Here is a 57,671-nt window from a genome sequence, read left to right on the forward strand (position 1 = left end):
GCGCATCGCATTCCGCGCCCAACCGCAATCTATCTTATTGCGATACAATACGCTAATCGGTCTGCTCTCTGTTGCCGACTTTCGTGGACTATTGTGGCTGTGTGAACGACTCTCGAATGCTCGGCCAAAAGTTAGTTTGCGTGGGGGAATATGAGTCGCCGATTCTGTTGGACAGAAGCGCCCGGGCGTTCGTCAGATATGGGCGAGGGAGCCACATTTCGCTTGTGCCGCACTCCGCCCAGGCGTATATTGGCCGCCTAGAAATTCTGACTACATAAGGTTGGGAGATAGAGATATGCGAATTCTTACCGGGTTTATGGCGCTGATGTTGGTAGCTGCCATTTACGTTGGTTGCCGCGATGATGTTATTGTCGAACCGCCGCCACCTCTTGAGGGTACCTACGAGGGTGTCTACAGGTACGAGAAGACCGGTCAGCCGGTTCAGGAACAGCAGATCAAGTGGATCTTTACCACGACATCGTGCCTCATGGATCTCGACACAACATTACAGGCTGAAACTGATCGTAAGTTCTGTGACATTGAAGGTCGTTACATCATATCGGATGGGATTGATGTCTACGTGCCGATAGTTCCTGGTACGACTGAAGACAATTTCATGAACAGAACCCGCAAGGCCTGCAACAAGGACCTTGGCCCGTTCGGCAAATTCCAGTTGGATCAGTCGGTAGTGAATAAGGTTACGATGATTCGCAATAACGTTGCGGACACCGCATTCCAGCGAATTCTCCTGACCAAGATCTCCGACGAATTCTAGCGTAGAGATCGCGGGTGCGTTCCCGGGAGGGACGAGAGTTGCGAAAGACGTTAATGACTATGGCGGCAGTAATTACTGCCGCCCTTTTTATTGGTTGCCCACCTACACCACCTGATGAGCCGCCACCAGTCGAAGGAAGATACTCAGGTATCTATCTGCTCAAAAATTCAAGCCACCAGACTATTGAGCAACATATCACTTGGGTGTTTACACCCGTGGCGGTATTCATGGACCTGGACACAACCATACAACCTGAAAGCTCAAGGCAGTTCTGTGATATCGAAGGTCGCTATTTGGTCGGCGATGGCATCGATATTTACATTCCGATCGTTGCCGGTAGAGACTCGTTATCGTTCAAGAACCGTACCCAGAAGGCTTGCAACGAGACCTTAGGGCCGTTCGGCCGGTTCCAGTTGGATCAATCCGCTTTCAACAAAGTTGTCCTTTCAAGAGTCAATATAAGCGATACGTCATTTCAGAGGATCATGCTGACCAGAGTCTCAGATGAATACTAACTGAACCAATGTCAATTGGTATGGGAGGATTCTCAAATGCGTCACCTCTGCCTGATCCTGTTTGCACTTGCTGGTATGGCTATCCTGTCAGCCTGCCGTGACAGTGTTATTGTCGAACCGCCACCACCTTTGGAAGGTACCTACGAGGGAACCTATAGCTACGAGAAGTCCGGTCAACCGGTGGAAGAGCAAGCCATCATCTGGATATTTACTGAGAAGACCTGCCTGATGGACCTCGACACGACCAAACAAACCGAACGTCTTTTCTGTGATATCGAGGGCCACTACATCCTATCTGATGGTGTTGACATTTATGTTCCAATAGTACCGGGTCGGGATACATCATCATTCCGGAATCGCACTAAAAAGTCCTGTAACGAAGACAAGGGTCCATATGGAAAATTCCAGCTTGACCAGTCGGTGCCAAATCGCGTGGTGATGACTCGCAACAACGTTGCAGACACCGTGATCCAGCGGATCATCCTCTTCAAGATATCAGACGAATACTAGACCTGTTCTCTCGACCGCTTTGAGTCCCGGAGCCCCCGGGGCTCTTTTTTTATCACCAAATCACATTTTCACTGACAGCCCCTGTCAGTCCCGCTCCCGACATTACTCACGGGCAGGGGAAGTCCGATGGGGGAAGCGGATCTCCCCTGCCCGATTCCAGCCAGAACCGGAGGAAAATATTATGCTCTCCAAAGTTGTCTCCTCGGCCACTCTCGGAGTCGAGGCGTATCGAGTCGAAGTCGAAGCAGATATTCAGCAACAGGTGCCGCTTTTTATCACGGTCGGCCTACCCGATGGTGCTGTTCGTGAATCCAAAGAACGGGTCACTGCCGCGATCAAAAATTCGGATTTCATCTTCCCCTCGAAGCGTGTGACGATCAATCTCGCCCCGGCAGATGTGAAGAAAGAGGGGTCGGCGTTTGACCTTCCGATAGCGGTGGGAATTCTCGCCGCCACCGGGCAGATCATTCGCGAGCGGGTCGATGAGTTTGTCTTGTTGGGAGAGCTTTCTCTCGATGGCTCGCTCAAGCCGATCCCTGGTGTTCTTCCCATGACCATGAGTTTTGCATCGGGCAACGGCATCAAAGGGATTCTCGTTCCCAAAGAGAATGCCCGCGAAGCGGCTATGGCCGGCACTATCCCGGTCTACCCGATCAAGACGCTCAAAGATGCTGTGCAGTTTCTGGAGGATGAAGCATCGATCCGTCCATTCGAGGTAGATATCGCCACTGTCTTTAATGATGCCCGTCGCTATACCGTAGATTTCGCCGATGTCAAGGGGCAGGAATCGGCGAAACGTGCACTCGAGGTTGCCGCCGCCGGAGGGCACAATATTATCATGATCGGCCCTCCCGGTTCCGGCAAAACGATGCTCGCCCGCCGCATGCCGACTGTTCTCCCCGATATGACGATCGCCGAAGCGCTCGAAACGACCAAAATTCACTCGGTTGCCGGACGGCTCCCGGCGAACGCGGCACTCGTCGCAACGCGCCCGTTTCGCGCGCCGCATCATACCATCTCCTATGCCGGACTGGTCGGGGGAGGGGCGATCCCAAAACCGGGCGAGGTCTCACTGGCGCATCATGGCGTGCTCTTTCTCGATGAAATGCCTGAGTTCAAGAAAGATATCCTGGAAATGCTTCGTCAGCCGATGGAGGACAAGCAGGTCACTATCTCGCGGGCATCCTCGACACTAACCTACCCGGCGGGATTTATGCTGATCTCCGCGATGAATCCCTGTCCCTGCGGATACTTTGGCGACCCATCGCATGAGTGCCATTGTTCGGCGGGGGATATCCAGCGATACATGTCGAAAGTCTCCGGCCCGCTTCTGGATCGGATAGATATTCATATCACGGTACCTTCGGTGAAGTTCAAGGAATTGTCGTCGGAGACGCGAGGGGAACCATCGATTCATATCCGCAAACGGGTGAACGATGCCCGGAAGATGCAGCTCGAACGATTTAAGGACGAAAAGAACATCTACTGCAACGCGCATATGGAATCATGCGATATCCGGAAATACTGCGTGATCGATGAAAAATCACAGTCGCTCTTGGCGTTGGCCATCACCAAGCAGGGGCTTTCCGCCCGTGCGTACGATCGTATTCTGAAGGTCTCGCGGACGATTGCCGATCTGGCGGGTTCGCCGAATATCGAGATGGGGCATATCGCGGAAGCGATCCATTACCGGACGCTGGACAGGAGTCTGTGGTTGTAAAGGCCTGACCAACCGGCCGGATCGTGGCCCAACCGCAAGGTGCGGGTGTCAGGTAAAGTCAGCAACGAGATCTGTGTCGATCGTGCCGGTCGCAGGGGCGGGGGCGGGGAGAGGGCCGGCCCCCTTTGTCCAGGTCAGGTCGAAAATGCGTGTCAATTTCCGAGGATCTCGCGGGTCCTGAGAACGGGGGTAGTTGAATCGCTTGATAAGGCTGGGGGACGTTTTGTTCGAGACATCCACGACGTCGATCCCTTCGCCATAGATCCCCGCTGCATACAGGGTGTCATTTCTGATCGCGATATCGTGGTAATAAAATGGCTGGAACCCGCCGACTTCAACCGGCGCGGCCGGGTTGGAGATATCAAATATCTCAAGTCCGCCGACTCCGTGATTTCCGACGACATACGCATAGTCGCCATCACTGGGGTCATCGTCCCCACTTCGACCGGATTCGAAACATCGGAAATATCGAAAATCTGGAGCTTTCATTCTTTGACATAGCCCGAGCCACCTTTGCATCTTTGGACGGGGTGATCGAGGGCATAAAGCCGACCTCGGTCGGGGGCATCGTATTGATATCGATAATACTGACTCCGTCATTTCGTGCGCAGAGGAGCGCGTACTCATTCCCCAGCGAATCAGTATACCCCCAGATGCCGCCATAGGTGGATCGTTCATTCCAGTGACCCAACAACTGTATGTTCGACGACATATTCTGGACGGAGAAAGACCGTTCTAAGCTCTGGGCCACAAACGTCCCGCCTCCATCGACCGCAACTATACGACAGAAGTAGGTCGAGCCGTTGGTCAGCCCGGGTGGGCCGGCACCCGACAGACGCCGGGGTAGAGCCAAAAAGGGATGCCGGGGGTTTTACATAGGGAGGATCGGGCAGGAGGGTCTGTAACAATGTTTTGCCGGTTTCCAATTGCGGCCACCAGGCGTAAATGATGTCCATTCCCGATGCGCCGGAGAAGATATTGAAGCCGTTGTACGTGGAACCTGTCCCGTCATAGTCACTCGCCATCACGAACAGATACTCGCGCTTCCCAACCGAATTGCTGTTGGGATCCCAGGTGAGATTGGCGGCCCCCTGGCCGGCATCTTCCACAAAACAGAGATTGAGACGGCGCGGATTTAACGGGTCGGTGACATCATATGCCGCTCCGGGGAATGTCCCAACGCCCGCAGAGGCGTAGCCGAGATCGCGCCGAAATGTCCGGCAGACCGAGGTCGTGGTGGTGCTGAATTCTATCTTAACAGGGAAGTAGCCGGCATCGGAGAGATTACTTCCGAAGAAGCTCTTTCCTTTACCGATCGATTGAAAAAAGGCTTCACCGGACCAACTGATACCGCGCATCCATCGATCGGCCCCTTGCCAATTGGCGCCAATATCCGGCTCGCCTTGCGATGCTACAGAAGCTACCTGTGCCGGAAGATCCGGTTCCGGTGAGATGACCTCCATTGTCGAGTACTGATTGGTTGCGGGCGACCAAGCGGCTTCGACTTGAATAGCCAGCAGGAGAACGCAAAGAAATTTCAGCCCGCATGCAATGACTGAACGGTAATTAGCCACGACCACTCCTTCAGACGGATAGAATGTATCTGTGGGGAATATACAATCGTTGACCGATTTAGTCAACGATGAGAGGTGCCGCGGGGGGTAGAAAACCGGGTGGTTAGTTGGCAGTCTCTAATTCGACATTAAACCAGATCATTGTCCAGACGACTGTCAGGATCCCTTTGATATCGATCGCCCAGCCGCCACCAATCAGATAAAGATAGGCAACAAGCGAGAAGCCGAAAAACATTTTGGTCAATCCAAGTTTGACTTGGGTGACGATGAAATTATAGAGACCGATCAGCAGAAAGAGGCCGATCAGAGCAGGGGCGAAGATCAGTGACAACCAACCCCAAACTCGGTCAAGCGAAGCCTGTCCACCCATGGGAGTCGGGTCCGGAAGATTCATCAGATAATAGAAATGGGCGCAGAAGAAAAACGCCCCGAGGACGAGGTAGAGTATCCCTTCCATCGATTCGTCGCGCAACTCGCGGATACCGACCATCACGAAAAAGAGGGCGGCGGCGACTAACCCGGACATCATGATCAGGGATCCGTTGGCGTAAAGTTGGTTCAGGCTGCTTTCCATATTTTTCTCCTGACCCCTACTAACGTAAATGGCGTGCCGGAACCGCCCTGTCCCAAATGGGACAAGTCAACTTATTGTGCAGGAATAGATTTCGATGTTAGGAAAGCTGGAGGATGGGATTGCGGCCACTGCGAACTTCGCAATCGGCCGACATCGGTATGCAGCGGATGGGTATAGTGCGCGGCCAATACCCATCATGGACTGAACTTATGGACAATCCGGCAGCGTCACGCCTCCGGAAACCAGATAGACGATCAAGAGACTGAGGTCGGACAGATCAATCCTCCCCGAGACATTGATATCAGCTTCGTCTGTACAGGTAGGCGCGGCAAAACCGCCGATCAGATAGCCGATCATCAGCGAAAGATCCGACAGATCGACCGGTCCGATACCGTTTACATTTCCGGTGGTCCCTTCACAGCAACTGGGCGGGTCAAGGAGAGTCGACCGAAGGCTGTATGCATCGATCAAAAAGCATCCGCTGTTGACGTTGAACTTCAGCTCCTGCGGACCAGTACCGGTGAAGGCTCCGCAGTCGAATTTGTAAGTTCCGGGAGTGGTCACTGCGATACTCCCCGAAGTATTAGTGCCGCCGGGCAGGCTGATCTCGATACTTCCCGGTGTCGTCACCTGGAAGACCTGGATCCTGACTTCCATTGCCGCATGCCAGGGTGTCAAGGACGGGACAGTAAACAGATTGACCAGTTCGGTCGATCCGCATGTTCCCCAGCGGGAGGGGACATCTTTCAGGTACAGACCGGGCAATTCTGGGCTCACCACTGTGTCAAAAGCGGGCGGGGACTGGTTCATCGCCTCATTCCCCTGGGCCTGGCCACCGACGGAAAATCCGGGGAAATCATATGGATTTGAAGCCGATGCTGTACCGGGCTGATCGGTTCGAAGTCGCGCTGTGTAGGTGAAGGTTGGCTCATCACAACGCATCCGAAAGTCTGCTGGCTTATTTTGGCTATTGAGAACAGTGCGTACTTCATTTCCAGCGCTATATCCTGCCGAACCGGGGATATTCCAACTCCAGACCGCCCGTTTATGGCGGGAGAATCCCGGGAGGAATAGGGTGTCTTCGTACATCGTGACAGTAGCCGAGGTCGAGGTATCTCCTTCGAACGTAAATGTCGCCTGCCCGTTCTCCGGGACGACAAACGAGAACCAATAGCCGTAATACGCCTGTTGACCACGTTCCCACAGCCAGGGGCGAGCATCCGAGGTCGCCAGCAGTAGATTGATCTCGCTGATCCGGAAATTCAGCGACGAGGTATCCGCCACCACTTTCGTGCGAACAGTATCAACAACCGTTCCCGGAGGATTCGCCAGCAGCCAGGCGCGATAGTCGTCACGAAGTTCGGTGAAGGCCGTGCGCAGTGAAATCGTGAATTGCACTGTACTTGTCGCCGCCGCCGTCCAAGCGCCGATATGCGACGTAGTATTTGCGGAATCCATAAATGTCTGCAGGAACGGCGAACTACTTGTACCTGACCATCCATTGGCATTGCCGGCTCCGGACCTGACGGTGATCCGGTACTGGCTGTGATTGTCAAGAGCGAGCAGAGCATCGGCAAAGAGACCGCCATTTGATGCTGTTATCGTCACCTGGATATCGAATACCGAGGAATCCAGTGCGCGCTGTAACCAGCCACGTAAGTCAGTCGGTGTGATGATCGAGCCACCGTAGGTCAGCAGACCTAGCGGGCTGGCCTGGCCAGAGATGTGCAACTCGAGCGATAGCCCCCCATGACCCGACCGGACGGATTGTGCGCTCTCTCGCGCAATTGCCGCAAGAGTGGAGTCGACCGTTGCCTTGGTGTACCATCCCAAGGCGCTTTGTGGAATACTCGACTCACTCGCCGTTTGCCCGCCTTCATACAGCACCGTCACATTCTCCGGGCAATAGTGGAACGGCACCGAGAGTGTGTTGTAGGCCATTACCAATTCTGCCCAGTACCGACGGTGATTGTTAGTTCGGTTCGGTCCACCACCAATGAGCAATGCTCTTTTGTTGGGGCGACAGATATCCGGATCCTCCCAGAAGTACGAGGAGTCCCCGGTGGTGGTGGGATAACCAGGAGCATCGAGGATCTTCTGCCATCGGGTGGCGTAGAGAGAGAGCTCATCCTGATCGAGCGGACTGATCGGCGCAACGTCATCCTTGCTCTGCAAATAGCCGGTCGCCATGACCAGCGATCCAGCAAAGCTGTCATGCGGTTGTGGTCCGACCAGGAACGCTTCGGACCGTGGAGCGAGTGGGCTGTTCGAGAGATAGTCCGGGTAGAACGAGATCAACTTCCCTTCGGCAGAATCGCTCACATATCCGACAACTGATACCCGTCGGCCATCCAGCGAATCAAGTTGTTGGTGTATCCCTTCCAGCGTGCGCACCGTATCCTCATCGGTGGCGCAGAATGCGGAATTGGAGAACCCATCGACCCAGACCATAAAGTTACCAGCGATCGGGCCGGTCCAGAAATCATTCCATTCGAGCCAACTGTCGTCGCGATACCCCCAATTGACACAATTGACAGGGGGGAGGATGGTATCAAACAGCACCGATGGATACGGCTGAGGAGTCGTGCCATCGTATTCTATCGTGACATAAAACGGTCCATTGACACAGACCGGATCATCCAGTCGCAACACGCCGACCTTTGGCGCCATGAACGAGACTGAATCAAGCTGATAATGGCGGCTGTACAACTTCTCCTGCGGACCGGCGCAGGAATCATCCGGCAACGCGCTCCAGATCTGCAACCTAATGCCGAGCGGCCACTGTGCGCCGGTGAAATGGAACATCGGCATCGAGACGAAATAGATCGCGTACGGGTAATCCTCAGTCCCGGTGCAGTTCACCGGGTTCATGTACGAGGCAAAGCGGTATCCGGGCTGAATGCCGGAATAGTAGGCCATTGCGGTCGGGACATGGTTTTTGAGCGAGCAGGACGCCGCTTCAGTGGGGCGGAAATTCTGGCGCAGCAGATTGAACGGTTCGTTGACCAGATCGAATGCTGGTGGGAGATTGTCAACAGTGTCGCTTGCGGTAAGACCAACAGCGGTGATCACCTGAATCAGCAGACAGACCAGAAAGGCCGCCGGCCATCGTCTCTTCCATTCCATCCCAATCTCTCCACGTCGCGAGTTGTGCAATCGAAATCTGCAGTAGAAGGGTGGTGCATCCCGAGCAAAGGAGCACCAACTCCAATATAACAGATAGTGCGCAGTTTGCGACAGGCAAGTTGCTCCCGTCGGGCCCGTGTAGCTAACGTGTCCGTAACGCATTGTAGTATAATTCGTTACAATATTCCGATAAGGGACGCGCTGTTTTAAGCGGCATCCCGAAGAGTCGGAATTTACATTAGGGGCGGAAATTCAGACAGAATCGCGGCCGATAAGTTTTGGGCGCGATTTCGGGGAATATTGCTTGAGTTCGATTCGATTGAATGGAAGAACCTGAAACCGGGATAATTACAGATGCAGTACGTCATCGTCTCACAAGCGCACAAAGCTACCTATCAGCAGGTCATCAACGCGGTGGAAGGGGAGATGATCGAGGTTGGACCGGAAGATGTAGATTTTCCCGGTTGGGTCTGGTGCACCGATCAGCACGGCATCAGTAGTTGGATCCCCAAAGCTTATTTGGCGATTGAGTCCGAGAAGGGGAGACTGCTTCGCGATTACAACGCCATGGAATTGACTGTCGGGCTCGGCGATCGATTGTCAGTTGTAGTGGAGGAATCATCCTGGTATCTCTGCGAAACGGAGAGCGGAGTTCGCGGCTGGGTGCCGATAGAAAATGTCAGACCGCTTTAGATTCGAGGGACTAGTACATGGACCATGGTCACCATTCCCACGGGCACTCTCATCCTCAACCTCCGTCATCACATAACACGCACCATTCTTCACGACAGTCTGATGCCGCATTGGCTTTCAGCGCAACCCTGCATTGTTTGATAGGCTGCGGGGGGGGGAGGGGGGGGGGGGGAAAGGGGGGCCGGGGGGGGCCCCCCCCGGGGGGCCCATGGTGAGGCTCGGGTTTGTTTTCGGCTTTCTCCTCGGGATGATCCCGCTGTTGCGAGCCGGTTTCTCTACTAAGCGTGCGTTCAGGCAGGTACTGATCGCCGAGGGGCTCAGTATCGCGGTGATGGAAGCGTTCGAGGTCGCGACACAACTGGTGATCCCGGGAGTAATGGAAGCTGGCTTGACTGATTCACTCTTCTGGCTCGGGATGCTCGCCGCTTTGGTGGTTGGATTTATCGCGGCTTATCCGGTGAATCTGATCATGATCCGACGCGGCGTTCGCCACCAGCACTAAGATTACTTCAGGAGTCGTCGCGTGATCTCGTCGGCAAGGTAGATTCCTTCTTCAGACAATTTCAACTGGTCCCCCTCCGGGAGAAGGTGTCCTGACCTCACCAACAGTTCGAACTGCTTGGCATCCAGACGCTCCTCGACCGATACTCCAAAGCGGGCCGCATACTGATGACGGTCGATCCCCCGCGAGGTCCGCAGCCCCAGCATGATCGATTCCACCATCCGTTCATCGATCCCCGATTCATCGTAGATCACCGGACGGCTTCCCGACTTGAGCGATTTGATGTACTCCATCACGTTTGAGACATTGGCAAACCGACGTCCCTGCATGAAGGAATGCCCCGATGGTCCCAGTGCGAGATAATCGTTCCCTTCCCAGTAGCCGAGATTATGGCGGCACTCAAATCCCGGTTTGGCAAACGATGAAATCTCGTAGCGGTGGTAGCCGGCCTCGGCGAGCCGTTCACATCCGCCGCGATAGAGCGCGAGGCAGACTTCCTGCGATGGCATCACCAGCGAGCCCGACTCCACCCGCTCCGCCAGTTTTGTCCCCGGTTCGACAGTCAGTTGATAGAACGAAATGTGGGGCGGGTTCAAATCGATGAGCTCATCCAAATCGCGCGAGAGGATCTTGCTGGTCTGTTTGGGTAGGCCAAAGATCAGGTCCAGGCCGAAATTCTCATACCCCAGCGCATTGGTCAGATAGACCGCTTTGTAGCTGTGGTCGGGATTATGCTTTCGATTGAGCAGTTTCAGTAGATGTGGGTCAAATGACTGGATACCGAAGGTCGGGCGGTTGATCCCCAGCTCTCTAAATGCCTGCAGATTTTCCAGATGAACCGAATCCGGGTTATTCTCGATTGAGAACTCGATTCCGTCCGACACATAAAACAGAGAGCGAAGTTGGGCCAGCCAGTCGGAGAACATCTGGAGGTTGGTCAGCGAGGGGGTGCCGCCGCCGATGAAGATGGTCGAGATCTCACGATCCTGCCCGGCGTAGGCTTCGGCGCAGAGTTCGGTCTCAATGCGGAGGGCTTCGTAAAACGAGCGCTCCATCCCGAGATCGAACAGCTCCTTATAAAAGTCGCAGTACGAGCACTTATTGCGGCAAAAGGGGAAATGGACGTAAAGACCGAATGGCATTTAGAGTGGCACGCCGACCCGATCGAACCGGATATGGGTCGGGGCATTCATGATGCCGTGACCGATCCAGCTGAACAGATCTATGACGTACGGGAAGGACCAACCCGGTGGGTCTGTCGCCGGCTCCCACGACCAGTAAATGAATACTGCTTTGCCGTGGATATTGGCGGCAGGGACCGTTCCCCAGAAACGACTATCCCGACTGTCGTCGCGGTTGTCGCCCAGCACAAAGTACTCATTCTGCGGCACCACCAGCGGGCCGAAGTTATCCCGGAAGGAGAGATCCATCGGGATGATCTTTTTGTCGATGTACTTGGCATCATCAGGGACTTTCGCCGCCTGACCATCGACATACAGTACTTTGTCCACGACCTCAACCGTCTGACCCGGCAACGCCACCACCCGCTTGATATAATCCTTGTCCGGATTATTGGGATATTTGAAGACGATGATATCGCCGGCCTCCGGGACTTTCCCGCCGTACTTGTACGCCAGCTTGTTCACAAAGATGTAGTCTCCCTCGTAGAGGGCGTTTTCCATCGATGCTGAGTTGACGCGATAGGCCGAGACCACGAAGAAGCGGAGCAGCAGGGCTGCCACGACTGCGATAATGGTCGTCTCCAGATATTCCCGCCATAGCGGCTTTCGTTCCTTTTGATTGAGGAACGAACGGGCATGTTGCTGCCGTTCAATCTGGGTATGTTCCTTGATGAGGAAATCTTGATCCATACGTACTTGGGTTATCGGTTGTTCCCCATAGTTCTTTAGGCCAGGGGTATGAAATAATCAGGACTAAATATATGGCGGATAAGGGGGGATAGCAACGAGGGAAGGGGGTGCCAGATTGGAATCATCAGGTAGTTGCAGGCGAGTCGGATAGGTTTTGACGGGGGCGTGATGAGTGTGGTGGCGGGGATGTGTGGCATAGTATAGTCTTCCTACTAGAGGGGGAGGAATCGGAAGTACTGAGAAATGTAATACGGGGGGGGTGGATCCTAGCCTGCGCTGGATGAGGTGGGTGGTTGGAACGCGGGTACGGTTGAGGAAGGGAGGGGGATGTTGAATGGATGGAAGCGCGGAGGGTAGGTCATGAATGGCTTGCTGCACGCCATCTAACAAAATGGTGAAAGAGACGTTAGTACAACCCTAACTCAGTCAATGACTGAATATCGGCCGCAATTATAGAGAACCGGTTAGCAACCAAAGTCGCTCGAATATCCGCCTCCGTCGTCATGGCATCACAATAGGGCAATCCAACTTCCTCCAAGGCTGACTTGATAATCGCAAGTCTTTCTGCAGACTCTAGCTCCGGGTCTTCGAAATAGAGTGCTTTCTTAAGCATTGGTGCGACGACCTCCGATACTTGATTTTCCAGTCTCGCGTGAATATTGCATTGGTAGTGTTTGGTAGTAACATCGTCACGGATACTTCGCAGAAGAACTCCGATATTAAGATAGGACTGACCTCCATAGGGTAAACTCTGCAGATTAATAACCTGTACAACCTCTGGAAAGACTCGCCGCCAACTCATTCCTGTTCGTCTGAATCCATGCTTCCTTAACAGGGCTGTGATTTCCTTTGCCAGTGCACTTCTGATTTCCTTGCGTGTCTGAGCCATCGAACACACCATTTTAGCGAGTCTGTTTTCTGGAATTACTCCTGCCTCGAACTTCCATATTGTCACAGAGGGCGGGTCCGCTAATGAACCCGGCCATGCTTCAAAGTTCTACTCTAGTCCAATCTCTTTTCCAAGAATCCTCCCACGTTTCTCTCCGAAGTATTCGCAAAGGGTACCGGGAGCAAACTCACCAGTGACAAAGAACAACTGGTCAGGTGGAACCAATTTAAACTGACGAAGGTGATTCCTCTTAAGGATTTGCTTCAACCGTGGTGAAATGAGATAGTATTTTGGCATTGGCCAAATGATGAACAAGTCACTCTCATCCCATTGCGTTATATCGATCAGTTTTGCAGGGTCTTTGACGCCCGAAAACTTGGTATACCCGCAGCCGCCGCATTTGTGAACCAGTTTCACCCCCGATGCTGGGGAGGCCATGCCTCCCCAGCCGGTAACGATCAACTCATAGAGTGGCGGAACAGTCGAGAGATCTTTGCTCCCCCGTCTTACTCCGGTCGCTACCACTTTTTCGAGTCGATACCCAGTCACATTCTCTCGATCGAACAGCTCTGCGACCTGCTCCGTAATCACGCATTCTGAGGCCCAGGTCCAGAAGATCGGTGGGACCTTGGTAGAAGGAAGAATGAGGTAAATAGTCCCTTCCCTGTAATAGCCAACATTGTGCGCTTTATCAACTGGGCAGTCGGTCACTTTTCCCGACGTTATCCGCTCTTCATCGAAGAGTGGAAAGAACCCGTGACCTGGAGCACCGAAGTATGTGAAGTTCATGAATGGCTCCCAATCGGAGATTGACCAAGGCTATCGCCCCATACCATCTAAAGCACAGGCGAATCAGGGGCGGGTCGCTTGTATGGACCCGCCCACTACTCATTTGACCTTCTTCACTTCAAGAAAAGTCCTGCAGGAAATCCTCTCCTTTGATCAGATTGGCGTTCTTGATGTCGCGCTGCACGCACCACTCTTTGAATCGCTGTGAAGCAATGTGCAGGTGGTAGAACCCTCGCGGAACAAAAAGGTCTTCGCCAGACCACGTGGTCTCCTTAATGTAAATTCCCTTGAGTTTCAAGAGAAGATCGCCACCCATCAGGCATCTGGAGCAGTGCTGTTCTGCTTCGTAGACGACCTCACTCTTCTTGAGGTCAAGTTCAGTTTTTGAGTAATTGATCGCAGCTACATAGTATCGGGGAAGATGCTCTGCAACCCTCTTTGGCTTGACTTTAACGACGTTCGCTTGCCCCCTAAAGGTGAGGCCCGTGAGACCATCCTGCTTAAACAGGTCAACGAACTTCTCTGAAACGAGAAGATCTACGACGCCAAATGCAATGTCTCCCAACTCTCGCCCAAGAAATTCCATTTCGACATTAAATGGTGGCAGCCATTCAAGCATGCTGATGTATCTCTTACACTTTCGGCACAATTGCGCTTCGCCCATGTTTATAGGTTCAGCTTTGAAAAAGTCGGTCACTGCCGGATTTGTCGATCTGCTTATTGGAGACTCGAGAGAATAAAATGCCTTCATTGTATGCCCTTTGGAAACCGTTTGAGCAAGTCTGGTAGCGAGTAACGCTTGGTCAAATATCTGAGGAATTGCGTAAAGGTCATTGTCCTGTTTGCAAGGATAACTTCAGCGATTTCTTTGTCCAGTGCTCTGTGCCAATCCTGATAGCCCCTATGGGATGCCAGGTCCTTGGCAAATGCTATCATCCGAGAATCCCTTAATTTAAACAGGCCCTTAAGTCGCGGATGGTCACTCAAGGCGTTGAATATAGCTTTCGAAATAACATGATGTGCTTGACCCTTTCCGGCCTTTATCAGAGACTTGGTGGCCTGCGAATATCCACCACCAGGCAAGTATAATCCTGCAATGAAGGCGCTGCTGACTGCACCTTTCTCAAAATCACTTGCACACGGATCTGCCAGAGTACTAGCAGTGGTCCATGCATCCCACAGCGACGAGCCAATTTCAACTGCCGCCCACGCTGCAGCGGCAAGAAGCAATGGGCTTTCGCCGCTTGGGTCAACATAGATAAGCGGGTTTCCGTTGGCGTAGCCGTAGAGATTCCCTTCGAACGGACCCAGCGGGTCGGGCTGGAGATAGCGTCCAAGCCTCGGGCTATAGTACCGATTCCAATTATAATATATATCGGCTTCGGTATCCTCATACTGTCCAGGAAAACGAAGAGGATTGGTCGACGAGATAAGTTCATCGTAGACTTCGCCAAACGGGTAATAATCTCCCCGCCAGGTGACGGTCTTCTGGTTGTTGGTGAGGGCGAGCGGGGTTCCGAGATGGTCGGTGATATAGTACTGAATATCCCCTGAAGGCTGCGCCGACAGCTTGGCCAACGGCTTACCGTTCAGGTAGATATAATCGCATCTCCAGTCGGCGCTATCGAACTCTGAAAGAACAAAGCCGGAAGGGAGATTGATGAACTTGGTGGTCACTCCTCCGGATGTCTTGCTGACTCGCTGATGCTGCCCATCATAGGTACAAGCCATCGTGGCGCCATTGTCAACCGAGACCAGCCGCCCCGCATCGGTGTACTGATAGGTGGTGGTATCAGATCCGGCAATCACGCGCGTGACATTGCCAAGCGCATCGTAGCTGTAGCTCGCGGTCGCAGTGTCGACTATCTGAATCAGCTTGTTCGACGAGTACGTGTATGCCGAAGTGTCGGCAGTGCTTCCATACTCCAAGATCGAATCACGGTTACCGTTTCGTGCATAGATCAGGCTGAGCAGGGTATCCGGGTAATCGAGGGATCGAGCCGAAGTGAGTCGACTGATCTGATCATATTCAAAGTAACGACTCTTGGTCGATTCAATTCGATCCTCAATTTCTTCGATGCTTCCCACGTCGTTGTAACTGTATCGCAACTCCAAGAGGGAATCGACTCCGGTGCTGATCGAATCAATCCGGTATAGTTGGTCCAATCGGTTGCTAATCGATATGCCGTTTCCGAGGATCCAAGACTCCGCGTCTCCGAATGGAGCGTACGTGATAGATGAAGCAAGAGTGTCCCATCCAACACCAGTGCTGCAGCAGACCATGTTCACGTTGCCGATCGTGTCGCGTTGATAGGTTACGAGATTGCCGGACGGGTAAATGACCGACGACAACTGGTCGTTTTCATCGTAGCCGTAGCTTGTCGTATAAGTTGTCGAGTCAGATGGGAATCGGCGAATCTCCTGATGGAGTCTCCCAACATTGTCGTATCGATAGGTGGTAGTGCAGGCTGGTGCTGATTCCCGATAGAGCCGCCCCTTGCCGAAACTGAACTGGGTGCCATCGTATTGATATCGCACATTCTGAGAGTCAGGATAGAGTTCCGCCGTCAGCCGGTTGAGCAGATCGTACTTGAAGGCTATTGAGTCGCCGGAAGCGTTCTTTTTCCAGGCGAGATTGTCGGCCGCGTCGTATCCATAGCGAGTAGTACCGGATATCGCACAGCTGTCATAGGTGAGGCGACCCTTATCGTCATACTTGAAGCGGTATTCGTAACCGCCGGGGTCGACCAGCTTTGTCACGTTGTCTCTGGCGTCATACGTGTAGCGGGTCTTGATGCTGTCGCCTGTCCGTGGCTCGATTGTCTCGAGTAATCTTCCCAGGGAATCATGCCGGTTGACTATCCGATTGCCAAGCGCGTCAAGAAGCGTGTCCAAAGTACCTAACGGACCGTAGCCAAGGCGCGTAGTATCGGCGAATGCCGATGCGGTCCAGATCGGCTGATGTCGGTGGTTGTATGCGGAGAATATCTGCTTTCGCAATACGTTGGCTGGGGAGTAGGTACATTGACTGATTTGATTCCCCATCGAATCATATGTGAACGCGACGTAGTTGCCGGATTGATCACTAAGCTGATCGAGATGCCCGCAACTGTCTCGTATATACTGAGTAGCCGATCCATTGGGTGGGGTAAGACTCTTGAGGCTACCGTCAACGTAGTAGGCGTAGGAGAGGGCAGTACTATCCGCGGTGCCGGCTAGAGTAACGAGCCTAGTCAGCCGTCCCCGCGTGTCATGGACATATCTGCTTGTGTCGCCATTGGCTGAGCGAACCCAGGTGCGTTGTCCAAGGGAGTTGCGTTGGCCATACGAGGTAGTGTCACCATTTGCGTCGATCTCGTACTGAAGGTCACCGTTACCATAGTAGACATACTTGACAGTGTCAGCGACGTCGCGGCGCGGGCCGTCCGCTTTGGTCAGCTGGCCAACTGCATTGTAAGTGAACCAGGAGGTGTCATTATACTTAGTGGTGCCGTCTTTCCATCCTGACTCAATCTGTCTGAGCAGGTTTCCCTTCGAATCACGAATTGAGATCAGTTTGCCATAGTCGTTGGCCTTGTTGATGCTGGTCCATTGTTCAAGGGTGGGGCGATTGTACGTGCTGTCGTAGGTCCAGTCAGTTCTTTGCTTGAGCGACGTGTTGGCGGCGATGACTCGGGTGAGAAGATTGCCACGCGAATCGTAATACATTGAATCGAGTCGACCGTTGGCATACCGGGCAGAGCGTTTGTTACCGGCGCCATCATACGTGAATGATGTCGCGCAAGTCGCGCAGTCGGAATCGGTTCGTCGGGCGACCTGTCGCATGGTTCGATCAGCAGACCAGACAGACTGGGTGGTACTGGTGAAGAGACCATTTTGATGGCTGATCTGGCAGACATTTGAATCCGAACTAGTGCCGCATTCCACATTGCTCGGATGACTCCAGGACAGATTGACCTTTTGTGATCCGTCTGCAACCCAGAAGCCTGTCGACAGACCGCTGCTGTCATAGCTGAAGTAGCGCTTGCCACTGTCAGAGTCGACGATTGACGTGATAGACCGTGGGTCATACGAGTTTGATCCGTAGTTGTACTCCTCCCAGCTTCCGTCGCTGTAGGTCACACGATGCAGGAGATCGTCAGTGGGAAGATATTCGTATTTTACCAGCGTATCACCGGCTGAAGACGTGATCGAACCCAGGCGTCCACTCGAAGTGTTCAGGCGGATGCAACGTCCAGAGGCATCCTTGACCGAATCGAGAATGTTGGCGGAGAAAAAATAACGGATACGATTTCCGTTCAGATCTTCGATCGAGTCGACGGGCCCGGCTTGATGAAAGACCAGCCTGGTGTCGTCGGACGCGATGATGGTGTAGATGCTGTTGACAGTGTCGACTTTGACCCGATAAGGAACACCGTAGGGCGGATCGTAGACGAGCCTGGGGTTTGTTCCTCCTAACCAGTGTCTCTCGAATCGCACCTGGCGGCCAGTTGCTTCGGTTAAGGTCAAGTTGCCATTGGACGAATCGATTGCAAGCGTGTTTTCGAAGCCGAGTCTCCATCTTTCACCCAGCAGCGAGCTTGCGAAATTGAACGTGTTGTAGTGTCGAGAGATCTCGAGCGGCAGGCCAAGGTCGGTGCCGAGAGAAACGTCGACCCGTCTCTGATACATGTTGCCGTTGATGGTATTTATTGGATCTGCTACCCTGGCGTCGCAGGCGACTTCACCCAATTCAACCGGCTGGGGAGCGGATAGGGAAGCTACCTGCCCGACCGACCATGGGCCGTACATGCGTACCGTGTCACTTTGACATGCACAGGTACATGGTCCTTGATAAGACTTCTGGCAGGCAATCGCCCAGAACTTCATCTGCTGAATTGAAGCAGTAACTGTGACCGTGGTGCATTTGGTCCTATTAATGGAGTAGCAAACGCCATAGGCATCGTAGGGGAGGTCACTGCTACTCAACCACCCGGCCACATCGGCCGGAACCCAGGCGTCCATTTGCATTCTGGCCAATAGATGAAAGGGTGACTGGCTCGTTGCATGCCAGCCCGTACCAGAATACCTGACATCAAGCTGGAGCCGGAAGGTGGTAGGACTCAGGGTGTCAATGTCAGTGATCGTGATGACAAGGTCCTCTACGCGTGGGTAGCAGCGTTCGTTCGCAGGAGTGGCTGAAGTATTGCTCCCGCAGGAGTACGAATTCAGACTGTAACACGATTGATTGTCGGCTCTCGCGGCTAAAGAGCAAAGCGAAATCGTCAGGAGCAATAGCGTCAAGATTTGGATGTGTGAGTTGCTCCAGAGAGGCAACGTCTGCGTTGTGCCCCGCATCCTGCGTTGAGTGGCCGACGAGACATGGCGTTTGAAGCGACCCCAGTTGGTCAACGAATAAATTGTGGACTGATTGAAAAACCAAGTGAACATGATTCCCTCCTCGAAGATAGATTCGCCGAATGTTCAAAATGGGTGAAGTCTGTATTTGGCAGGATTGCCCTCACCCCATTTCAACTTCAGCAAATTGTTGAATGTTTGTCAAAGAAAAAATGGACCAAGTTAGACATGTGACAAAACCTGTCACTAAGTAGTAAAAAATGCGGAGGCGGCTCTATTGCCAAGTTGTTGCGGGTTATGGGTATCAAGTCCCCCGGCTAGCAGGCCAGGGGGCCGATAAAAAGTTGTCATCATCTTGTGGTCTGCGGAAAAATGGCCTGAATCGGCGGGACTGTTTTTCGTTATGGCGGTAGTGAACTTCAAAATAGGGTCCTCCTACTAGAGGGGGAGGAGTCGGGAGCACTAGCAAGTGTAATACAAGCGATGGATCGTATCCTGCGCTGGATGAGGTGGGTGGTTCGAACGCGGGTGCGGTTCGGGATGGGAGGGGGAGGTTGAATGGATGGAAGCGCGGAGGGTAGACCAAGAATGATAGGCTACCCTCTTTTCCAGGCCAATACAGTTGGCACCTCGAAATCCTCGATTTTACATAGAGGTACCGAGATTACTTGAATTTGAGGAAATACCCCCTGATTTCTTTGCCCGAACCGTGTCGCTGCTCCGTTCGCATTCGTCCAATCGTCGGCACATACTCAATTGTACCGTCGCTCGGCCCCCACTTCATCTCGTCAGCAAAAACCACAGCATCCGCACCTTCCCGGGCGGCACGGGCCACCAACATCTTGCGCATCGACTCCTTACCGGCGAAAGTGTCCCCCTCGGCCGTTGCCTGACCAATCACGTTGAACTTTCTTCCCGAAGCTGTCAATTCTTCGATAGTGGAAAAGACTACCACCGAATCCACTGCGACCGGCGCATATACCTCCGATGTATTGGCGGTGTAGCGTAGCTTGGTACAACCGCCCAAAACAATCCCCAAAATGACCAGACCAAGCAACAGGCCCGGTATGACCGAACTCATCAGCGGCTCTGAAACAAACGCTCTCTTCACAGTACCCTCCTCGTACATCTATGCATGTGACCTATGCCCGGGAAAAAAGCGTAGACCTCACTAAAACCAATTTCTGGAAGGACTGATTCTCACCCCGTATGACAATCACATAATCTTCCCGTGTGCCCCCGTTAATAAAGGGAATGGCGGACTTAAATGTCGAGTGAAAAAATCTGAAAAGTGTTCACCCATTGACTCTGTGAATCCAAAACAAAACCCCGGCTTACGGGCCGGGGTTTGCATATCAGTCAAGCGTGAGCAGGCTCACACGTCATAGTACATCTCAAATTCATGCGGGGTGGGGCGGACGCGGATCTCTGACACCTCTTTCCGCTTGATCTTTACCCAGTTTTCCAGCAGATCCTCAGTAAAGACGCCACCCTGTTGCAGGTAGTCGTTGTCGCGTTCGAGAGCGTCGAGCGCCTTGGTCAGCGAGGTCGGCAGATGAGGTATCCTGGAGAGTTCTTTCTCTGACAACTGCTCCAGATTCTTATCCAGCGGCATGCCAGGGTCGATCTTGTTTTTGATGCCGTCGAGGCCGGCCATCAACATCGCGGCATAGGCCAGATAGGGGTTCATAGTGCCATCGGGGGGACGGAACTCAAAGCGGTAGGTTTTCGCACTTCGCTGATATCCCGGTATGCGGATACAGGCGGTGCGGTTCCCCATCGAATAAGTCCCGGCGACGGGAGCTTCAAATCCCGGCACCAGCCGCTTATATGAATTGGTCGAGGGATTGGTGAACGCCAACAGCGAGTCGGCATGTTTCAGCATGCCACCGATATACCAAAGTCCGAGCTTGGACATCTTGCAAGTGCCCTTCGGATCGTAGAAGAGCGAGCCTTTGTCATCGGCGAGATACTGATGGACATGGAGGCCGGAGCCGGGTTCGTTGAAAAGCGGCTTGGGCATGAAGGTGGCGGATTTCTTATGACGGAAGCATTCATTCTTGATGATGTATTTAATCATCATCGATTGGTCGGCCATCTTCATGATGGGGGCGAAGGCGACCTCGATCTCATGTTGTCCTGCTCCGCCTACCTCGTGGTGGTGATATTTTAGCGCGACGCCAACATCGGCGAGCATCGAGGCCATCTGCGAGCGGAGATTGAAGGTGCGGTCCATCGGCGGCGCGGCATGATACCCTTTCTTGTAGGGGATCTTGTAGCCAAGCGCTTCGGAATCCTCAGTCGGCCGCCAGGCGGCCTCGGCTGAATCGAGATAATAAAACGCGGCTTCGGGGCCCTGGTAGAAGCGGGCCTCGTCGAAAACATAGAATTCAAATTCCGGCCCGATGATCGCTTGCGCGCCTTTGACGATTTTGGCGAGATACGCGGCGGCATCGGCGGTCACTCTTCTCGGATTGCGCGAGTAGGGGGTGATATGTTCGCCATGATCCATGATGTTGCCGATGAAGGAAAGGGTCGGGCGGTCGCAGAACGGATCGATGAACATCGCTTCCGGGTCGGGGAGCATGATCATATCGCCGCGTTCGATGGAGGAGAAGCCGGGGAGGGAGGAGCCATCGATCCCGACACCCTGGCTGAACAGGTCGGGAGTGAGGGACGAGACCGGCAGGGTTATGTGGTGCCAGATGCCGGGCAGGTCCGAGAACTTCAAATCGATATATTCAATCTGTTTCTCTTTTGCGAATTTGAGAATCGAGTCGAGTTTCACGCAATCTCCTTGGGCTTTTTCAACTTTGTGACAAAGTTCACATAAGGTAGTATATGGAACCTATTTTGGCAAGAATAGAGTGGGGGGACGGGCAGACGAGGACGTCTGCCGCGCAAGAGCGGCGGGTGACGGTGGGGCAGGTCAGGCGGGGAGGTTTGCCGCGCAATGGATCTAAGATGGATCCTAGCCTTCGCTGGATGAGGTGGCAGGATCGAACGCGGGTACGGTTGAGGATGCATTGGCGCGGTTGTATGTTCGGGGGGACGGGGAAGGCTGCTGAGCAGTTGATGGCGGGTTCGAAGACGGACCCGCCCTACAATTATGGTGAACCTATTCTGGGATGCATCGCGGGCAAAAGGCTGGACGGGGGAGATTGAAATTGCTTACTTGGGTCGTCACATAACCAGCTAATGGAGTAGCCATGCGGACTTTCATCTGTCTCTCAATTGCCATTCTAACACTAAGCATATCAGCCAGTTCACAGGATCTGCCGCTGGTCGACAGCGCGCTGTCGCAAGTCGGCATGACCAGCGAGGATCTCTGTTTCGATCAGGATGAAATGGCCGGATGGGGAGGAGATAGATGGCGGTTGAGCTACTTCACGGTCCTCCATAAGAATCCGTTCAAGATTCCCAAGTACGGTGAGATCGCGGCGACATCCTGCTCAACCAATGTCACCAATTTGACCGCGCTCGTTGGCGACGCCGGGCGACGGATCGATTGCCCCGTGCGACGCGGTTTGATCGGCGATCAATTGGAGCAGTATCTTCCGCACAAAGATTCACTGCCGAAAACCGCTCTCGCCACCAACAAAGGGATCCTCCTGGGCGACCGGAATAAAAAACTCCGGCAGGGGGTTGATATCCTTTCGGTGATGGCCAACGATGACAACTTCTATCTCAAGCGTGCCCTGAACGGATTTGCCAAAGAGAAAAATCGCAAAGCCGTGTTTGATTATCTCCTGACGGAAAATGATGAACAGGCAGAGCTGATCGAAGAGATGGCCGAGAAGATAGATTTCAATCTGCTGGTGGCGGCGATGGAAGATCTGGCCGAGCTGACGAAACGGATGGCTGACTCGGTTGAATTCGCGGAGTTTCCCAAAGCTCGCCTTGAGATCCCGACTCGGAAGGGGATGGTTGTGATCGGTACATCGCAAGACGACCTCTATGAATATCCGGTTCCTCCGCTTTTGATCGTTGATGGCGGCGGGAATGACACCTATCGCTTCAGTGGGTTCGCTGAAGATTTTCCGGTGAGCATCATTATCGATCCTTCAGGCGATGACCAGTACCTTTCAATCGATACCACGACTGCCGGGATCGGCGGCGCGATTCTTGGTGTCTCGATTCTGATCGACAAGGCGGGGAATGATCGCTATCTCGCGAAGCATCTTGCGCAGGGTTGCGGTGTATTTGGCGGCGGATTACTGCTCGATTATTCCGGCAACGATATCTACTCCGGCAAAAATTACCTTCAAGGGAGTGGCGTGTTTGGCATTGGCATATTGTCCGACAGCGCCGGGATTGACTCGTTTTACTGCGTTGGCAATGCGCAGGGGTATGGCTACTCCAAAGGGTGTGGCGTGCTGATCAATTTCTCCGGCGATGATCGGTATGTCGCCGAGGATAGCATTATTACCAGCCCATCGCCGCAGACCAAAGAGCATAATGCGTCGCTGGCGCAGGGAGTGGCGTTTGGACGGCGCGCGGATTATGTCGATGGTCACTCCTGGGCGGGAGGAGTCGGTATCCTGTGCGATCTGGCTGGAAACGACAGCTACTCCGCCGGGCTTTTTGCGCAGGGATGTGCCTATTGGTTTTCGGTCGGGATGCTCCTTGACCATAGCGGCGATGATATCTATAACGGCGTCTGGTATGTGCAGGGGTCCGGTGCGCACTTTGCCGTTGGGCTGCTCGATGATGCCAATGGCAATGACAGCTATATTGCTACCATGAATATGGCGGTCGGGGCCGGGCATGATTTTACGATCGGATATTTCAACGAACGGGCCGGCAATGATACCTATGTTGTTCCAAATCTCTCTCTGGGTGGAGGAAATGCCAACGGTATCGGGATATTCCACGACTGGGCCGGCGATGATTCCTACACGACTAAAGCGGGCACCACTCTTGGGCGGGCAAACGGCGAGAAGTTGGGCTATCGGAAATCTCTCAATTGTTTCGGGCTGTTTCTTGATGGCGGAGGAAGTGATACCTATGACCAGCCATATGCCGGAAATGGGAAGCGATGGATTGGTCCGGCCTCGGATACATCGTGGGTGAATCCGCATGAGATTGGAGTGGGGGTAGACCGGTAGGGAGTACAACAGGAGTTTACTTCAACAAGCTCCGGATGCGAACCCATTCCGTCTTACCAGTTTTGATCTTCCAGAACCAGACTCCACTTGTCGCATAGCCGGTTATTGCCTTAGCTGCCTGAGTGAGGGAGATCAGCGTTTTTCCTTTGAAGCGAACTTTTCCGCTTTTCTGAAGTCGTGCGCGGTACTTCGTACCTTTGTGCTCCGCTCGAATGCTGACAGAATACTTGCTTCCAAGTAGGTCCTCAAGAGAACGGACCTTCTTAGACGTCACACCACTCTTGACCCGCGATTTGATGCTTTTCACCGAAGTAGCTATACGTGATTTGCCCAAATACTGTCTTCTCTGGATCTCCTGTTCCATTTTTATACGATTTCCCAGATCAGTACGGAGGTCTTCAGCCTGTGAGAGCCTACCTTTTGCTGAATTTCCCTGAGGGTGAGCTGTTCTCAGTATCAGCGTCTCAAGTTCCTTTATGTGGTCAACCTTTCGAACAAGGTAAAGACTGAACTTATCCCATTTGCCGGAGTGCTTGTCTTTAAGTGACTTGATTTATTCCGGTTAGCCACAGTCAGATGATCTCCCTTGAAGAGCATACACCATGCCTATTTCCCAACCCATTCTATCTTGGGAGCTTGAAATACCTTGGACTCTCAAGGTAACCTTCCCCTCTCTTTTCTTGGAGTGGATTTCTTCCCCATTGTTCAAATCCCCATGGTAACAGGAGTTTTTGTATGTCAACAAGTTAAGTGTTTATGGCGAAAAATCAAGCATCCTACTTCTTCACGACCAGCGCGATTCCCGAGAGGATAAGCGCGGCACCGACCAAGACGAGCAGTGAAAGCTGCTCGTCGAACATATACACCCCAATCAGAATCGCCACCAGTGGCGTGACAAATCCGATCAGCGAGACAGTCACGGTTCGCATTTTTGTCAACAACCAGTAGTAGCCGATAAATGCGACTGCGGTTCCAAATATCGCGAGATAGAGAATCGAGCCGATAGAAGTGGCGGAGATTTTCAGCGCAGTGATATCCTCGAATATCAGCGCGCTTACCACCAGCAGAATTCCCCCGAACAACATCTGTACGACTGCCGCAACATAGATATTGGTTTCAGCGCAATGCCGCTTGTGGAACATCAGGCCGACGGCCGACACAAACGAGCCGAGGAGGGTTAACATCGTCCCCAGGAAGAGGTGCGATGATGTTTGCAGTGAGTCATACGATATCAGCACGACACCAATAAATCCGACCAACATTCCGAGCCAGCCGAGCATGGATGTTTTCTTCTCACCGGGGAGTGAGTAGTAAGAGAGCATGGCGACAAAAAACGGAAAAGAGCCAAACAGCACCGAGGCGAGCGCCGAGTTGATATACAGCTCGCCGAAGTAGATAAGGGCGTAACTGGCTCCGTACATGTAAATCCCCGGGTGTCCCATTCGCAGATATTCGCGCCAGGATTTGGGGAGCGGGTAGCGCTTCATCAGGACTATAGTCCCGAGGATTAGAACCGCAATTATGAACCGGATCGAGGCCGCCCAGAGCGGAGGGGCATCGGAAAGGCCCAGCTTGATGGCGATCCAAGTAGAGCCCCAGATAAGGCAGAGTATCAGGTAGACGATCAGGTTCATGACCGGCCAATAACGGCACGGTTCTCCTTCCTGTCAAATCGTAAGCGCTTACCTGTCAAACGGGTCAGGAAATCATTGCAGGAGAGAGATTTGTTAAAACTATTCGTCAAGGGCAATCTGTACGCAATAGTTAAAGAAACTACTCAAAACTGCCGAATACTACTTGACGGGTCCGAATCGCGTACTATATTGTGCGCAATCGACTAAGGAGCAACAACATGTCTGACTTTGTAGACGGCGCCGTTCGCGCCACCGCATTTTTTACTACCGCCGAATTGGCGGAGCGGCTCAAAATGAACGTGCAGGTGATTACCCGCAAGGTTCAGGCCGGAGAGATCAAGGCGTACAAGATAGGCAAGGATTGGCGGATCCCCGAAGAGGCGGTCCATGAGTGGCTGGAACGCCACTCCAACCAACGTCCGCGTGGCGAGAAGCAGAAGGTGATCGAGAATTTCGTCAAGGACGAGAAGATCGACACATTGCCGGTGAAACATTCCCGCCGCAAATTTCTGCTGGAGTATATTCTTGCGGCGTTTGAGCCGAACAAGACCTACTCGGAAGAGGAAGTGAATCGCGTGATCAGCCGCTATCACGATGATTATTGCACGGTCCGCCGGGAGTTCATTATGGAGAAGATGATGGATCGGACCGATGGCAAATACCGTCGTCGGACCGGCTACAAGTTCTCCGATTAGTTCGAGTGCTAACAGATGACATTAAAAAAGCCGCTCGGAGTTCCGGGCGGCTTTTTCTATCTGTCATCCGATCATCACTGACCTTCGACACCCGGCACTGTCGGCGGCGGGGCCATGCCGAGGATCTGCTGCACATACGGATCGGACAGGTTGATCTTATATGAGCTAAACTGCTGAGCGGCGGTGGTCATGTCGGTGAATCTCTTCGCCTGGAACAAGATCGGCACCAGCTTGCGGAAGGCATAGGCATTGTTCATGTTGATCTCGTACCCCTGCTTCATCAGGGCGATACCCTGATCCTGCATAGCCTGGTCATTCTTGCGTTTTCCAATCTCAAAAGTCACCATGCCGAGATCTTGCAGGTAGACCTGGTTCTCCGGGTTGGAACGACTGAACGAGGTCAGCGTGTCGCGCAACTGCTCATACAGAGCGGTAGCTTTGGTGCTGTCACCTTCACGGTCGTATGATTCTGCCAGGACATAGTAGGTCTGGAAATATTCCGGATAGACTTTGATCATATGTTCCATGAGCGCAACCGCGCGAGTTCGGTCGCCGCGCCGGCTCAATTCATCATATAGCCTGACCGCGTTCATCCCGATCCCGATAAAGACGCCGGTGGCGTTTTCATCCCGATAGATCTTGGAATCTTCCAGCCCTTTGAACTTGTAGGTGTTCATGAACAGGTCATAGCTTTTCTCGACGTTGAAACGTCCTTCGATCGGCTCTTTTTCCAGCTCATAAACGATACCGGTAGTGGTGGCGTGATCGCGCAATTTGAGCGGAGACTCGGCATACGGCGGCGAACTGAAGAAGATAGGATCTTTCCAGTTGTTCTCGATGACGATCTCATCAACCATCATATCCTGTACTTTGACCAGACGGCCATCGTACATATTCGGTCCCAACATTGTGAAGCGGTTACGCGGGCGATCCTTGAACTGCTTGCGCGGCTGGTTGTATTCGATCCCTGGTTGGACCTCTGTCGGGTACCAGAGTATCTGTTCGTCCGTCAGCGAGATCGGAATGTCGTACTGGTCCCGCATCTGTTTGACATACCAGTCGGTATTCAACAGTGACAGGTTGACGACCCTGATATCGGTGCGATAGCCGTAGACTTCCTGAAGGCACCAAACGGGGAAGGTATCATTATCGCCCGAGGTGAATAGGATCGAATTCGGTTTGCAGCTATCGAGCAGATTCGCCGCATACGCATATGGCAGGAAACTCCCGCTCCGATCGTTCACATGGTAGTTTGAGCCCAGGGCAAAGCCCGGGAGCAGAACCAGGACGGTCGCCGCGTAGGTCGCCATCTTCCCGGTTTCCAGGCTCTGTTTTTCAAGCTTCTCTCTCAGCCAGACCATCAGTGCGGTGATCCCTATCCCCATCGCGATGCCGAAAAACACGAACATCGGCGTGAAGAAGTAGTCTCGATTACGCACCTCGAGGTAGGCATCGCCGGTCCGGTAGTCGTACTTGGTCCCATCGGCGAAATTCATGTAGAGGATCAGCCCCACAGAGCAGACCAGAAGCAAGGTAAGGAAGGGGAGTCCTACCTCTGCTCGACGCTTGATAACGGCGTATGCGCCGAAGAGCCCAAGCAGGAAGAGCGGTATAAAATTCCAGCCCGGCTTGCTCCACTGTTCTTCAAAATAGGACCAGAAACCCATATTGGGGTGGCGGCCAAACTGATTCTCCCAGGTCCCGCGGCGCAGGAACATCCGCTCAGTCATCGACTCTGAGCCGTACTGTTTGCGATCGAGGAAATTGACAAAGGTGCGGAAATCGCGATCCGGGTTGTTTTCGTCGATACGCGGATTCTCCGCCGAACGGATGGGGAGATAGAGATGCACGGAAAAGCCGATGATCGCGGCGATGAGGATCGCCATCGCGGTTTTCCACTCCACTCGCCAGCCGGTTGACTTGGAAAGGACGCCGATACCGAGAATGCAGAGCAGGGCGATCGGCGCGATATAGAGAAATATCCCAAATGCGATCATCACCGAACTGACCGCTCCGATCGCAATGGTGACCGTCCAGTTGATCTTTTTGTACAGGAGCGCCAGCAGCATTAGAGCGAGGATACCTGAGATCATCAGGAACATCTTGTAACCGCCGGCATCATTTGCCATGATGATGATCATCAGCAGTTCGACAACTATGAAGCTGCAGACTAAGATATAGTCGCGTCGAACGGCCTGATTATTGAGCACAAAGAAGACGGCGCAGATCGGGACCACGAGGAAGGTGGTCATGTGGATTCCGACTCCGGCCATAGCGAGAAAGAAGAAGAGCACCTTGAGTCGGTTGGCCTCGGCGGTCCCTCGAACCTCGTAATATTGCACCGCGAGAAGGACCATCAATACGGACAGTGCCAGCGAGATACCGTACACTTCCGCTTCTACTGAATTGCTCCAATTGGTCTCGCCAAAAGCGACGAAAAAGCCGGCAGCCATGCTGCCGACATAGGTCGCCCAGCGATTCAGCGGATTGGTCCAGTCAGCGATGAACAATTTGGAGAGCTTCACCGCCAAAAGATAGCTCAGCATGGCGGTAAAGGCCGAGGAGATAACGGAGATATAGTTGATCCGGTAAGAGATATCCTCCACAAACGGGATCATGGAAAAGAGCCGGCCGATCAGGACGAAGAGGGGCGTTCCCGGTGGGTGGGGAATACCCAGTCCATACGAACAGGCAATGAACTCGCCGCAGTCCCAGAACGAGAAGGTCCGCTGGACTGTCATGGCGTAGACAATGAAAGAGCCAAAAAAGACCACCAGCGCGAAAATGGCGTTGGTACGGTCGAAATCCTTGTTTTTGAGATTCAGCAAATCGGCCAAAATCTCCTCCTAAAGCAGATATCCGTCTAAACCGATAATATACATGGAAATAACTGCGTTACGCAGAAGGCTGAATATAACCATACCGGGTAAAAGCACAACGATAATTTTACCCGGAAGACCGGTGTGTGGATGGAGGAATTCTCATGTTTATGTGGGTTGGACTGCTTTTTGCGCTAGGAATCCTGGCTTTTGTGGATTCCATCATGAATATGGGGGAGATCTTTAGGACAGTAAATTCTGTCCTGTTTATGCTGCTCTCTCTGGGGCTGTTGGTAAGAACGACTTCCAAGATGAAAGAGAAGCGGATGGAGCACTACGAAAATCGGATATTCAATCTCGAGCAGCAGATCAAGAGGATGGAATCAGAGAATCAGCGGAGTCGAGCTGACTATTAGCCGACCTTGAAATCCGTCTCAATCTGTTTCAACCGTTTCCGGACATCCGAGGCAAACGGATAGTTGGGGAACTGCTCCAGCAGTAGTTTGTAGATCGACCGGGCCGTTTCAACCGTCGCCCGACTACCACTCAGCATATCAGCTTTTACTTTGAGGCCGTACGGTCGGTAGTACGAGTCGGTATAGCCGCTGTCGAGTCTTTCGATGCTCTCCATGGCTGCCGCTGAATCGGCCATCTGCAGATTGACCAGAGTCAGGCGATAGAGGGCAACATCCGCCAGAACATTGTTTTCGGCCCTTGCGATCCGGTCGAGCCAGATCCGCGTTGAGTCGTATGCCCGTCTTTCCTGTGTAAACAGCGCCTGGCCATAGTCTGACAGAAGGTCGGGGGCATCTTTCGCCTGGGTCAACACCATGATCAACTGCAATGCATCGTTGATGTAAAATCCGCTCGGATGGTCGACAAGCAGTTTTCGGAACGAGGTTTCGGCCGAGTCGTAGCGCCCTTCAAAGAGGTGAATCAGGCCAAGGTGAAACGAGCTTTCTTCCTCCAGGTCATCGGTCATCGGGTGTTCTCGCAGAAACGTGAAGGTTCGCCGGGCCGCCTCCAGATCTCCCATCCGAAGATAACAGAATGGACGATTTCGCTGGGCATCAACATACCCCATCCCGACCGGATAGCGCGAGATAACTGAATCAAAACAGGCGAGCGCTTTCGGGTAGTCGTGGAGCAGGCTGAAATAGATATCCCCGGCTTCAAACATCGCTTGTCCGCGGTCGGCATCGCGCGGAGAACGAGCCGCCACCGTGTCGAACTGCGCAAACGCCTGGTCGGTCTTGCCGATTCGCGCCAGCGATCGGGCGTAGTAGAGGCGCGCCTCGATATGTGAGGGAGAACCGCCGTGGCGACTGATGATCCACTCGCCAAATCGAGCCGCCTCGCTGTATAACTTGCGGTCGTAACACTGGCGCATCAGGTAGACGAGGGATTGACCCTGCATCTTCTCGAGTGAATCTCGTTTAGTAGCAAAGGTAAACGCCTGATCGAACCGATTTGTCCGAATGTAGTAATCGGCCAGGAGTCTCACCACTCGGCTATTTTGCGTTGTTTGCGTTTCTGCCACCAGCAGTTTCTCTACTTCCTGCGATGACTCGGGGAAATCCAACAGCAGGATGATCCGCCGTTCGACCTCAACCGCCTCCATCGTCGTGTCAGCGGCCAGGACCGGGAGATACTCGGAAATCGCCGAAGCATATTTCTTGCGACTTTCCATCACCGCACCGCGCTCCAGGGCGAAAAGCGTCGTATCTTTGCTCTGTTTGCGGAGTCGGTCGATCAATTCAAGCGCTTCATCCTCGAGTCCGTGCCGCAATTCACTGCGAACAACCAGCAGGTGGCGAGTTGGATCGGGCGTCGTAATCAATTTCTCGGCGGCCCGATAGGCCTCGATTGCTTTTTCTTCCATACCCTGATCAGCGAGGACTTCGGCGAGTTCCAGCCGCAGGCTGATATTGAGCGGGGAGGACTCAATCTGTCGACTGACCAACGTTTCGATCTTCCCGTACTGCTTAAGCTGCCCATAGCAGTTCTTCAGAAGATTGATGACCGTCTGGTTGGCGGTGTCGGTTTCGTAGACAACCTCCAACATTGCGGCAGCGGCCTCCCAGTTCTGATTCTTCATCAACTGGCGGGCAGTGGTGAGGCGGCTGTCGGTCGCCGCGATTGGCTGTGCTTCAAGCATTCCCTGAGCAATAGCAGGGGAGAGGCCGGAAAGAGCCAGGACGAAGGCAAGAGAGATCGTTCGGAGTATCATCATTGGGGCGGCGCCGTCTCCGATTGCACAGGGGTGTTCTGTTTTTCCACCTGGAGCAAGGCACGGAAATACGCCTTGATCTGCTCTTCATACTGCGGTGGGTATTTATCCCCAAGGAACTGCTTCAGGCGATCCTCGAACGCCGCGCGATCGTTCAGCATATCCGCGGAGAGCGCTTCGGGGAGGAAGACCGGATTATCGGAAGCGGTATTGGCTTTGCGCTGTTCGGTGAAATCTTTGCGCTGAAGCGAGCGAGTCGCTTCGAGCATACGGGAATAAACGCGCAACTGGCGCTCGGTAGTTGCCGGCCCGATCTCGCCATCCTGCATATCTTCTTCGATCTCTTTCATTTCCTTGGCGATATCATCGAGACGACCGAGCACCTGGCGGGAATTGCCGAATTCACGCTCGAGTTGCTCCATCGACTTCCGCAGTGAACCCTGTTCGCCGGCCAGTCGCTCCAGTGTCTGGCGCCCCTCGCCCTGTTTCATCTGGCCGGGGTTGTTGCACTGCTGAGTCTGCTGATTGAGTTCGTTCTGTTTCTGGCTCATTTGCTCGAGTTTGGCCATGTTTTTGTCGCAGTTGCCGCCCTTGTCGCAATTGCTCTGCTGTTCGAGCGATTCCATCATTCGAAGCGCCGCCAAATTGAGATTGATCATCGCGTTGCGCTGTTCATTGACTGCACGCATCCCCTGCTTTTCATCGAATTGCTGGGTGGCCAGTTCCATGTTCTGGGTCGCTTTCTGGATCAGGCCCTGCAGTTCGGACGCGATAAATGGGGACTGTTTGCCGATCTCTTCGATCGAATTCTTCAGGCCGTTGCTGGCGGAAGTCAGGTCCTGCTGTTTCTCCGCCATATCCCGCATGACCATCGATTGGGGACTGATCTCAGCGGCTTCTTTCAAAAGCGACTCCTGATTCGACGACAGGTAGTTGGCGTCATCGATCGCTCGACGCATTGCCCGCTTGACCGCCTCAGAATTCTCGCCTTTCATCGCCATCTGTTGCTGCTGCATCTCGGAGAGCATCTGGTGCAGTTTGCTGGAGGCCTGTTTTCCCTGCTCGGAGGCTTCTGACTTCTGTTGTTGCTGCAGCGACTGGCTCATTTGCTGCATATTCTGCTCGGCATCAGTCTTTTCGACCGCCTCGGCGAATTTCTGCGCTTCGGGAGATTTCTCCATCTGGGCGTCTTTCATCGCCTGGCGCATTTCGGCTACCTCTTTTTTGAGGTCTTCGAGTCCCTGCTTGATCTCTTCTTCGGGCTTGCTCAATTGAGGCAATTGATCGGAGGGAGCCTTTTCAGTCGACTCATTGCTTTGTTCCTGCCGCGCGACCAAGTCCTCGGCTTTACGCACCATCGCTTCCATCTTCTGTTCAAGCTGCATCTTTTTCAGCAAAGCGAGGGTCCGGTCCAGTCGTTCCATCATCTCTTTTTGTGACAGTTCGAACTGTTTCATCGCTTCGAGTAATTTTTGGCGATCCATCTGTTTGAGCGCGTCCATCATCTTTTTCTGCGCATCGCGCATTTCGGGTGTGGCGACTTCTTCAAACAGTTTCTGGATCTGCTCCATTTTTTCCATGATCTCGCGGCTCATCAGCGCATTGTCTTTCATCTTTTCCATCGATGAATCCATATTCTGCGCCAGCTTTTCGATCTCCTGCAGCATATCAGCGTTTTTCTCGGCGATCGCTTCCAGCTCTTTCTGCTGTTGCCAATCCGCGCGCTGGACCTGCTTGGACTGTCCTTCCAGTTTTCGTGCCGCGTTCTTGAGCCGCTGTACGAGGTCCTTACCTGTTTGGATCAGGTTCTGGGTCTGGTTGATGCGCTCTTTGTTTTCGCCTTCGGTCTCAGCGACCACTTCATCGAGTGATGGTATTCGCGCAATAAACTGACGCGACTTGCTGATCTTGGGACCGGTGATCCGGTCGTTGTCCGCCACTTCAAAATGATACTGCACGTAATCGCCGGGGAAGAGGTTGAGCTGATCCAGGTCCCAGTTGAATTCAACTTCGCCCTCGGTTTTGATCCGATCGGAGAAATTGAGTACTGCCACATGTTCCTCGGACCGGCTCCCCTGCGCGGTCACGGTATATTTCATCACCAGGGAGGTGAACCCGTAGTCATCGGAGATCCGAACCTTGAGCGGCAGAAGCATTTCATCAGTGAGGTTGGCATCAAATCCGGGATAGAGTACTTCCACGATTGGATATTCATCCGGAATGGCTGTGATGTAATATTCGATTGGATCAGGGTTGAGCTCGCCCAGATGATCCTGCAGTCTGATATGGTATGATTGTGAGGCCAACACCTGGAGAGTCAATTCGCCGTTTTTTCCCTCGATAGTCAACGACTTCTCGGTTTTGTCATCGAACACCAGATCGGCTTTGGCGACAGGGAGATTGGTCTCGATCTTCATGGTTACCCGGCTTCCGACGACCGCGGAAAATGACCCGTTGTTTTCATTCAGGGTCGTAGGGGCCAGACCAGTATAGTCCGGGTAGAAGACAGCCAGTTGGATATTATTGACTCGCGGACGGTCTACAACGTCGATCTTCTGGACTTCAGTTTTGATGCGACCGGCCTCAACATAGTAGTCAAGCGACTTGGCTACCTGGCGAAGGGTTAGCCCGATTGAAAGAGAGTCGCCATCGTTGCATACGAACTTGGGGAGCGATTTCAGTTGAACTTCAGAGGACTGCCAGCTTCCGTCGGCAAGTCGATAGTGTATGACCGCCTGGTCGGGGATTCGCGCTCCGAGGATAGCGGCGCCGATCGTGATGTCCTGATACTTCACCCATTCGCGACTCGCCGGGTTCGGGAGGACCTTGTACGCCAATGGCGGTGCGATCTCCGTCGTCGGATTGGAATACACTTCATATGAATAACTGAAGAAGCCGGGGAAGAGGAACAGCAGCAGAAGGCCGAGTATTGCCGCTCCCGCGAGATAGCGTCCGGTTCGAACGACCGGATAATAGCTGACCACTTCGTCGAGACGCATCAAACCGGCACGTTCCATCGCCTGCTGTTCGGTCATTTCGATCAGTTCCGAGGAGTATCCCGGATCTTTCTGCATTCGCGCAAACTGGACAGCGGCGATCAGTCGGCCCTGAAGGTCTGGGTGTTTTTGCTCCAATGCTACCGCGACATGGTCGATACTCCCCTCGAACAGTTTGACCAACGCATGGCGGGTGAAAAAGAAGATCGTCACTCCGGCGGAGACTGCCAGCAGTGACAACTTCAGCCAGACCGGAAGGACGGCAAACTGAGCAATGAGGGAGAGGCCGAGCCAAGTCAGCGCCAGCACCGTCCCGGTCACCACCAATCCGGCGATGAACATGATGATCCGCTGTTTCAGGAGGACGGCCCGGAGTTTGTCCAGCAGGTTAGCACGTGATTGAATTTTCGTCACGACGTATCCCTCGTTACTGTGTCAGATCGCGTTGTACAATTCAAGTATCGGCAAGCCCGGGGGCCGAATAGATGCCATAAGTGTGTAAGTACTTAATTCAACAGCGCATAGGTCAAAAGGTTCAGCCCCATGCGGAATGCCTCGGCCCGCTTTTCCGGCGGATCGTTGTGCACTTGTGAGTCCTCCCAACCATCGCCAATATCCGACTCAACCAGGAAATAAACGACGACGCGACCGTCGATCACAATGGCGTGACCGCGCGGCGCCTGGTTGTCATGTTCATGTATCTTGGGAGGACCGTTAGGAAAATCATAGAAACTATGGTAGATCGGGTGATCGAATGGAAGGTCAACCACCTGACGTTCTGGAAAGAGGGTGGCCATTTCGTCGCGGAACCCTTTGTCCATCCCATATGAGTCATTTACGAAAAGAAACCCACCTGCGAGCAGGTAAGTCCGGAGGCGTTCCTTTTCCTCGGCGCTAAACTTGATCACTCCATGTCCGGTGGCGAACAGGAATGGGTACTTGAACAGATCGGGGTCCATGATGGTCACCTGCCGTTCAAGTGTGTCGACCGGGAAATCAGTATTCTCTCTGACGAACCGAAGGAAGTTTGGGATCGCCGATGCCCCCCAGTACCAGTCACCGCCACCGGAGTAATGGAGCCGAGCGACACGAACCAACGATGGATTCGGGTCTTGCTGAGGCATCCGATAGTTTGACGTCGGTATCGGAATGGGTACCTGATTTCCGGGTGTGGTCTGACTGACAGTGTTGCCTGCCAAAGCAGCACCGAGAATCAGACTGCATATCGCAATTTTAGAGAATATCTTACCCATACTTCCTAATATACGTCCAAAGAGGCGACTTCGACCAAAAAAGAGCGTCCTCGACCATACATCAGTTCGCTTTTGTTCATCAGGTTAACGGAGAATTAAGACTCGCGCAAAGGGCCGGATCTTTTATATTTCCGAAACGGGATTCCATTCAGACAGGAAAACAGCCAGGTAATGAGTCGTTCGTCACGTCAGCAATCATCTCCTTCAGGCCAGCCGTCTGCCGGTTTGTTCGCTAAGTCCAACCTGCAGAAAGGGGTCTATATACTGCTGGGTCTGGCAGTGGTTTATGCGATTGTGATGGTCGTCACGAACTGGTGGGTCTGTGATGACGCGTTTATCTCATTCCGCTACGCCAAAAACCTCATAGATGGCCATGGTTTGGTCTACAACCTGGGCGAAAAGGTTGAGGGGTACTCCAATTTCCTTTGGACGCTGATCATTGCTCTCGGCATGAGGGTGGGAATTGACCCGGTACCACTGTCGCTGGTTCTGGGAGGGATATCTTTCCTCGCGGTGGTCGTAGCAACCGGTCTGACCTCACTCCGACTCTTTGGAGGCGACGGCCGGCAGAGGATCTTCCTGCCTGTCGCGGCGCTACTGCTACTGCTTCATCACGAGATGCATGTTTACACCACCAGTGGCCTGGAGACAATGTTCACGACTGCCCTGGTGATGTTCGGATTTCTGACCCTGGTCACAGCCAAAGCGAATCGCGAACTGCTGGCTGCAGGATTTCTTCTCACCCTGGCTTCTTTGGCGAGACCCGATGGTCTCTTGTTTGCCGTGATGGGTGGAGTCTTTTTGCTGGTGACGGAACGAAAATTACGCCCATTGATCTGGTACGGGCTCCCGGTGGCACTATTGTATCTACCGTACTTCATCTGGCGGTATAGCTACTACGGTTTCTTGTTCCCGAATACCTACTATGCTAAATCCGGCGATCTCTCTTATTGGAGTCAGGGATGGATCTATCTCTGGGTATATCTGAAATCGTACTACCTCCTTTTTCTGGTACCTCTGTCGGTTGCCGTCATTGCATTGATGCGGGTTCAGGGGAGCAAAGTAATTGAGAGCCCGCTTTGGCGAGGGTTTGTCCTGGCGCTGCTATTTGTCGTGCCGTACCTGATCTACGTGATGAAAGTCGGCGGGGATTTCATGTTCGGGCGATTCTGGATCGTCGTCACGCCGCTGTTACTATTGCTTATTGAAATGTCAGTTCGTGCGCTCGTTAAGAGAAGCGATCTGGCGATCGGTCTTACACTCCTGCTTGCGGCCATGATGTTGTTGCGGGTCGACCTGTACAAGGCCGAGCCGAAAGCGCAGATCTCCGGGATTGCCAATGAACCGGCGTACTATCCGCCTTCGCACTATGAGACGGCACGGATGCAGGGGGAGAAGTTGCGGCGGTATCTGGAAGGGCTCGATGTGCAGGTGGCGTTCCGCGGACAGCACGCCATGCAGGTTTATTACTCTGAAGTCCCCGTGGCGATAGAAGCCGCTACCGGTCTGACCGATTCATACATCGCTCACCTTCCGTTAGCCAAGCGCGGAAGGCCCGGTCACGAAAAAACCGCGCCGCTCGACTATCTTAACTCACGCGGGGTGGAGTTTATGCTGGTTGGGATCGCCGTACCAGGGAGTTTGGCTGATTCGCTGACCCAGATTTCGTTTGGGGGGTACTCTGCCCGAATCCTTCAATACAATGGTGAGGTGATGGAGAAACTTCGGCAATACCCGGAAGTACGGTTCATTGATATCCCGGGTTTTCTGGATACGTGGATCCCGCAGCTTCCGTATTTACCGCCAGACCTTGCCAAAAACAGCTACGAGTTCTTCCAAGATTTTTATTTCCGCAGTACACCAGACCCAGTCCGTCAGGCGCGTTTCAGCGCAGCGGTCGGCCAGAAGAAGTAAGCTCGGTCAGCTCACTGCGTTTTGTGAGTGACGTAGGCGTTCGCCTGCGAGGTCGGGAGAATGATCACTTCGGCGATCTGGATATGCGCCGGGCGTTCGGCGACCCAGAGAACCGCGTCGGCGACATCCTCGGCGGCCAACGGCCTGAATCCCTGGTAGACCTTTTTGGCTCGCTCTTCATCTCCATGGAATCGGACCAGCGAAAACTCTGTTTCGACCGCCCCGGGGTCGACAGTTGAAACACGGATCGGAGTATCTACCAGATCGAGGCGAAGTCCCTTGGTAAGCGCGTCGACGGCGAACTTGCTGGCGCAGTAGACCGAGCCATTAGGGTAAACATCGTGGCCGGCGATCGAACCTATATTGATGACATGACCTGACTGTCGTTTGATCATACCGGGGACGACTGCGCGGGTACAGTACAGCAACCCCTTCACATTGGTATTGATCATCTCTTCCTGATCGGCGATGTCAGCTTCGTGAAGTTTGGCCAGGCCACGGGCCTTGCCGGCGTTGTTCACCAGGATATCAATGGCGGCAAAATCGGGCGGGATCGAAGCGACTGCCTGTTCCACGGCCAGCCGATCCTGAACATCCAATTCAATCAAGTGGCACTTGGTCGGCAGTTTTGACGCAACGGCCTGCAACCGTTCGAACCGGCGTGCGGCTAGAACCAGCTTACAACCGGCCTGGGCGAATTTTTGAGCGGTCGCTTCGCCAATCCCTGACGATGCGCCGGTCACAAATACTGTCTTCCCCTGTAAATGAGACATGAATGGTCCTTTCCTGAGGCCCCAAATGTAGTCCCCCTTGACTGTTTAGTCAACCGGCAGGTCCCAGAACCGCTGCATTTCGCTATGGATGGCTGCTCATAAGGATGGCAATTCGCCCATAGTCTGAACAGGAGATTTGGGGCCAATAATCTCAGTGGTCTACTATCGTCGCTTTATATGGCTGTGATGCAACTACTTAATGTTTTCAGTGGAATGTTTGGCTGTCAGGAAATTGCGGCATGGTATCTGCAAAGGGATAGTCAGGACAATTAAGGTTTATCTGGAATGCCCGATAGAAAGAGTATGGTACGAGTCCCATCCTTTCGGGCAGACAGGAAGAATCGAGGACCGAACCATGGCGACAGCAAAGAAACGAGTGAGCGGGATGCCCAAGAAGAACTATTGGCACCTGTACAGTCTGCAGAATCTTGAAGGAGATAAGTTGGCGAAGATAGTCAACAAGATACTGCGCAAGGAGTTTGTGCTTATCAAGTAGTTCTCCGGAGGTTTTTTCACTTGACAGCGGGTAGGGCCGGCGGTAGCTTCGAAACTTGAGTCGGCCGACGGGTCGCTCGTATTCTGTTAGTGGAAGGGACTTTGGGGAGGATTTGGTTTTTACGTTGGGGTTCATTACATGAGTCAATTACGCAAATTGTGGCAAAATAAAGTCACGTTTTGGTTTCTGCATGAAACGGAAGGCGCTCTGAAACGCCTGACGATTCGCGCTGCCTGGCTGATCTACGTGCCGGCCGCGATGATCGTTCTGCTATTCGCCAGTTCACTTCTGCTCTCCTCCTTCTTTGGTTCCAAGGTGAACGAGGACGAAATGGCCCGTCTGCGAAACGAAAACCAGCGGCTTACCCAGAAGTATCAGGCGATCAAATCTACGCTCAACGAGGTCAGCACGCGCGTTGACCAGTTGGCGCAGAAAGAGACCGCCATTCGCGCCCTCTTTAATCTCCCGGAAGTCAGCCCGCAGGAGCGCCAGCTTGGTATCGGTGGTCCCGATGCTATGGATTGGCTCCCGAAGTCTGAAAGTGAGGAGATCGCGGTCGCGACTGAAGCAGAGGTTGACAAGCTGCTCAAGCAGACTGAGTTCGAGTTCTCTAAATATGGTGAGATCGAAGGGGCGTTGCTTGGATTACGGGAACGTCTTGACCATACACCGTCGATCTGGCCCGCCAAAGGCTGGTTCTCTCGCGGGTTTGGAATGCACTACGATCCTTTCACCGGCTATAAGCAGATGCACCGCGGGATCGATATCGCCGCTCAACCTGGAACGCCGATCATTGCCCCGGCCAAGGGGAAAGTGATTTTTGCCGGCTGGGATTCAGGCGGTCTCGGCAATCTAGTGGTAGTTGAGCATGGTTACGGTTTTGTCACTCGCCATGGCCACATGTCCAAGGTGTTGGTCAAGCGCGGTCAGGAGATCGCACGGGGTGACCGGATCGGTTTGATGGGGTCGACCGGTTATTCGACTGGTTCGCATCTCCACTATGAGATTTACCGGAACGGTAAAGCGCTCAATCCGATGGAGTATATTCTCAATTAAGCTCTGGACTTGATACAGAATTCATGAACACCGCCTTTCAGGCGGTGTTTTTTTTGGCAATCGATGGCACACCTTGGAGGGAGAGGTGGTCGTTATTAGTCTGGGGAGTGGCATACGCATGGAACCTCCACTTGTTTGAGACTGTTGAACAATCAGGGAGAGGTAAGGCAGGCAAGATGAGATCAGGGGAAGAGAATCATGCCGGGCGCCGATCGGAAGTGCGGGACAGCGAGGATGAACGCGCGGTCAGGGAACTGATCATCCGCTGCAAGACGGGGGATACATTGGCGTTCGCCGAATTGATGCAGCGTTATCGCAAGCAAGTTGCCTCGCTGGCATACCGCATCACCAACGACTACGATGAAGCCGCAGACATCACCCAGGCAGTCTTCGTGAAAATGGCGGCCAATCTCGGGCGATTCGATGAGAATCGGAAATTCTATACCTGGCTTTATCGGATCACCGTGAATTGCGCGATCGATCATCTGCGCAAAACCAAACGCTTCCGCCATGAATCGCTGGAGAGTTATAACGACAAACTCGAATCACTGGCGGAAAACCCGGAAACACTGAGAAATCGGGAGTTGTTAGTTGAGTACATTCGGCAGGCGACGCTGTCGCTGAATACCAGGCAACGTTCCGCGTTTGTCTTGCGCGACATGGAAGGATGTCGAGTTGATGACGTGGCGGTCATGCTCGATGTGCCGGAGGCGACTGTCCGCTGGTATTTGCACCGTGCGCGGACCAAGATCCGCAAGGACCTCTTGCGCAGGTGCCCGCAACTTCTTATGCTGTTCGGCATTCGCTGAAGCTAAGACCCTTATTCCTGAGGCTGTGACGGATCATTCTTTATGGCGAGTATAGAAAAGCTGAGTCTGAAAATAGAAGGAATGCATTGCGCGAGTTGTGTCGCTTCGATCGAGCGAGGTCTCTCCGATCTGGCCGGAGTCGACAGCTCGCAGGTCAATCTGCTGATGAATTCAGCGACCGTTTCCTTTGACCCCGCCCGACTTTCCGAAACGGATATCATTCGGAAGATTCACGAGCTCGGCTTCAAGGCGAGTATTGCCACCCCGGATATTCTGACTGCCAATGCTGACGAAACGCGCGATGCCCGCAAGCAGTTTTTGATCGCGCTGGTGATCTCGATCCCGCTCATGGTATTCGGCATGGGACCGATGTTGAACGGTCATCAGCCAATCATCTCCATGCTTTGGGATGGTCTCATTCAGGCGGTCACGGCTGGCTTTATCCTCTTGTATACTGGTCACTCCATTCTGTTTGATGCTGCCCTGCAGACCCGACATTTGCGTGCCAACATGAATTCACTGGTCGGGATAGGCACGGTGGCCGCTTTTGGCTGGAGTCTCTGGGCGCTGTATCAGACGTCGGTTGGTCTGCATGAGGCGCTTTATTTCGATTCTGCCGGAATGATCATCGTGCTGATCCTGCTCGGTCGTTATCTCGAGGCTCGCGCCAAAGGAAGGGCTGGTGAAGCGATTCAAGCGCTCTTGCGCCTTCGTCCAGCCAAGGCGACAGGTTTCATCAACGGCATCGAGATCGAACTTGAGCCGGACATGATCCGTCCGGGGATGACCTTGCTGGTGCGACCCGGCGAGCGAATCGCTGCCGATGGTGTCGTGACCGACGGTGCACCGATCGTGGATGAATCGATGCTGACCGGAGAATCGATCCCGGTTGAAAAGAAGCTAAGCGATACGGTGATCGGAGGATCGCTTAACGGAAATTCGCCGTTCAAAATGGACGTGACCCGCGCCGGAGCGGAAAGCTATCTGGCGATGGTGATCCGGATGGTTTCCGAAGCACAATCCGTCAAAGCGCCGGTGCAGAAATTGGCCGACACGGTTGCGGGAGTTTTTGTCCCGATTGTCCTGGTGCTGGCGACTCTTACCTTGGTGGGTTGGCTGATCCTTGCGCCTGAGGATTCGATGGCGGTCAAAGCCTTCATTGCAGTATTGATCATTTCGTGCCCCTGTGCTCTTGGACTGGCGACGCCAACTGCGGTGTTGGCCGGGACCGGTCGAGCCGCACGCGCCGGGATCCTGATACGCGGGGGGGATATTCTCGAGCAGATCTCACGTGTCAACGTCATGGCGTTCGACAAGACCGGAACATTGACCGAAGGGCGACTTCAGGTGGTTCATCTGGCTGGGTTCGGCGGGCTTCCCAATCAACATCTGTTGTCACTGCTTGGCTCGCTGGAATGCCATTCAGAACACCCGATCGGTAAGGCGATTCACCGCTATGTAAAAGATCAGGAATACATTCCGGTTAAACTTGAGAAGATAGAGTCACGGCCGGGATTCGGGATGACTGCTCGACATGATGAGCAGCTTCTGGCAGTGGGGAATTTGGCGCTTATGCAGGAGTCGGCCGTCACGCTCGGACTCGCGGGAGCTGCGGCTGAGGCTGAGATGGCGCTAGGACGTACAGTAGTCTATGTCGCTCTGAATGGCCGTGCGATTGGGGTCATTTCCGTTGCTGATACGGTGCGTGCCGATGCCGCGCCGGTGGTCACCGAACTGAAGCAATCATTAGAGAAGGTGGTCATGCTCTCCGGAGATAATGCAGTGACTGCCTCGGCCGTCGCGGGCAAATTGGGGATCGAGTTCGTAGCGGAGGTTCGCCCCGAACAGAAGAAGGGGATTCTCGACGGATACCGTCGCTCCGGGCAGATCGTTGCGATGGTCGGGGATGGGATTAATGATGCCCCGGCGCTGGCGGCTGCGGATGTCGGTATAGCCGTGGCGGGTGGGACGGATATAGCTATCGAGGCCGCCGATGTAGTACTACTTCGGCCCGATTTGCATTTGCTGACCCGCATGTTGAAACTTTCTCGGGCTACTCTCGGCGTGATCAAACAGAATTTGTTTTGGGCATTCTTCTACAACGTCATAGCTATCCCTGTGGCTGCCGGTCTGTTCTACCCATTGACCGGCTGGACGTTGTCGCCAATGATCGCTGCTGGAGCGATGTCGTTTTCATCGCTGTTTGTGGTGCTCAATTCGCTCCGCCTCGCGCGGATCAAGCTCTGATCTGGATCTGTTGTTCAGATTCTGAACACTCCCCATTTGGGCCGAGTGCTTTTCTTCCTGCCTGCTGTTCGACATAGGTTCTCCTCCGATAACTATATGTAATCAAAAGGGGAATCGATTACCGTGACGCAAATTGACCAGAGGCAGTCGCCCGCCGCCGCGCGCGATCTGGACAGAACAACCGAACAGGAAAACTGGGTCGAGCTGTTCTCCTTGTTTGTTCATGACATGGAATCGCCACTGGCCTCAATGAAATATATCCTGAAATTGCTCGATGAACAGAAATTGGATCTGACCAAACCGAGACACCGGCAGTTGGTCAGCTCCTCCCGAATTGCGGTCGAACGCGCAGAGTCAATTGTTTACGATCTGCTGGCGGTTGCTCGAGGCGGAGAACAGGGGATGAGCGCCCAGAAGGAGCCGTTCGATCTCAAGTCGACAGTTGAGAATGCGGTCATTCTTGCCACTGCCTCAGCGGCGGAGAACCAGATCACTCTTTTGACGCAGTTTCCTGCAACCGGAGTCGAAGCGATCGGCGATACCCGGCTACTAGCCCGAGTGCTGGACAACCTGCTGTTCAATGCTGTTCGGCATACGCCTTCGGGCAAGGCTATAACCACTTCCATCAGCCATGCGGAAAAGACTGTGACCATTGAGGTACTCGATGGCGGGAGCGGATTTGGCGATGTTGATCCATCCATTCTGTTTGAGAAGTTCGGTCAGGTTCATTTGCGCGCTCAGGGAAAACACCGGGGCGTGGGACTTGGCCTTTATTTTTGCCAATTAGCGATCCAAGCAATGGGGGGAATCATCCAGGCAACTGACCATCCATCCGGTGGAGCTGTCTTCGCGGTGACCCTGCAGAAAGCATAGGCGGGAGAAGTAAGATCATGGCATTTGATGCAGAATCATATCTCAAGTCGGGCTCCAATGAGCTGCGTGTCCTGGAATATCGGACGAACGGCATGTCGTTCGGGATCAATATTCTCAAGGTCAGCAAGATCGTGCAGAAGCTGGTTGATTTCACGCGAGTTCCTCAGGCTCCGCCTGCCGTGACAGGGGTCTTTAAAGATCGCGATCATCTGGTTCCGGTCCTGGATCTTGCGTATTTCCTCGGGATCAACAAGGAACCTTCTGTTCACAAGAATGTGATCGTGACGGAGTTTTTTGGAATGCAGACTGGGTTTGCGATCGACCGCGTTGATTGGATACACCATTTCCGGTGGGAAGATGTGATCGATGCCAAGACCGCGCTGGCGGGAGTCAAGTACAAGTACGTTATCGGGATCGTCAAACCGACCGAAGATAGAATGGTTCAGCTTCTCGACTACGAGACTATTCTATTGGATCTCTGTCCCAAGCTGAAGGATATGAGCATCCAGTCCTACCAGGGAGAAGCCAACTTTGCAGGGCGTCGCGTCCTGATCGCCGAAGACTCACCGGCTGTCCGCGCGATGCTGGTGAATGAGCTGTCGGAATATGGATTTGAGGTCGTGGAAACGACCGACGGCGAGGAGGCCTGGCAGGCATTCCAGAAGCAATCTTTCGACCTGGTGGTCTCCGATGTCGAGATGCCGCGCATGGATGGTCTGGCGTTTACGTTGCGGGTCAGACAATCGGAACGGCCTAATACGCCGGTGATCGTTTATTCGTCGATTGGCGATGTTGGGATGAAAGCGAGAGCGGCGTTCCTCAAAGCCGATGCTCACATCACCAAGCTGAATCTGAATCAACTGATGATAACCGCAGACAAGCTGATTCGTGGTGAAAAGGTCGAATTTGACGGCTATACGCCGGAGACGATGCCGAATCTGCTGGAAGCGGCGACGGTCTAGCCAGAAGTCAAGTTACCCGATTTCAGCGAGGGGAGGGTTATCGCCCTTCTCCCGCAACTTATAGTTGCCCTTCGCCCTCGCATAGTATAGCTTTTTCCCTATGTCATTCTCTCCGCGATCCGCATTGGCGCTCTTTCTTTTCATGGCCCTAACGGCCCTTGCTTTGGCGGTCTGGTGGATCATCTTCATGGCCCACCTCGTGGATGAAAAGGTGGAGATCGCCCAACAACTTGGAGCATCGCCCGAGATGCTCGAGCAGATCCATCAGCAGGAGATCAGCCGCCAGATCATGCTCGGCATGGAAGGGGTATTTCTTATCCTGTTGATCCTGCTGGGTGGGTGGTTGATCTACCGAGCGTTGGTAAAGACGGAAGAACTCAAATTTCACCAGCAGAATTTCCTGATGGCGGTAACGCATGAACTGAAAACGCCGCTCGCCTCGATCAAATTGTATCTGGACACGATTCAGTCTCCCAAAATAGAGGCATCGAAGAAGGAGACGATCATCCCCAAGATCCAGCAGGATGTCGCCCGGCTGGAACACCTGGTCCAGAATATACTCGATGCCGGCCGATTTGAACGGAGTGGCTACCGCCTCAACAAGATCGATGTGAACTTGAGCGATCTGGTCCGCGAGCGAGTGGCGGTAGTTCGCGGACTTCCTTCGTCGGTGGCCAAACAGGTGACAGATGAGATTCAGCCGGATATCATGATTGATGGCGACCAGCTTGCGCTGGGGAGGGCCATCGATTCGATCCTTGAGAATAGTCTCAAGTATCATGATGGCTCCGGGATCCAGATCGATCTGAAATTGAAAGAGATATCGGGACGGATCACGCTGACGATCACCGATCGCGGGATAGGATTCGAGAAGAAAGACAACAAGGCGATCTTTGACCGCTTTTACCGCGTCGGCGATGAAATGACGCGGACGCAGGCGGGGACCGGACTGGGACTGTTTCTCTGCCGAGAGATCATCCGCGCCCATGGCGGGACAGTGACTGCCGAATCAGACGGCCCCGGCAAAGGGGCAACCTTTACGATAAGTCTCAAAAAGAGCTGATATGAAAACGATCCTTCTTGTCGAAGATGACCAGCACCTTGCCGATGGACTGATCCTCAATCTGGAGGCGGAGGGGTATCAGGTCGTCCATGTTGCTGACGGCAATCACGCGTTCGATACATACCAGCGCGGCATATTCGATCTGGTGCTACTGGATATCATGTTGCCGGGGGTTGATGGCCTGACCATCTGCAAAAAGATCAGAGCGGCTGGCGCCACGTTGCCGGTGCTGTTTGTGACTGCCCGCGATCAGTCCGATCAGAAGGTCGAGGGACTGCTCGCCGGGGGAGATGACTATATCACCAAGCCGTTTAATGTGCAGGAGTTGTTGGCGCGAATTCAGGGGATATTCCGCCGTCAGGCCTGGTTGGCGGCCGAGGATGCTGTCTCGGATGAATATGAGTTTGATGGTCGGAAGATCAACTTCAAGACGTTTGTGGCAGAAGGGCCGGGGGGGAAGCATCAACTAACCCGCAAAGAGTGCATGGTCATCAAGTATCTGATCGAGCGGGCGAATGAAGTGGTCAGCCGCGATCAGTTGCTGGATGCTGTTTGGGGGTATCATATCTATCCGACCAATCGGACTGTCGATAATTTCATTCTCAAACTTCGCAAGATATTTGAAAATGATCCGAAAGAGCCGAAGTATATTGAGACCATTCGCGCGGTGGGGTATCGGTTCAACCGATAGGATACATCTATGCCGACAATATTCATAGTCCTTGCGACCATTATGAGCCTGGCGGCGTTTGTCGTTTTTTTTCTCGTCTTTCGACAGATCCGGAAGGAGTGGAAGAAAGAACGGGAGGAGCGTCAAAAGGAAAGCGGAAGCAATTCCCAATGAACGGTCATCGACGGATCATCACACTTGCCACACTTGCGATCATTTTGGGGTTGGTCTCGTTCGCCTGCGGGCCAAAATTGCGGGTTTCATCGTTGTCATCTGAGACTCTTGCAATCAGGAACTGGTCGATTGTGCCGGTGGATTCGCTCCCCGATACACTTACTACAAACAATGATCGAGCCAGAGTAAAGCTGGATCGAGGGACCAGTCTCTTTCACTCAGTATTTGTCGAGCAGGTTCGCGGTGAGCTGTCATCGAGTCATGGTATTCGACACTACGAAAATATGCCAACAGGTGGATACATCTCAATTCGATGCATCCTTGCATCGGAGTATGCTGTGCCTCAGCAGGACACGCTTGCTCGCGAGGATGAGTCGTCCGGTACGAGTGCGTCGCACTTCACTAGTGCATTTACCTACATGGTGCTAGATAAGATTCTCAATGGATCGCCGGTCAAAATCGTCGAAGTGACGATCTACCGTGACGATGGGTTCATTCTGGGGATGTTTCGTTTGGGGAACGGCAAGGATGAACGAGTAAAGGCATCAGCGGTGGCGAAAAACATAGCCAAAGCTAGCTGAGAAAAAGCACTAACTGAAAATGGCTTGTCTCGGTTGACCCAAGACAAGCCATTAATATAGATTACACTCGGGACTATTTCTTCACTGGCACTGGATCAAGAAGCGGTTCTTTGATGCCGGCGATCTTCCTGGCGATCTCGACCTTATCTTCCAGCTTCGCGGTTGCGCGAATCACCAATTTGGCGCCATCGGGTGAACCGCCGCCATGCATACATCCCGGCACGCCTCCGCCGATCGTGCACCATTCAACTAATCGAGCCGCACGGGCGCGCGTCTCGCCATCGGCTTTGGCGGTCAAATATTTCTTGATCAGATGTCCGTACTTTTTGGATTGGAAATCCTTGTACGACGGCATACAGCCGGTCTCGGCAATACCGCCAGCGATATCCTGAGCCAGCACCGATGTCTGATATGGCAAGGTAGCGACGTGGACTTTGTTGACATTTGACAGCAACGGGTCACAGAGCCATGCGCCGGAGGGATGTTTCTTTCCACGCGCCGCCGCGGCGATACCGACCGCGTAGGTCGTTTCATTGTTGATATACATCTGGGTCAATTTGTCGGCGAAGACTTTGGATGACAGACCATTCGCTCGGGCGGTCAAAATTGCCGAGCCGATCTTGATATCACCCTGACCGGCAACACAGCCGCCAATCGCCGCGCGATACGGACCGATAAAATAGCCGATCGTTGACATCGTATATTTCGTTTCACCGCACATGAAAACACGTTCGTTCGGGATGAATACGTTTTCGAAGAAGAGGAAGGATTGGGTGATGCCGCCCTCTTTGACCGGATTGTCGAACCCGTCTTCTTCATCGCGGGTATCGCTGGGATGACGGGTCTCAACGATGGTGAGCCCCTCGATATCGCGCGGAATCACAAATGACAACGCAAAGTCGGTCTCATCCTCTTTGTAGCCTGTGCCGGGGATGATGAAAATCTCGTTGGCGGCAGCCACGCCGCAGATCATCAATTTGGCGCCACGGACGACAATGCCATCTTTGCGTTTCTCAACCAGATGCAGGAAGACATCTTTGTCATCCTGAGCACTCGGGGACTTGGCGCGGTCACCTTTGGCATCGGTCAGCGCTCCGGCGCAGGTGATATCCCGCTCCTGGGCGGAACGGAGCCAGGTCAGCAGACGCTGGTGGTAATCGGTTCCCAGATCGCGATCCATTTCAAAGGTGGTGTTGAACATTGCGTTCATGGCTGTCCAGCCGGCGCACCGTCCGCCGGTGCAGGTGCCGGTGAGATGGAACATCAACCGCTTCATATCGCTGTTGGCAAACTGGTCCTCGGCGGACATGATGATCGAGAGATAGCGACTGATCGGTTCGCCGGTCAGGTGCGATTTCGCGGTTACCTTGTCGCGGAGTTTTTCATCGGCGGCGGCCTTGAATGTCCAGGCATGACCTTCGACCGTTCGTTTGGTCGCCGGGTGAGTGGTGACATCCTCGATCAGACTGTCCCATTTGTAGATATTCGGGCGCATCGCTTTCAAAGATGCGATGTACTGCTCATATGTTTTGATCGCCATCGTTCAGTTACCTCGCGTTACGCATAGTTTGGCTGAAATATAGCCTGAGTCCGGATTATTACAAGACAAAACGGTCAATGTTAGCGCTGATCACTATATCGACTTTTGAAAAGAAAAATGAGTGAATGAGCAATGCGCTCCCCTCTGCCAAGTCGTACTGCGTGATTCCGGAACATTTCTCCAACTCAAGAGCAGGAGATTTAAGAATACTTGCGAGTAAACGATTTGGGCCAAGAAAGTTTAGTTTGCCAACGGGCGAGTCGTGCGCTTGACTAACAGTATGACCGATATGCAACTGCCGGAGAATCAGGCAACACTCCTGCCAAAATGCCGCCTTCGCCCGGGAGAGATATGGAGCGACCCGCAGGGGAAGCATGTTGTGGGGTGCGGCGACTGCACGGACAGCCAGTTTGTATCACGTCTCATGAATGGCCGAGCCAAGGCATCGCTGGCCGTTCAGGATCCGCCGTATAATCTGGTAGTGTTCGAGCGGCGATCGGTGGAGGAGTATATCGCGTGGTGCGAGCAATGGCTGGATTTGAGCGAGCAGGGGTTGGCGGAGAACTCGTCGCTGTATGTTTGGCTGGGGGCGGATCAGAACAACCATTACCAGCCGTTACCGCAATTCATGCAGATGATGCAAGGTCAGTCGTTTCAATCCCGTTCTTTCCTGACCATGCGGAATCAGCGCGGTTACGGCACTCAGAAAAACTGGATGGCGGTACGCCAGGAATTGCTGTATTACACCAAAGGGGAACCGTTCTTTCAGCCGCAGTACACCGAGATGCCAAAAGCGCTGAAGGGGTACTACAAAACGATCGGGGGAGAGCGGATGGAGAATATAGAGAGGTCGCGCTCACCGTTTCTTCGGGCGGGTAATGTCTGGATCGATATTCAGCAGGTCTTCTATCGGATGGAAGAGAATGTTTCGCTTTGTTATGCGCAGAAGCCGCTCAAGGCGATCGAGCGGATAGTGACTGCATCATCACTGCCGGGGGAGACGGTGCTCGACTTCTTCTCCCATGCCGGTACAACTTTGCTGGCGTGCGAGCGCTTGGGAAGAATATGCATCACCTGCGATATTGACCCGGTTTTTGCGGAGATCACGATCAGGCGGTTGGAGAGGTTTCGTGCGACAGGGAAACTTGGCTGGCAGCGGATGGACCCGTTTGCCGAAGGTTGATCGGCAGATTACTTCAAGTACTCCAGACTCACCCCGGAATTGTCCAGCTTCACGTAGGTGAAGTGGTGAATGAAATCCCCTGAATTGATATAGGTGCCGTTGTCGAATTTCTCAAAGACCGGGATATGCAAATGCCCGATCACGACAACATCGTTCCCTTCGGCCAGTTTCCCCTGAGCATACTGCCTGTAATCGTTGGCGAACTCATGGTCTCGACGCGAGGTATACTCGCGAGATGAACCAGAGACCCACTTGGCGAGCGGGTAGGCCCAGTCGGGCGGGAGTTTTCGATAGAGCCAGATATTAAACCGATTGCGAAGGATTTTCTTAAGGAATCGGTATCCGGAATCGGCTTTGGCCAGGCCATCGCCATGACAGAGAAAGAGCTTTTTGCCGCCGTAATCTAGAGTCAGGGTGTCACGATGAACCACGATACCGATCTGTTTCTCGAAGAAGTCATCCATCCAGAAGTCATGGTTGCCGGAGATGTAGTCGATCTGGATGCCCCTGGCGCGGAGTTCATGGAGGCGAAAGAGAACTTCGAAATGGGCTTTCGGGACAACATGTTTGTATTCGAACCAGAAATCGAAAAGATCGCCGAGGATGATCAGTCGGTCGCCATCAGACTTCACCAGTTCAAACAGGCGTGCGATATTGGCCAGCTTGGTTTGTTCGGATTCAGGAGACCCTGTTCCGAGGTGAGCATCAGAGAAAAGATAAAGCGCCATCAGGTGAATATAGCGGCGGAGTGCGCCGTGAAACAGTCAATTTCAGGCCGGCCCTGGTGTATCAGGGCCGAACCCGTATTAGTTATCCGACCTTTTCCATGAAACGCGGCATCGCATGGTAGAAACTGTCCGCCAGTCTGGCCAGCGGGATGTCGATCAGGGATTCAATCACCAGTCGACTCCCGCCCACTGAGCCGATCCTGTTGATCGGAACGCCAGCTGAGCCGAATATCTTCTCCAGGTCATTTGCGCTGGATTGATCGGCCGAGACGATCACGCGCGACTGGCTTTCCCCGAAAAGGAGGCAGTCCGGGCGGATAGAATCATTCAATTTGACTGTCGCACCGATCTGATGTTCTTGATTTGAAATACAGCACTCGGCCAGTGCGACAGCCAGGCCACCATCGGAGCAGTCATGCGCCGATTTGACCAGCCCGGACCGGATCGCATGGAGGAGTGTCTCCTGCATTTTCTTTTCGAATGGAAGATCAAGCGAAGGGATCGGGCCACGCGTCTGACCGAGAATCGACTTGAGATATTCTGAGCCGCCCAGTTCTTCTTTGTTGGTGCCGATCAGGAAGATGACATCGCCATTTTCCTTGAACCATTGCGTGGTGATGTGGTCAAGGTGTTCGACTAGTCCAACCATGCCGATAGTCGGGGTCGGGAAGACTGCCCGCTCCGGATCCTCGTTGTAGAACGAAACGTTGCCACCGGTGACCGGGGTTTCGAATGCGATGCAGGCCTCGCCCATTCCTTTGATCGCCTCGGCGAAGCAGTAGTAGACCTCGGGCTTGTACGGATTGCCGAAATTGAGGCAGTTGGTGATGGCCAGCGGCTTGCCGCCGGAGCAGACGATATTACGCGCCGACTCAGCCACTGCAATCTGGGCGCCGAGGCGCGGATTGAGATAGCAGTAGCGGGCGTTGCAGTCAGTCGACATGGCGAGCGCTTTGTCGGTCTTGCGGAGGCGAAGGACCGCGGCATCAGAACCGGGGCCGACCGCCGTATTTGTGCGGACCATGGAATCGTACTGCTCAAAAACCCAGCCCTTATGACAGAGGTTGGGAGACCCGAGCAATTGTACCAAGGTCTCCGACCAGTTACGGTTCGGGGCGAAATCATTCAGGTCGAGTTTATTGACATCGTCCATATAAGTCGGACGCTTGGTTTCGCGGTGATAGATCGGGGCAGAGCCGCCGAGAACCAGAGAATCTGCCGGGATGCGGGAGACGATCTGGCCATTCAGTTTGACCGTCATGAAGAGGTCATCGGTCACTTTTCCGACGATGGTCGAATCAAGTCCCCATTTGTCGAAGACCGCTTTCACGGCGGCTTCCTTGCCCTTCTTAACGCAAACCAGCATTCGTTCCTGAGACTCTGAGAGGAGGATCTCGTAGGGGGACATGTGCGGTTCGCGGACCGGGACGAGATCGATATTTATCTCTATCCCTGCTTTGCCGCGGGCGGCCATTTCTGAGGATGAACAGGTGAGGCCGGCGGCTCCCATATCCTGGATACCGATTATCAGGTCCTGCTCAATGATCTCGAGAGTAGCTTCGAGCAGCAATTTCTCGGTGAATGGATCGGCGATCTGAACAGACGGGCGTTTTTCTTCGGACTTGGAGCTGATCTCTTCGGAGGCGAAGGTCGCACCATGGATGCCATCACGTCCGGTCTTGTTCCCCACGATCATGATCGGGTTGCCAGTACCGGCCGCTTTGCCGAACGCGAGCTGGTTACTCTTGACGATACCTACCGCCATGGCATTAACGAGCGGATTACCGGTGTAGGAATCATCAAAGAAAACCTCACCAGCGACTGTCGGCACACCAAAGGAATTGCCGTAGTCACCGATCCCCTTGACCACACCGGAGACCAGGTGGCGGACTCGCGGATTGTCCGGTGATCCAAAGCGGAGTGAGTTGAGGGATGCGATCGGGCGCGCACCCATCGTGAAGATGTCACGGAGGATCCCGCCGACACCGGTCGCGGCACCCTGATATGGTTCGATTGCGGAAGGGTGATTGTGGGATTCTATTTTGAAGACCACAGCCAGACCATCGCCAATGTCAACCGCGCCGGCATTTTCTTCGCCGGCTTTGGAGAGCAGATTGGCGCCATCGCGCGGGAGGGTTTTAAGTAATGCGATGGAGTTTTTGTACGAGCAATGCTCGGACCACATGACCGAAAAGACGCCGAGTTCGGTGTAGTTTGGTTCGCGTCCGAGGATCTTCTTGATGTATTCGTACTCATCCGGCGTAATGCCATGATTGGCTATCATTTCCGGTGTGACTTTGGGCTGGGTGAATCCGTCTGCCATTGGGCCTCTCTGGTTAGAAAGGGTCGAATATAGGGGGCGCTACTGGTCAGGTCAAGGTCTACCTAAAAGCTGTTTCCGCTGCTGATTGCAGCATATATCTTATGGTCCATGAGTATCCTGGCGAAAGTCACCCGCACAATTGAGGCACACAATCTGTTAGCAAACGGGGATAAGGTGCTGGTGGCGTTGTCCGGGGGGCCGGATTCGGTCGCATTGCTGCATCTGCTCGTGCGACTCAAGCCACACTATCAATTGCAGTTAGCCGCAGTTTACGTCAATCATCAGATCCGCAAACGACCCGCGTTGGCCGAAGCGAAGTTCTGTCAGTCTCTTTGCAAGAAACTGAAGGTCCCGTTGACGATTCATCGCGAGGATATTCCCGCTCTGGCCAAACAGCAGAAGATCGGGATAGAGGAAGCAGGGCGGAATTTCCGGTACGAGTTGTTCGAGCGTTTGGCCCGCGAACAGAAGTTCACTCGGATCGCATTGGGGCATCACCAGAATGACCGTGTTGAGACGGTGCTTTTCAGGATCATCCGTGGCACCGGAAGAACCGGTCTGGCTGGCATTCCGGTGAAGCGGGATAAGTATATCCGGCCGCTGTTTGACCTGACCAAAGCGGAGATCCTCGCCTACTTGAAGGAGAACAGACTCGCCTATTGTCTGGACCTTTCCAATGAAAGATCGGACCAGAGCAGGAATTACATTCGGAATCGCCTCCTGCCGGAAATTCGGAAGCGACTCAATCCACAGGTAGACAGGGCGATTTTGAATTTGGCGGAGACTCTGGCAGAAGAAGAAAAGGTGCTTCAAGCGCAAGTTGAACGGGTTCTTAAGCAGGCGATCACAATCACACCGGGCGGCAAAATTGAGCTTGATAGAGATAAATTCCAAGCGTATACTAAATGGCTCCGTCGCAGACTGTTAAGGTACTGTCTGGGAAGCATTTCCGAGGGACAGATGGTTGACCGCGAATCGGTCGACCGCCTCGATGACCAGATTATGGCGGGCGGCGGGAATCTCTCGCTCCCCGGACGTATTCAGACCGTCCTGTCCGGTTCAAAGATTGTCTTTGTGCACGGTCAGCCGATACAGTTGGAAAGGGAGCTGTCACCGGGAAAAGCGGTTCGGTTAGCCTGTCCGAACGTTCAGATCGCCGTCCGATTCGGCCGAAGTCTCCCGAGCAAACCTCTGTCGCGACGAAGGGCATCACGGGTGACGGTGGATCGAGCCAAGCTCGAATTTCCGCTGACGGTGCGGTCGATTCGCACGGGTGACCGGTTTGTCCCGCTGGGGATGCACGGACGCAAAAAGGTAGGCGACTACCTGACCGATCGGAAAGTACCGAAGGTCTATCGCGATGAAATTCTGGTCGTTACTGACGGCCAAGGGATCATATGGGTGGTCGGATTTGAGATCGCCGACCGAGTCAAGGTTGATAGGTCAACCAGGAAGGTAGCCACGCTTGAGGTCATCAACTCCAAAAGGGCTCTCACGCCAGCCGTTTGAGTTGCTGCTTGATCAGCGCGCGATCACGCGCCGGATCGAGGAGATGGGAGCACAGCTCACCGCAGATTATGCGGGCGAAACGCCGGTTCTGGTCGGCGTCCTGAAGGGATGCGCGGTCTTTCTGGCGGACCTGATGCGGACGATCAAGTTGCCGATCGAGCTGGAGTTTGTGTCGGCGGCTTCCTATCGGACGGGAGTACGTCGCGAAGAGGACGTGATCATCGGCGGCGGCTTTTCCATCCCGATGGCGGGGCGCCATGTGCTGGTGGTGGAAGGAGTTGTCGATTCCGGGAAGACGGTCGCTTTGGTTACCGAGAAGATTCGCAAGATGGAACCGGCTTCCCTGGAGATTGTTACACTACTCGATAAACCCCAGAGCCATCGCGTAAAAGTCGATGTTAAGTACAAAGGATTCAGCATCGGCAATGATTTCGTGATCGGTTTTGGACTCGACAATACACAGAAATACCGAAACCTGCCGTTTATCGGACGGTTGCTCGACAAATGATCGCGGGCAATTGTGACACGGATAGATGAATCAACGGACGTTTCGGTAGTATAACCTGTATCTGAACACGTGATAGTGGAGAGACAGTGAACGATTCTTATAACAAAAATGACCGTCCCGGATCTGGTGGCAAAAACAAGGGGGAGGCTCCCCGCGACACTGCCGGATGGCGTGGCCCCGGCAAAACGTTGCTTTTCTGGGCGGTACTTATTCTGGGCGGACTAGTTGTTTTCCAGTACCTGACCGGGATGAATCCCGAGGTTGCTGAGATCAGCTACTCCGAGTTTACTCAGCAGATCGGAAGCTCGAACATTACTGAAGCTACCTTTCTGGAGCGGGAGATCGAAGGGAAGCTGAAGGATCCGACAACCTTTGCCTCGAGCAAGAGCAATCGGACCTTCGCTCAGTTCCGGACGCGCATACCATTCCCGGACACGAATTATGATATCGTGAAACGGCTCGAAGCATCGGGAGCAAAGATCAAAGCGGCCGAAAAGGGCCCTGACTTTCTTTCCATTCTGGTCGCCGTTGGACCCTGGATACTGTTGATCTTTGTCTGGATATTCTTCCTGCGCCAGATGCAGGGTGCATCCGGTCCGAAGGGGTTATTCTCATTCGGAAAATCCAAAGCAAAACTGCTGACGGATGAGCGCCCCAAAGTAACATTCAGTGATGTCGCTGGTGCGGATGAAGCGAAAGAAGAGCTGCAGGAAATCATCGAATTCCTGAAGGAACCGGGGAAATTCCAGAAGTTGGGCGGCAAGATCCCCAAAGGGGCACTCTTGCTTGGTCCGCCCGGAACAGGCAAAACGCTATTGGCCCGCGCAGTGGCGGGTGAAGCCGGCGTACCGTTCTTCTCGATGTCGGGCTCAGATTTTGTGGAGATGTTTGTGGGTGTCGGCGCAAGCCGCGTTCGCGACCTGTTTGAACAGGGGAAGCGGAACGCTCCCTGCATCATCTTTATCGACGAAATCGACGCGGTTGGACGTCACCGAGGCGCCGGTCTCGGCGGTGGGCATGATGAGCGCGAACAGACTCTCAACCAGTTGTTGGTTGAGATGGATGGATTTGAATCGAACGAGGGTGTTATCCTGGTGGCCGCCACCAACCGCCCGGATGTACTTGATCCGGCGTTGCTTCGCCCGGGACGATTCGACCGACAGATCGTGGTCGCCACGCCTGATGTCAAAGGGCGTGAAGGGATCCTCAAGGTACACACGCGCAAAGTAAAAATGGCGAATGATATCGATCTGACCGTGCTGGCCCGCGGCACACCCGGTATGTCCGGCGCCGACCTTGCCAACATGGTCAATGAAGCGGCGCTATTGGCGGCCCGAAAAAACAAAGAGTCTGTCTCGATGTTTGATTTCGAGGAAGCCAAAGACAAAGTGATGATGGGCTCGGCGCGCAAGTCGATGGTTATCTCCGACGAGGAGAAGAAAGTGATCGCGTATCACGAGGCCGGTCATGCTTTGGTCTCCAAGTTGATGCCGAAAGCGGACCCGATCCACAAGGTGACGATCATACCGCGCGGGATGGCGCTGGGTGTCACCCAGTCATTGCCAGTGGATGAACGTCACACTCACAGCCGAGATTATCTTGAGACAGTGCTGGCGGTGATGATGGGTGGGCGTGTGGCCGAGATACTGGTCTTTGATCAGCTGGATACTGGCGCGGGGAATGACTTGGAACGTGCGACTAAACTGGCGCGCAAAATGGTCTGTAACTGGGGGATGTCGGAGAAGATCGGACCGGTGACTTTCGGCAAGACCGAGGAGCATATCTTCCTGGGTCGCGAAATGGCACAGGCGGCGGATCATTCCGAGGCGACCTCGGTTATCATCGATCAGGAGATTTCGCAGTTTGTTCTGAAAGCCGAGGCCCTGGCTCGCAAACTGCTTGCAAATAACCTCGACAAGTTGCATGACCTGGCCAAGGCGCTCCTTGAGCGGGAGATCATCGATGGTCGCGAGGTTGATGTGATCATTGGACGGACTTCAGGCGATGCCGAATTGGTAGTGGCGCCTGCGCCGACGAGTTAGAAGTGGCGATAGACCGCGAGAAGATCATCCGCGGGGTGAAACTGATCCTTGAGGGAGTCGGCGAAGACCTGACTCGCGAAGGGCTCGAGCGGACTCCCGAACGGATAGCCGAATTTTACGAAGAGGTCCTGGCTGGTATGGAGCAGGACCCCGCGGTTGAACTGAGAAAATATACCACCAAAAACAAAGACGAGATGATCATCCTGCGTGACATCTCGTTTTTCTCTTTGTGCGAACATCATCTGCTCCCGTTTTTTGGGCACATCCATATCGCCTATATTCCGCAAAACGACAAGATGGTCGGTTTCTCCAACATGATCAAGGTGATCGATATCCTGACGAAGCGCCTGCAGGTGCAGGAACGTCTCACATCACAGATCGCCGATTCGATCGTTGATGCGCTGGGTGCCAAAGGAGTGCTTGTAGTGATCGAGGCGGAGCACCTCTGTATGACTATGCGCGGCCTTAAAGCACCGGGAAGCCTGATTGTCACGTCGGCCGTGCGCGGCATGATGCGGCGCGATGCCACCCGTTCCGAAGCGCTGACGCTGATAGAGAGTCGTCGGAAGTAGCTTTTTTCGCCAGACAATTCTCTTGCCTTCCCGCGATG

Annotated in this window: 47 protein-coding genes; 25 read left to right on the forward strand and 22 right to left on the reverse strand. The window is 53.6% G+C overall.

Going from position 1 to position 57,671, the window contains the following annotated elements; all coding sequences use genetic code 11:
- Nucleotides 1–295 precede the first annotated feature (295 nt).
- The 4 genes from IPH75_00200 (at nucleotide 296) to IPH75_00215 (ending at nucleotide 3,520) form a co-directional block, all read left to right on the forward strand.
- Nucleotides 296–775, forward strand: a complete 480-nt coding sequence (locus IPH75_00200; protein MBK7140481.1) for a hypothetical protein — start codon at nucleotides 296–298, stop codon at nucleotides 773–775.
- Between the two features lie 59 nt (nucleotides 776–834).
- Nucleotides 835–1,290 (forward strand): hypothetical protein, encoded by a 456-nt coding sequence (locus IPH75_00205; GenBank protein MBK7140482.1) that lies wholly within the window; start codon nucleotides 835–837, stop codon nucleotides 1,288–1,290.
- Nucleotides 1,291–1,326: 36 nt separating this feature from the next.
- The gene (locus IPH75_00210; protein ID MBK7140483.1) at nucleotides 1,327–1,800 is read left to right on the forward strand and encodes a hypothetical protein; all 474 of its coding nucleotides are present in this window, start codon (nucleotides 1,327–1,329) and stop codon (nucleotides 1,798–1,800) included.
- Nucleotides 1,801–1,981: 181 nt separating this feature from the next.
- The gene (locus IPH75_00215) at nucleotides 1,982–3,520 is read left to right on the forward strand and encodes a YifB family Mg chelatase-like AAA ATPase (GenBank protein MBK7140484.1); all 1,539 of its coding nucleotides are present in this window, start codon (nucleotides 1,982–1,984) and stop codon (nucleotides 3,518–3,520) included.
- A 48-nt stretch (nucleotides 3,521–3,568) separates the two neighbouring features.
- On the opposite strand, the gene IPH75_00220 is transcribed toward IPH75_00215, so the two are convergent.
- From IPH75_00220 to IPH75_00235, 4 genes are all read right to left on the reverse strand, one after another.
- Entirely contained in the window at nucleotides 3,569–4,009 is a 441-nt protein-coding gene (locus IPH75_00220) for a hypothetical protein (GenBank protein MBK7140485.1), read from the reverse strand.
- Nucleotides 4,010–4,194: 185 nt separating this feature from the next.
- Nucleotides 4,195–5,094, reverse strand: a complete 900-nt coding sequence (locus tag IPH75_00225; GenBank protein ID MBK7140486.1) for a hypothetical protein — start codon at nucleotides 5,092–5,094, stop codon at nucleotides 4,195–4,197.
- Between the two features lie 103 nt (nucleotides 5,095–5,197).
- The gene (locus IPH75_00230) at nucleotides 5,198–5,668 is read right to left on the reverse strand and encodes a hypothetical protein (protein ID MBK7140487.1); all 471 of its coding nucleotides are present in this window, start codon (nucleotides 5,666–5,668) and stop codon (nucleotides 5,198–5,200) included.
- Between the two features lie 207 nt (nucleotides 5,669–5,875).
- Nucleotides 5,876–8,794 carry a dockerin type I repeat-containing protein gene (locus tag IPH75_00235; protein MBK7140488.1) on the reverse strand — a complete coding sequence of 973 codons (2,919 nt, stop codon included), beginning with the start codon at nucleotides 8,792–8,794 and terminating at the stop codon, nucleotides 5,876–5,878.
- Nucleotides 8,795–9,148: 354 nt separating this feature from the next.
- On the opposite strand from IPH75_00235, the gene IPH75_00240 reads away from it, so the two are divergent.
- Nucleotides 9,149–9,487 (forward strand): hypothetical protein, encoded by a 339-nt coding sequence (locus IPH75_00240; GenBank protein MBK7140489.1) that lies wholly within the window; start codon nucleotides 9,149–9,151, stop codon nucleotides 9,485–9,487.
- A 208-nt stretch (nucleotides 9,488–9,695) separates the two neighbouring features.
- Nucleotides 9,696–9,989, forward strand: a complete 294-nt coding sequence (locus tag IPH75_00245; protein MBK7140490.1) for a DUF4396 domain-containing protein — start codon at nucleotides 9,696–9,698, stop codon at nucleotides 9,987–9,989.
- A gap of 2 nt (nucleotides 9,990–9,991) precedes the next feature.
- Here IPH75_00245 and hemW read toward each other — a convergent pair whose 3' ends face one another.
- The 8 genes from hemW to glnA all read right to left on the reverse strand — a co-directional run bounded on the left by hemW (nucleotide 9,992) and on the right by glnA (nucleotide 21,663).
- Nucleotides 9,992–11,131, reverse strand: a complete 1,140-nt coding sequence (gene hemW / locus IPH75_00250) for a radical SAM family heme chaperone HemW (GenBank protein ID MBK7140491.1) — start codon at nucleotides 11,129–11,131, stop codon at nucleotides 9,992–9,994.
- Nucleotides 11,132–11,860, reverse strand: coding sequence for a signal peptidase I (lepB, locus tag IPH75_00255; protein ID MBK7140492.1), 729 nt, complete (start codon nucleotides 11,858–11,860; stop codon nucleotides 11,132–11,134). It abuts the gene before it with no gap.
- 406 nt (nucleotides 11,861–12,266) lie between these two features.
- Nucleotides 12,267–12,749 carry a DUF4304 domain-containing protein gene (locus IPH75_00260; protein MBK7140493.1) on the reverse strand — a complete coding sequence of 161 codons (483 nt, stop codon included), beginning with the start codon at nucleotides 12,747–12,749 and terminating at the stop codon, nucleotides 12,267–12,269.
- A gap of 108 nt (nucleotides 12,750–12,857) precedes the next feature.
- Entirely contained in the window at nucleotides 12,858–13,538 is a 681-nt protein-coding gene (locus tag IPH75_00265) for a hypothetical protein (GenBank protein ID MBK7140494.1), read from the reverse strand.
- A gap of 118 nt (nucleotides 13,539–13,656) precedes the next feature.
- Nucleotides 13,657–14,157: a hypothetical protein gene (locus tag IPH75_00270; GenBank protein ID MBK7140495.1), complete on the reverse strand. Its 501-nt coding sequence runs from the start codon at nucleotides 14,155–14,157 to the stop codon at nucleotides 13,657–13,659.
- Between the two features lie 128 nt (nucleotides 14,158–14,285).
- Entirely contained in the window at nucleotides 14,286–18,548 is a 4,263-nt protein-coding gene (locus IPH75_00275) for an RHS repeat protein (protein MBK7140496.1), read from the reverse strand.
- A 991-nt stretch (nucleotides 18,549–19,539) separates the two neighbouring features.
- Complete coding sequence (locus IPH75_00280; GenBank protein MBK7140497.1) at nucleotides 19,540–19,986, reverse strand: hypothetical protein; 447 nt, start codon at nucleotides 19,984–19,986, stop codon at nucleotides 19,540–19,542.
- A gap of 264 nt (nucleotides 19,987–20,250) precedes the next feature.
- Nucleotides 20,251–21,663, reverse strand: a complete 1,413-nt coding sequence (gene glnA, locus IPH75_00285; protein ID MBK7140498.1) for a type I glutamate--ammonia ligase — start codon at nucleotides 21,661–21,663, stop codon at nucleotides 20,251–20,253.
- Nucleotides 21,664–22,084: 421 nt separating this feature from the next.
- On the opposite strand from glnA, the gene IPH75_00290 reads away from it, so the two are divergent.
- On the forward strand, nucleotides 22,085–23,983 hold the full coding sequence (locus tag IPH75_00290; GenBank protein ID MBK7140499.1) for a hypothetical protein: 1,899 nt from the start codon (nucleotides 22,085–22,087) through the stop codon (nucleotides 23,981–23,983).
- Nucleotides 23,984–23,999: 16 nt separating this feature from the next.
- Here the strand turns inward: IPH75_00290 and IPH75_00295 are convergent, their stop codons facing one another.
- A complete protein-coding gene (locus tag IPH75_00295; protein ID MBK7140500.1) occupies nucleotides 24,000–24,290 on the reverse strand; it encodes a DUF2924 domain-containing protein in 291 nt (96 codons plus the stop codon).
- Nucleotides 24,291–24,759: 469 nt separating this feature from the next.
- The gene (locus IPH75_00300; protein MBK7140501.1) at nucleotides 24,760–25,617 is read right to left on the reverse strand and encodes an EamA family transporter; all 858 of its coding nucleotides are present in this window, start codon (nucleotides 25,615–25,617) and stop codon (nucleotides 24,760–24,762) included.
- Between the two features lie 218 nt (nucleotides 25,618–25,835).
- Between IPH75_00300 and IPH75_00305 the strand changes: the two genes are divergently transcribed.
- Nucleotides 25,836–26,312 (forward strand): DUF2087 domain-containing protein, encoded by a 477-nt coding sequence (locus IPH75_00305; protein ID MBK7140502.1) that lies wholly within the window; start codon nucleotides 25,836–25,838, stop codon nucleotides 26,310–26,312.
- A gap of 74 nt (nucleotides 26,313–26,386) precedes the next feature.
- Here IPH75_00305 and IPH75_00310 read toward each other — a convergent pair whose 3' ends face one another.
- Nucleotides 26,387–29,149, reverse strand: coding sequence for a DUF2723 domain-containing protein (locus IPH75_00310; protein MBK7140503.1), 2,763 nt, complete (start codon nucleotides 29,147–29,149; stop codon nucleotides 26,387–26,389).
- A 146-nt stretch (nucleotides 29,150–29,295) separates the two neighbouring features.
- Between IPH75_00310 and IPH75_00315 the strand changes: the two genes are divergently transcribed.
- Complete coding sequence (locus tag IPH75_00315) at nucleotides 29,296–29,547, forward strand: hypothetical protein (GenBank protein ID MBK7140504.1); 252 nt, start codon at nucleotides 29,296–29,298, stop codon at nucleotides 29,545–29,547.
- Here IPH75_00315 and IPH75_00320 read toward each other — a convergent pair.
- The 3 genes from IPH75_00320 to IPH75_00330 all read right to left on the reverse strand — a co-directional run bounded on the left by IPH75_00320 (nucleotide 29,544) and on the right by IPH75_00330 (nucleotide 35,610).
- Complete coding sequence (locus tag IPH75_00320) at nucleotides 29,544–31,364, reverse strand: tetratricopeptide repeat protein (GenBank protein ID MBK7140505.1); 1,821 nt, start codon at nucleotides 31,362–31,364, stop codon at nucleotides 29,544–29,546. The genes IPH75_00315 and IPH75_00320 overlap by 4 nt on opposite strands.
- Nucleotides 31,361–34,771, reverse strand: a complete 3,411-nt coding sequence (locus IPH75_00325) for a hypothetical protein (GenBank protein MBK7140506.1) — start codon at nucleotides 34,769–34,771, stop codon at nucleotides 31,361–31,363. The genes IPH75_00320 and IPH75_00325 overlap by 4 nt, the downstream gene beginning before the upstream one ends.
- Before the next feature lie 92 nt (nucleotides 34,772–34,863).
- Nucleotides 34,864–35,610, reverse strand: coding sequence for a DUF4159 domain-containing protein (locus tag IPH75_00330; GenBank protein MBK7140507.1), 747 nt, complete (start codon nucleotides 35,608–35,610; stop codon nucleotides 34,864–34,866).
- Nucleotides 35,611–35,781: 171 nt separating this feature from the next.
- Here IPH75_00330 and IPH75_00335 point away from each other — a divergent pair, with 171 nt between their 5' ends.
- Nucleotides 35,782–37,524 carry a hypothetical protein gene (locus tag IPH75_00335; protein MBK7140508.1) on the forward strand — a complete coding sequence of 581 codons (1,743 nt, stop codon included), beginning with the start codon at nucleotides 35,782–35,784 and terminating at the stop codon, nucleotides 37,522–37,524.
- An 11-nt stretch (nucleotides 37,525–37,535) separates the two neighbouring features.
- Here the strand turns inward: IPH75_00335 and IPH75_00340 are convergent, their stop codons facing one another.
- On the reverse strand, nucleotides 37,536–38,297 hold the full coding sequence (locus IPH75_00340; protein MBK7140509.1) for an SDR family oxidoreductase: 762 nt from the start codon (nucleotides 38,295–38,297) through the stop codon (nucleotides 37,536–37,538).
- Nucleotides 38,298–38,652: 355 nt separating this feature from the next.
- Between IPH75_00340 and IPH75_00345 the strand changes: the two genes are divergently transcribed.
- From IPH75_00345 to IPH75_00390, 10 genes are all read left to right on the forward strand, one after another.
- Nucleotides 38,653–38,793, forward strand: coding sequence for a hypothetical protein (locus tag IPH75_00345; GenBank protein ID MBK7140510.1), 141 nt, complete (start codon nucleotides 38,653–38,655; stop codon nucleotides 38,791–38,793).
- Between the two features lie 138 nt (nucleotides 38,794–38,931).
- Nucleotides 38,932–39,849, forward strand: coding sequence for a M23 family metallopeptidase (locus tag IPH75_00350; protein MBK7140511.1), 918 nt, complete (start codon nucleotides 38,932–38,934; stop codon nucleotides 39,847–39,849).
- Between the two features lie 176 nt (nucleotides 39,850–40,025).
- Complete coding sequence (locus tag IPH75_00355) at nucleotides 40,026–40,658, forward strand: sigma-70 family RNA polymerase sigma factor (protein MBK7140512.1); 633 nt, start codon at nucleotides 40,026–40,028, stop codon at nucleotides 40,656–40,658.
- 42 nt (nucleotides 40,659–40,700) lie between these two features.
- On the forward strand, nucleotides 40,701–42,905 hold the full coding sequence (locus tag IPH75_00360) for a heavy metal translocating P-type ATPase (protein ID MBK7140513.1): 2,205 nt from the start codon (nucleotides 40,701–40,703) through the stop codon (nucleotides 42,903–42,905).
- Between the two features lie 123 nt (nucleotides 42,906–43,028).
- Nucleotides 43,029–43,778, forward strand: a complete 750-nt coding sequence (locus IPH75_00365; GenBank protein MBK7140514.1) for a HAMP domain-containing histidine kinase — start codon at nucleotides 43,029–43,031, stop codon at nucleotides 43,776–43,778.
- Between the two features lie 17 nt (nucleotides 43,779–43,795).
- Nucleotides 43,796–44,740, forward strand: coding sequence for a chemotaxis protein CheV (locus IPH75_00370; protein MBK7140515.1), 945 nt, complete (start codon nucleotides 43,796–43,798; stop codon nucleotides 44,738–44,740).
- Nucleotides 44,741–44,840: 100 nt separating this feature from the next.
- Complete coding sequence (locus tag IPH75_00375) at nucleotides 44,841–45,803, forward strand: HAMP domain-containing histidine kinase (GenBank protein MBK7140516.1); 963 nt, start codon at nucleotides 44,841–44,843, stop codon at nucleotides 45,801–45,803.
- A 1-nt stretch (nucleotide 45,804) separates the two neighbouring features.
- The gene (locus IPH75_00380; GenBank protein ID MBK7140517.1) at nucleotides 45,805–46,494 is read left to right on the forward strand and encodes a response regulator transcription factor; all 690 of its coding nucleotides are present in this window, start codon (nucleotides 45,805–45,807) and stop codon (nucleotides 46,492–46,494) included.
- A 9-nt stretch (nucleotides 46,495–46,503) separates the two neighbouring features.
- Nucleotides 46,504–46,647 carry a hypothetical protein gene (locus IPH75_00385; protein ID MBK7140518.1) on the forward strand — a complete coding sequence of 48 codons (144 nt, stop codon included), beginning with the start codon at nucleotides 46,504–46,506 and terminating at the stop codon, nucleotides 46,645–46,647.
- Entirely contained in the window at nucleotides 46,644–47,228 is a 585-nt protein-coding gene (locus IPH75_00390; GenBank protein ID MBK7140519.1) for a hypothetical protein, read from the forward strand. Before IPH75_00385 ends, IPH75_00390 begins: the two co-directional genes overlap by 4 nt.
- A 73-nt stretch (nucleotides 47,229–47,301) precedes the next feature.
- Here the strand turns inward: IPH75_00390 and IPH75_00395 are convergent, their stop codons facing one another.
- Nucleotides 47,302–48,768: a 4-hydroxyphenylacetate 3-hydroxylase gene (locus IPH75_00395; protein ID MBK7140520.1), complete on the reverse strand. Its 1,467-nt coding sequence runs from the start codon at nucleotides 48,766–48,768 to the stop codon at nucleotides 47,302–47,304.
- A 280-nt stretch (nucleotides 48,769–49,048) separates the two neighbouring features.
- On the opposite strand from IPH75_00395, the gene IPH75_00400 reads away from it, so the two are divergent.
- Complete coding sequence (locus IPH75_00400) at nucleotides 49,049–49,951, forward strand: site-specific DNA-methyltransferase (GenBank protein MBK7140521.1); 903 nt, start codon at nucleotides 49,049–49,051, stop codon at nucleotides 49,949–49,951.
- 8 nt (nucleotides 49,952–49,959) lie between these two features.
- Here IPH75_00400 and IPH75_00405 read toward each other — a convergent pair whose 3' ends face one another.
- Both IPH75_00405 and purL read right to left on the reverse strand, forming a co-directional pair.
- Complete coding sequence (locus IPH75_00405) at nucleotides 49,960–50,679, reverse strand: UDP-2,3-diacylglucosamine diphosphatase (GenBank protein MBK7140522.1); 720 nt, start codon at nucleotides 50,677–50,679, stop codon at nucleotides 49,960–49,962.
- Nucleotides 50,680–50,761: 82 nt separating this feature from the next.
- Entirely contained in the window at nucleotides 50,762–53,002 is a 2,241-nt protein-coding gene (gene purL, locus IPH75_00410; protein ID MBK7140523.1) for a phosphoribosylformylglycinamidine synthase subunit PurL, read from the reverse strand.
- 108 nt (nucleotides 53,003–53,110) lie between these two features.
- Here purL and tilS point away from each other — a divergent pair, with 108 nt between their 5' ends.
- The 4 genes from tilS to folE all read left to right on the forward strand — a co-directional run bounded on the left by tilS (nucleotide 53,111) and on the right by folE (nucleotide 57,633).
- Nucleotides 53,111–54,511 (forward strand): tRNA lysidine(34) synthetase TilS, encoded by a 1,401-nt coding sequence (gene tilS / locus IPH75_00415; GenBank protein ID MBK7140524.1) that lies wholly within the window; start codon nucleotides 53,111–53,113, stop codon nucleotides 54,509–54,511.
- On the forward strand, nucleotides 54,468–55,019 hold the full coding sequence (gene hpt / locus IPH75_00420) for a hypoxanthine phosphoribosyltransferase (GenBank protein ID MBK7140525.1): 552 nt from the start codon (nucleotides 54,468–54,470) through the stop codon (nucleotides 55,017–55,019). Before tilS ends, hpt begins: the two co-directional genes overlap by 44 nt.
- Nucleotides 55,020–55,267: 248 nt before the next feature.
- Nucleotides 55,268–57,061, forward strand: a complete 1,794-nt coding sequence (gene ftsH, locus IPH75_00425) for an ATP-dependent zinc metalloprotease FtsH (protein ID MBK7140526.1) — start codon at nucleotides 55,268–55,270, stop codon at nucleotides 57,059–57,061.
- 8 nt (nucleotides 57,062–57,069) lie between these two features.
- Complete coding sequence (gene folE, locus IPH75_00430) at nucleotides 57,070–57,633, forward strand: GTP cyclohydrolase I FolE (protein ID MBK7140527.1); 564 nt, start codon at nucleotides 57,070–57,072, stop codon at nucleotides 57,631–57,633.
- Nucleotides 57,634–57,671 lie beyond the last annotated feature (38 nt).

It is taken from the genome of bacterium (assembly GCA_016708025.1).
Taxonomy (GTDB): Bacteria; Zixibacteria; MSB-5A5; order GN15; family FEB-12; genus FEB-12.

Excerpts from the sequence above, each read along its gene's own strand:
- IPH75_00200 (MBK7140481.1), top strand. The coding sequence starts at position 296 with ATGCGAATTCTTACCGGGTTTATGGCGCTGATGTTGGTAGCTGCCATT.
- IPH75_00205 (MBK7140482.1), top strand. The coding sequence starts at position 835 with ATGGCGGCAGTAATTACTGCCGCCCTTTTTATTGGTTGCCCACCTACA.
- IPH75_00210 (MBK7140483.1), top strand. The coding sequence starts at position 1,327 with ATGCGTCACCTCTGCCTGATCCTGTTTGCACTTGCTGGTATGGCTATC.
- IPH75_00215 (MBK7140484.1), top strand. The coding sequence starts at position 1,982 with ATGCTCTCCAAAGTTGTCTCCTCGGCCACTCTCGGAGTCGAGGCGTAT.
- IPH75_00220 (MBK7140485.1), bottom strand. The coding sequence starts at position 4,009 with ATGAAAGCTCCAGATTTTCGATATTTCCGATGTTTCGAATCCGGTCGA.
- IPH75_00230 (MBK7140487.1), bottom strand. The coding sequence starts at position 5,668 with ATGGAAAGCAGCCTGAACCAACTTTACGCCAACGGATCCCTGATCATG.
- IPH75_00235 (MBK7140488.1), bottom strand. The coding sequence starts at position 8,794 with ATGGAATGGAAGAGACGATGGCCGGCGGCCTTTCTGGTCTGTCTGCTG.
- IPH75_00240 (MBK7140489.1), top strand. The coding sequence starts at position 9,149 with ATGCAGTACGTCATCGTCTCACAAGCGCACAAAGCTACCTATCAGCAG.
- IPH75_00245 (MBK7140490.1), top strand. The coding sequence starts at position 9,696 with ATGGTGAGGCTCGGGTTTGTTTTCGGCTTTCTCCTCGGGATGATCCCG.
- hemW (MBK7140491.1), bottom strand. The coding sequence starts at position 11,131 with ATGCCATTCGGTCTTTACGTCCATTTCCCCTTTTGCCGCAATAAGTGC.
- lepB (MBK7140492.1), bottom strand. The coding sequence starts at position 11,860 with ATGGATCAAGATTTCCTCATCAAGGAACATACCCAGATTGAACGGCAG.
- IPH75_00260 (MBK7140493.1), bottom strand. The coding sequence starts at position 12,749 with ATGGCTCAGACACGCAAGGAAATCAGAAGTGCACTGGCAAAGGAAATC.
- IPH75_00265 (MBK7140494.1), bottom strand. The coding sequence starts at position 13,538 with ATGAACTTCACATACTTCGGTGCTCCAGGTCACGGGTTCTTTCCACTC.
- IPH75_00270 (MBK7140495.1), bottom strand. The coding sequence starts at position 14,157 with ATGCTTGAATGGCTGCCACCATTTAATGTCGAAATGGAATTTCTTGGG.
- IPH75_00275 (MBK7140496.1), bottom strand. The coding sequence starts at position 18,548 with ATGCAAATGGACGCCTGGGTTCCGGCCGATGTGGCCGGGTGGTTGAGT.
- IPH75_00290 (MBK7140499.1), top strand. The coding sequence starts at position 22,085 with ATGCGGACTTTCATCTGTCTCTCAATTGCCATTCTAACACTAAGCATA.
- IPH75_00300 (MBK7140501.1), bottom strand. The coding sequence starts at position 25,617 with ATGAACCTGATCGTCTACCTGATACTCTGCCTTATCTGGGGCTCTACT.
- IPH75_00305 (MBK7140502.1), top strand. The coding sequence starts at position 25,836 with ATGTCTGACTTTGTAGACGGCGCCGTTCGCGCCACCGCATTTTTTACT.
- IPH75_00315 (MBK7140504.1), top strand. The coding sequence starts at position 29,296 with ATGTTTATGTGGGTTGGACTGCTTTTTGCGCTAGGAATCCTGGCTTTT.
- IPH75_00320 (MBK7140505.1), bottom strand. The coding sequence starts at position 31,364 with ATGATGATACTCCGAACGATCTCTCTTGCCTTCGTCCTGGCTCTTTCC.
- IPH75_00330 (MBK7140507.1), bottom strand. The coding sequence starts at position 35,610 with ATGGGTAAGATATTCTCTAAAATTGCGATATGCAGTCTGATTCTCGGT.
- IPH75_00335 (MBK7140508.1), top strand. The coding sequence starts at position 35,782 with ATGAGTCGTTCGTCACGTCAGCAATCATCTCCTTCAGGCCAGCCGTCT.
- IPH75_00340 (MBK7140509.1), bottom strand. The coding sequence starts at position 38,297 with ATGTCTCATTTACAGGGGAAGACAGTATTTGTGACCGGCGCATCGTCA.
- IPH75_00345 (MBK7140510.1), top strand. The coding sequence starts at position 38,653 with ATGGCGACAGCAAAGAAACGAGTGAGCGGGATGCCCAAGAAGAACTAT.
- IPH75_00350 (MBK7140511.1), top strand. The coding sequence starts at position 38,932 with ATGAGTCAATTACGCAAATTGTGGCAAAATAAAGTCACGTTTTGGTTT.
- IPH75_00355 (MBK7140512.1), top strand. The coding sequence starts at position 40,026 with ATGAGATCAGGGGAAGAGAATCATGCCGGGCGCCGATCGGAAGTGCGG.
- IPH75_00360 (MBK7140513.1), top strand. The coding sequence starts at position 40,701 with ATGGCGAGTATAGAAAAGCTGAGTCTGAAAATAGAAGGAATGCATTGC.
- IPH75_00370 (MBK7140515.1), top strand. The coding sequence starts at position 43,796 with ATGGCATTTGATGCAGAATCATATCTCAAGTCGGGCTCCAATGAGCTG.
- IPH75_00375 (MBK7140516.1), top strand. The coding sequence starts at position 44,841 with ATGTCATTCTCTCCGCGATCCGCATTGGCGCTCTTTCTTTTCATGGCC.
- IPH75_00380 (MBK7140517.1), top strand. The coding sequence starts at position 45,805 with ATGAAAACGATCCTTCTTGTCGAAGATGACCAGCACCTTGCCGATGGA.
- IPH75_00385 (MBK7140518.1), top strand. The coding sequence starts at position 46,504 with ATGCCGACAATATTCATAGTCCTTGCGACCATTATGAGCCTGGCGGCG.
- IPH75_00390 (MBK7140519.1), top strand. The coding sequence starts at position 46,644 with ATGAACGGTCATCGACGGATCATCACACTTGCCACACTTGCGATCATT.
- IPH75_00395 (MBK7140520.1), bottom strand. The coding sequence starts at position 48,768 with ATGGCGATCAAAACATATGAGCAGTACATCGCATCTTTGAAAGCGATG.
- IPH75_00400 (MBK7140521.1), top strand. The coding sequence starts at position 49,049 with ATGACCGATATGCAACTGCCGGAGAATCAGGCAACACTCCTGCCAAAA.
- IPH75_00405 (MBK7140522.1), bottom strand. The coding sequence starts at position 50,679 with ATGGCGCTTTATCTTTTCTCTGATGCTCACCTCGGAACAGGGTCTCCT.
- purL (MBK7140523.1), bottom strand. The coding sequence starts at position 53,002 with ATGGCAGACGGATTCACCCAGCCCAAAGTCACACCGGAAATGATAGCC.
- tilS (MBK7140524.1), top strand. The coding sequence starts at position 53,111 with ATGAGTATCCTGGCGAAAGTCACCCGCACAATTGAGGCACACAATCTG.
- ftsH (MBK7140526.1), top strand. The coding sequence starts at position 55,268 with ATGAATCCCGAGGTTGCTGAGATCAGCTACTCCGAGTTTACTCAGCAG.